This is a genomic window from Paeniglutamicibacter psychrophenolicus (assembly GCF_017876575.1).
Taxonomy (GTDB): Bacteria; Actinomycetota; Actinomycetes; order Actinomycetales; family Micrococcaceae; genus Paeniglutamicibacter; species Paeniglutamicibacter psychrophenolicus.
Window position 1 is genome coordinate 2,683,283 of sequence record NZ_JAGIOE010000001.1, and the last position, 56,675, is coordinate 2,739,957.

Sequence of the window (56,675 nt, forward strand, 5' to 3'; positions counted from 1 at the left end):
GATATTTATTCGGTGGCGCGGAGAAATAAAAAGGCTCAGTCAAACGTTGGCGACTATCCTCTCCTAGCCGCCAAGCTCAACAGGGAAGTTGTTGAAATCGTGAGAGCTGGATTTATGGGGGGTATCGCTAGCCCATCACGATGGCTGGCTGCTCGTTCGGGCTATGTCTTTGACAGTCTTGGGCGCCGGTGCAACTTGAGGTCCCTCTCCGCTCGAACTCTGAACCACGGGGGACTAAACACACGAAACGGCTTAATTGAGCGACAATGTGGTGCATACGACTCTTCGGCTATATGAATGAACGGCCAGTATTCGGAACTCCCCAGCACCACGTCCTACCACCTGAAAGACCGCTTTACGAACCTGTCGTGGTACTTGCGAGGGCACCACGGAGTTCCACAATACTTTCTAATAGGGAGTCATACTTTCCTTTGGGAAATGACTTTACCGTTAGACCATATATTTCAGTAAAAAGACGGCGGCGGAAATGAGGGATATCCCCGTCCATGACTAGCACGTGGCCAGGGCCACGGCCTGTGACTCCAAACAGTGATTCAAGGATCAGTTTGAGATCTGGATCGTTAAAGCTGTAGCCGACAAACAGTGCCATCTTGGTGAGCAGCAGTGATTGGAGTACTTCAAGCGCCAGCGAGCCTTCGTTCCGGAGGCTCGTATATTCACTTTGTGTGAATACTATTTTGCCTGCATGCTTTGCCGTCCCATGAATTTTCAGCAGGACATTTCTACCCTGCCTGATTGAGTTGTCGATGTGAGCATCGTAAAACTGCACACTTGCCCAACCGCCAGCCGTGGCTTCTTCTAATATGGAGTCAAAGTTCGTTGTGACGATCACCGATGGCTCAAGGTCAATCAAATTATAATGCAATTCCGATGGGCGAAACGGATCGTTACTCGGACCATTGCACAGCGTATCTATTTTATCATTATAATGATTTATATTTCCCGTGTCAGAAGCTATGTATCGAAGGTATTCTGCGGCTAGTAAATAATCTTTATGTTCAATTATTGATTCAAATTCTTGTTTGGCTTCGGTCGTTTTGCAGAATTCTGTACTCAATTCAATAAGTAGATTGTCCCATGAGAGTGGGGATTCGCCGGATGAGTTCTTGCAGCCCATTGACGCTCCTGCGCCTACGAAGAGAATAATATTCTTTCGAGTAACCTGTTTGATAAGGTCTTCGGGCCAGTCGATCAAGCTCAGTTGGACACCTCGACAAAATTCAAATTGAGTGAATGGGCGATATTATCGCCAATTTCCGCTAGCTTCTCGGAGTAGCGACGCTGCTGGCTAAATTGAGCGCCATTCAAGCCATCCCTACTGGTCAGGGAAAAGATGGGAGCGTGTGCGGACTGAGCCAGCGGAACCATGGAGAACATGTATGGCACCACTCCTAAGTCGAGGGGGTGGCCCGACGACCCCAAATGAGAGGCCAGGGCTTCTGCCTTTGATGGGATCTCATTTTTATATCTATCATAAGCTTGTACTGACCTAGCTTTACCTTCTGTGTATTTAGTCAGATATTCTTGAGTTGTATATCCAGCAAATATTATATTTTGACTTGCTTCTATAGGTAGTCCAAGTGAATTTATCTCTGTTATAGAATTCTCATCCAGCATGGCAGCGATTCCACGAGCATAAGTCTTGCCCCACTTTTCGAACCATGTAGATAGGTTGTCAAAAGAGTAAAGGCTAAATAGGTCCGGAGCAACCGGCGTCAAGAACGCATCTGAGCCAATGAGGATTGACCTGTTTAGTGCACCAAGGCTTGGACCCACGTCGAAGATGACTAAATCGTAATCCGCGGAATCGACTAGGCTACGCGCCCAGTGGGTCCTGGCCGCAGCTCCAATTTGCCCACCCGCGAAGTTTGCCCACGATTCGCTGAGGGTATCCTCGAGCAATGACAGGAATGGGTGACCGGCGAGAACGTCAACACCGAAACGATGACTCCGAATTGTAGGAAGTTCCTTGTCAATTTCAGAGTTTCCTCTTCGAAGATTATTTATTGTTTTAAGAATCGTTCTTTTTTCAGATTCTTCGTGGGATTCGTATACGTCTTTCCATGTACTCTCGGGTAGGAGTATCTGTGTCGCGTTGCATTGGGGATCACAATCAACAAAGAGAATCTTCTTTTTATGATTTTTAGATAGATAGTAGGCCATGTTGACGGCCAGTGTTGTTTTTCCAACACCACCCTTGTTGTTGAAAAATGTTAGAGCTTTCATGAATCTCCTCGTATGTATAGGGCTGACTTGTGTCCCCTTGATGTTCTGCGGAAATCGTATTTGAAGCGATAATTCCACATTTTACATGATAGCGAAGGTGAAGGAGCGAGGTCGGAAAAGTGGCATGTGAGCCACCGCTGCCGAGCTGGAAAATATATGTTGTTCCTGGTTACTTAGACGCCTGTTGGAGTGCTGCTCGTGCAGTTGGTGTCCCAGCCCGCAGGGCCGTTGCCCCCGGCCGGGTACTCGTCCAGGCCCACCACGTCGTCCGCCCAAGCCGTGAGGATCGGGTCCACGATCCGCCAGCATTCCTCGGCGGTGTCCCCGCGCACCGACAGCGTCGGATCCCCGGAGAGCACACCGAGCAGCACTTCGCCGTAGGGCAGCAGGTCCGGGGAGTTCAGTTCCGCCGCCAGGGTCACGTGGTCAAGGGTGTACAGGTCGCCCGGGCCGTTGACGTCCAGGTCCAGCGAGAGGGTGTCTGGGCCGAACCCGATGCGCAGCTTGGTCGGTTCGTCGGTGCCCTTGAATCCGGTGGGCAGGTGGGAGACCGGGCGGAAGGTGATGATCGCTTCCTTCCGGGCGGTGCCCAGCGCCTTGCCGGCGCGCAGGATGAACGGGACCCCGGCCCAGCGCGAGTTGTTGATGTTCAGCGTGACCTCGGCCAGCGTCTCGGTCTTCAGCGCCGGCTCCACGCCCTTCTCGGCCGCGTAGTCCGGCACCGGGCGTCCCTTCGAGGTGCCTGCGGTGTACCGGGCACGGCGGGTGGACTTCTTCGGGTCCCCGGCCACGGCGGTGGCGCGCAGCACCGAGCCCAGGTGGTCGCGCACGTCGCGCTCCTTCAGGGTGGCAGGGGCGTTCATGGTCAGCAGGCCCAGGATCTGGAGCAGGTGCGACTGGATCATGTCGCGCAGCGCCCCGGCCCCGTCGTAGTACCCGGCCCGGTCCTCCAGGGCGAGTTCCTCGTCGTAGAAGATCTCGATCTTCTCCACGTGCTCGGAGGTGAACAGGGGCTCGAGCAGCCGGTTGGCGAAGCGCAGGCCCAGGATGTTGAACACAGTGCCCTTGCCCAAGAAGTGGTCGACCCGGTGGATGTTTTCCTCCGGCACCAGGCGGATCAGTGTGCGGTTCAGGCCCTGGGCGGACTTTTGCGTGGAGCCAAAGGGCTTTTCCATGACCAAAAGCGTGGTTTCGGGCAGCTGTCCCGGTTCCAGGACCTCGCAGGCCTTCTGGCTCACCGCCGGGGGCAGGGCGAAGTACAGGGCCACCGGGCCATCGAGCGTCTTCACCAGGTTGGCCAGCTCGTTGGGCTTGGTGACATCGAGCTCGGTGAAGGAGGTGTGCGCCGCGATCTTCACCAGTTCCGCCTTGCCCTCCTCGGTGGCGTGCTCCATGGCCGCCTCGCAGGTCTCGGTGACGCGCTGCTGCCATTTTTCCTGGCTGTAGCCCGGGCCACCGGCCCCGGCCAGGTGCAGCCCGGTGGCCCGGCCCGATCCGATCAGCCGGGCCAGGCCCGGAAGCAGCAGCCTTCCGGTCAGGTCCCCGGAGGCTCCGAGGATCAACAATGTGCTTACGTGGGTGCCGCCGTGCTGGCCTGTTTCAATGCTCACTCCTCTACATTGCCACGTGTTGCCCAAAATGCCCGGTCTTTCTTGGTAATCTTGGATGTTGAGTCCAGCGGGTTAGACCGCGCCTGAATCCCACAACGAAAGAAGTGCACGGCACGTGTTCAATTCACTCTCCGACCGCCTGACATCCACCTTCAAGAACCTGCGCGGCAAGGGCAGGCTGTCCGAGGCCGAAATCGACGGCACCGTACGTGAGATCCGCCGTGCCCTGCTCGACGCCGACGTAGCCGTTCCGGTGGTCCGCGCCTTCGTGGCCCAGGTCAAGGAACGCGCCCTGGGCGAAGAGGTCTCCGCCTCGCTGAACCCGGGCCAGCAGATCGTCAAGATCGTCAACGAGGAGCTCGTTGCCATCCTCGGCGGGGAGACCCGCCGGCTGAACCTGGCCAAGAACCCGCCGACCGTGATCATGCTCGCGGGCCTGCAGGGCGCCGGCAAGACCACGCTGGCCGGCAAGCTGGCCAAGCACCTCAAGGCCCAGGGCCACACCCCGCTGCTGGTCGCCTGCGACCTCCAGCGCCCCAACGCGGTCAAGCAGCTGCAGGTCAACGGCGAGCGTGCCGGGGTGCCGGTGTACGCACCGCACCCGGGCGTCTCCTCCGAGTTCGAGGCCTCCACCGGCGATCCGGTGGCCGTGGCCCGCGACGGCGTGGCCGAGGCGAAGACCAAGCTCCACGACGTGGTCATCGTCGACACCGCCGGACGCCTGGGCATCGACGCCGAGATGATGCAACAGGCAGCGGACATCCGCGCCGCGGTCAACCCGGACGAGGTCCTGTTCGTCATCGACGCGATGATCGGCCAGGACGCGGTCAACACCGCCCAGGCGTTCAACGACGGCGTCGGGGTCACCGGCGTGGTGCTCACCAAGCTCGACGGCGACGCCCGCGGCGGCGCTGCCCTCTCGGTGGCCTCGGTGACCGGCAAGCCGGTCATGTACGCCTCCACCGGCGAGAACCTGGACGACTTCGAGATCTTCCACCCGGACCGCATGGCTTCGCGGATCCTGGACATGGGCGACATCCTCACGCTGATCGAGCAGGCCGAGCAGAACTGGGACAAGGGCGAAGCCGAGCGGATGGCGAAGAAGTTCGCCGACCGCGAGGACTTCACGCTCGATGACTTCCTGGCCCAGATGGCCCAGATCCGCAAGATGGGATCGATGAAGAAGATCCTGGGCATGATGCCCGGATCGCAGATCTCCCGCCAGCAGCTCGAGCAGTTCGACGAGTCGCAGATGGACCGGATCGAGGCCATCGTCCGCTCGATGACCCCGCACGAGCGCGTGGCCCCGAAGATCATCAACGGCTCGCGCCGCGCCCGCATCGCCAAGGGCTCGGGCGTGCACGTCTCCGAGGTCAACTCGATGCTCGAGCGCTTCGGCGAGGCCCAGAAGATGATGAAGAAGCTGGCCTCGGGAGGTGCCATCCCGGGCATGCCCGGCGGGCGCGGAGGCGCCAAGAAGGGTGCCAAGGGCGGGAAGAAGAAGCCGGCGAAGTTCGGCAACCCGGCCAAGGCCGCCCAGCTTGCCGCGGCCGAGGCCAACAAGGCCAAGGCACCGGCCGGTGCCGCGTTCGGTGCCGGGCCCAAGGACTTCGACCCCGCGGAACTCAACCTGCCCAAGGGGTTTGAGAAGTTCCTTGGCAAGTAGCCCCCACCCCGGGCCGGGAGGCGAGAGCCCGCCGTGGCTGATCGCCTCCATGGCCCTGATCTTCGACGAGCCCACCGGGGGTGACGCACACCGGCGGATCTCCGAGACGCTGCGCGCCAGGCAGAGCATTGCGCTGCTGGCCGAGCCGGTCTCCTGGGGTGAGCTCTGCGTGATCGAGATGGTGCTGGCGGTGAACCCCGAGGGGTTCATCGTCATGGCCGACGAGGCGGGCAACACCAGCTTCGGGCAGCAGATCGAGGGATTTGCCATTGCCCTGAAGCGGGGGACCGGGGCCCGCTGGGCCGACTTCGACGGGGTGGATGCCGAAAGCGGCGAACCCATCGACGACGCAGCGCTCGAGCACCCCACCGGCGGGCGCTCGGTGCTGCTGGGTTCCTTCAAGGGCTCGGAGGTCGCGCTCTTTGCCGGGGCGACCAAGACCGCGTGGCACCACTTTTCCACCGATTCCGGCGACGTGGCGGTGCACGAGGGCTACATGCCCGAGATCATGCTTTCGAAAGCCACCTTCCCGGCCATCATGCTTTCGCGGCTGGGCCCGCGCTTTTCGATGGTCTTCTGGTTCAAGGGCCAAAACCGCAAGCTCCACGGCTACCCCGGCTTCGGCCACGGCTGGTCGGTTGCCGCCGCCCCGGTGCTTCAGACCGCGCCGGGAACCGACGCCGCAGAGGTCGCCGACTTCCTGTCCCGCGAATGGCTGGCCCCGGACCTGGAGTCCATTGCCGAGCTGAAGGAATACGGCATCGGCGAGGAAGTGATCGCCCAACTCAACGAGGCTTTGGGCGGCAGCGGGTCGGTGGACAAGCTGCGCACCGTGCTGAAGATCTTTGGCCGCGATCAATCCCTGGCCGACTACGTCGAGGAAGACACGCTGCCGGAGACCGCAGTGCTGGTGGAGCCCAAGTCCCTGGGCGGCACGATCGCCAGCGGCATGGGCGCCGACGCGCGCGAGGCCACCGGCGTCCGCAAGTTCTTCAACGTGCTCTCCTGGCGCCCCCGCACCCAGGTGATCTGGGGCGTCGTCGAGGCACTGGTTGCCGTGGCGCTGGTGATGCTCACCGACTGGCAGCAGCCGTGGCTGCCGTTCTGGGCGGTGGCGCTTATTGCCGCGTTCTGGGGCATCGATGCGTTGACGAACCTGGTCGTCGGCGGCTGGCGGTTGGCCAAGGCGCTCCAGTCCGCCAGATAGTGTTCCAGAGTCCACGCGCTTGGTGGATGTCCGGGGCTCGCCCGCTTTATTGAATGGGGGGCCGCCTAGCCCGGCGGTTTCATGAAACCGCCGGGCCAACGGCCATTGAAATTGACCAGCTGCGGCAGTGCGCGCAATGTTGGAGGCAATGGAAAATGGCCACCGGCGACAGTGCGTTGAGCGGACGATTGGGGCACCGCGCTGATTGCCTCCGTTGTCCCTGACCTTCGTGGGGTCCCGAGCTGTTCCGGCCTCCTCGCCAAGTTGCCTTTGGCGCACATGCGGTCCGTCGCGGCCAATGAATGGGCAGGGCCGGACCGCGTGTGGTTGGGGTCCTGGTTTGTTTTCTAGACGGCCGCGACCTCGAGACGGTGGTCATCCTCGCTGGTGCGCAGGTTGCCGGAGTTGACCATCAGGCCCATCATGTCGAAAACCACGGTGGCCGCGGCCAGCGAGGTGATGTCCGCGTGGTCGTAGGCCGGGGCGACCTCCACCACGTCGGCGCCGACGATATTGATGCCGTTCAGGCCGCGCAGCAGGCGCAGCAATTCGCGGGAGTGCAGGCCGCCCATTTCGGGGGTGCCGGTGCCCGGGGCGAAGGCCGGGTCCAAGACGTCGATGTCGACCGAAAGGTAGACCGGGGTGTCGCCCAGGCGCTCGCGCACCTTGGCGATGGCCGCCGGCACGCCGATGTCGTCGATGTCGGTGGAGCGGATGATCTGGAAGCCGAACTCGTGGTCCCGCAGGAAGTCGTCCTGGTCGTAGACCGGGCCGCGGATGCCCACGTGCATCGACTTGTCCTCGATCAGCAGGCCCTCCTCGAAGGCCCGGCGGAACATGGTCCCGTGGGTGATCGGCTCGTCGAAGTAGGTGTCCCAGGTGTCCAGGTGGGCATCGAAGTGCAGCAGGGCCACCGGTCCGTGGACCTTGTTGACGGCCCGCAGCATCGGCAGGGCGATGGTGTGGTCCCCACCGACCGCGATGACCCGCTTGTCCTTGGCCATGAGGGGCAGGGCCTGCTCCTCGATCTGTTCCACGGCCTTGGCGATGTCGTACGGTGTGCAGGCCACGTCGCCGGCGTCGACGACCTGGACGGCCTCGACCGGGGTGACATCGAGCTCCACATGGTAGCCCGGGCGTAGCAGGCGGGACGCCTCGCGGACCGCGGCGGGGCCGAAGCGGGCGCCGGGGCGGAAGGACGTGCCGCCGTCGAAGGGAACGCCGAGCACCGCGATGTCGTAGTCCGGGACGGCATCGATCTGCGGGAGTCTGGCGAAGGTGCCCAATCCGGCGAACCGGGGGACCTTGGTGGCTTCGACGGGGCCAATGGGCTGGTGCTTGCTCATACGAGGGTTCCTTCTGCTTTCGTTTCTTCGGTCGTGCCGTTGGTCTTGGTTTTCTTCTTGGTGCTGCCGCTGGAGATGTCCGCCAGCGAGCGGTTGGCGGTCTCCGGGGCCAGGATGAATGTGGCCACGAGTCCGACCAGGGAGATCCCGGCGCCGATCAGCAGGGCACCGGAGGCGCCGAAGCTGATGATGGCCACCGGCATGAGGTAGGTGCTTGCGGCGGAGCCCACGCGGCTGATCGCGGTGCCGAAGCCGACAGCGGTGGCCCGGATCTCGGTGGGGAACAGTTCGTTGGGGTACACGACCTCCAGGAAGCTGGAGGCCCCGGAGGCCAGGGCGAAGATCGCCAGGGCGGTGAACAGCGTCTTGGGGCCAACCCCGGGGACGAAGGCCGGGGCCGCCAGCGCCACCACGATGATGCCGAAGGTCCACAACAGCAGCTTGCGCCGACCGATGCGCTCGACCAGCCACAGGCCCGGGATGCCGCCGATGACAAAGAGCAGGGAGATCAGCAGGGACCCGCCGTAGAGGTTGGCGTCCCCGTCCAGGCCGAAGGAGGAGAGCAGCTCCGGGGCGAAGGTGTAGACCGCGAAGAGCGGGATCACCTGGGCGGTCCAGAAGATGGAGACGAAAAGCGTGCGGCGCCAAAACTTCTTGTTGAAGATGTCGGTGAAGGTTGCCGCGCGCTTGCCGGTGTCTTCGTCCTCACCGAGGGAATCGACGTCGTAGTCGTTGCCGTAGACCTTCTTGATCACGGTGCGGGCCTCGTCGACCCGGCCGCGGGAGAGCAGCCAACGCGGGGACTCCGGGGTGCCCAGGCGGAAGAGCAGGGTGATCACGGCAAAGATCGCGGGGCTGGCAAGCATCCAGCGCCAGGCGTCCGGTCCGAAGCCGCGCATCGCGTAACCGACGGCGAAGGCCGCCGCGGCACCCACGGCCCACACCACGAAGGTGGCCCCGAGCAGGCGGCCGCGGTGCTTGCGGGGGAGGAACTCGGCCAGCAGCGAGGTGGCAATCGGGTAGTCGGCGCCGATGGCCACGCCGAGCAGGAAGCGCCAGATCACCAACTGCCAGATGTCGGTGGAGAAGGCGCTGAGGATGGAGAAGGCGGCCAGGGCGAGCAGGTCCAGGATGTACATGGTGTGGCGGCCGACCTTGTCGGTCACCCATCCGAAGACCCCGCCGCCAAAGAAGATCCCGACCAGGCTGGCTGCGCCGACCATGCCGATTTCCTTGGGGCCGAGGTCCAGCGCCGGGGTCATGGTGATCAGCGCGATCCCGATGATGGACAGCGCGTAGCCGTCGATAAAGGGGCCGCCGGAGGAAAACACGGTCAGCTTCTTGTGGAACCGGGTCAGTGGCGCATCGTCAATGAGGCGAACGGAGGTGCTCATTGCGGGCTCTTTTCTCTCTAGGTGCCCGGGTAGTCCGGGCTGGCTTGTGGTGTGTTTCAATCATTCGTGATCGGCGTCACGGCGACAATCGACAAGTGTCAACTATCGCAGACACGCACTAGACATTTGTATGAGAGTTCACGTTTGATGGACGGGTGCCCGGCGGCAATGCGTTGGACGCCGGAAAGTGGAAGGGGAATGCCCAATGGCCATGACGGTCAAGGAACTGCTGGACGAGCCGCAGCTGGGTCTGCGGCTGCTGGCCGGCGCGGACGGGCTGGGGCATCCGGTCACCTGGTCCCACACCTCGGACCTGCCCCAGCTCTGGGAATGGGTCTCGCCAGGAGTGCTGCTGATGACCAACGGGCTCTCAATCCCCGCCAAGCCCGAGGCACAGGTCCATTTGGCCCGATCACTGGTGGCGGCCGGCGCGGTCGCCTTGGCGGTCGGTGAGAAGATGCATGCCCCGGAGTTCTCCGATCAATTCCTCGCGGCCTGCGATGCACTCCCGCTTCCCTTGGTATCGGTTCCCTACCCGTTGCCCTTCATGGCCATTTCGCGGTCCATTGCCGAAGCGAGCCTGCTCGAGGAATCACGGCGGATCAAGCAAACCGCCCGCATCTACGACCTGCTGCGCAAGGCGACGACGCCGGGGGAGACCTGGAGCCAGCTGCTGACGGGGATCGGCAAGGAAATCCGCGCGCGGCTCTACGTGGTGGATGACCGCTGCCAACATCCCTGGCAACCCGGCGACGCAGCCCTGCCCGAGGACGTATTGGTGCGGGTGCGGAAGGTCACCTCAGAATCCACTGCGGAGACCCGGCACTTTCTGTGGACCGCTGATGGCGGGGAATCCATGTTGATCATGGAAATTCCGACCCATCCGCATGCACTGCTGGTCATCTTGCCCGAAGACCGAATGCAGCCGGACGGGGTGGTCTTGTTGCACTCGGCCACCGTACTGGGGCTGGGTCTTTCGCGTTCGGCCCTGGCAATGGAAAGCCGCTACCGCTCCGGCGGCGAATTCCTGCTGCAGTCCTTCGAAGGACGCATCGGGGCCGCGGAGGCCGCCCGCCGCCTCGAGGATTTCGGGTTTCCGGCCGGCGACCTGCGTCTGCTTTCGGTCCCGGCCCAGGCGGAGGTCGGTTTGCCCCAGGTCCACAGCACGCTGTGGCGCCACGGCATCAACAGCGTCTGCGTGGTGGGCGAGGACAAATTGCATCTGATGGTCTCCGAATATTGCCCGGAGGACCAGCTACTGCATGTCTTTGATCCCTCGCTGCCCATCGGAATGAGTAGGCCCGTGGGCATCGAAGCGATCGCGCGCGGGTTGCGCGAATCCCTGTGGGCGCTGGGTCAGGCGACCGCCCGGGGCGTGCGGTTGGTCGGATACTCGGAGGATGCTCCGTGGTTCGGGCTGGGCGGCCATCGCGATGGCGCGGAGCTGGTGCAGCGGCTGCTGGGTCCGGTGATTGAGCATGACCGGCTCAATGGAACGGATTTCATGGCCACGTTGCGCAGTTACCTGGACAACCAGCGTTCGGCCCAGAAGGTCGCCGCGCTGCTTTTTGTCCACCGGCAAACCATCATTTACCGCATCCGCAAGATCAGCGAACTCACCGGCCTTGATATGGCCGAAACTTCCGCGGTCGCCCAGCTGTGGCTGGCGTTCCAGGTGCACGAGGCCATGGGCCCGGGGGAGCGTGTACCGCGCGGGTGAAACTCCGCCATGTTTTCTCGCCCAATATCGGTGGCTACCGGGAGCCGTGGGTTTATCCGAAGTTGTCAACGTGTTGGGCACGGGCTGCGGTGTCGATGCGGACCTTGCGCAGCGGGTCGATCAGGTTCCAGGCGAGCACGCCGGCGGTGATCACGATGACCGTCACGTTCAGGTGCAATGCCGCATCCGCCCAGCCGTGCCCAACCAACTCGGTGACAAAACGGGGTTCCAGCAGCGTGTTGGTGGCTGCAAGCCAGATCAGCGGCACGGCCACCACCAGTTCCAGGACGGTGCTGATCGCCACGAAGCGCCACGACCAGCCGGCGGCCCGATAGCGGGAGATCTCCAGCACTGCAGTGGCCAGCAGCCCGGCCATCAGCAACGGGATCCACACGGGCCAAAGCTCCGCGCTGAGCGTCGGGATGGATTCCCCGTCCGCACCCGTGAAGGGAGAGCTGAAGTGTTGCCACGGCAGGTAGAGAACTCCGACGAGTGCCACGAGGACCGCTGCCAGCGTGTCTCCCAGGCGAACCCCGCCCGGAGGCGTGTCAGGAAGCGTTGACGGGTCCCATTTGGCGCGTATCTGCTTGGAATCGGGACTGCGCTCGATAATCGCAAAGATGATGGTGGTCCAGAAGAAGATGTGCATGGCGACACCGATCGCCGCGATGATGCCGCCGCTGAGGATTTCGCACGCGTCGCCGCCGGAGAGGAATTTGCGCAGCATCACCGCGACGCCGATGACCGGCAGCACCGTGGCGGCCAGGATCTAGAGCAGGCGGATGTAGGCGGGGAAGTGGTCGGGGCCGATCAGGTGCAACGGCTTGTTCGAATAACCGGCTGCCAGGCGCATCGGATCGTGGATGCTCGCGGCAGCGTCAAGATCCATATGTCCGAGAGGAGCGCGGCCCTGTCGTGAGCTGATGAAAAGACCCGGCCCTGTCTATTCGTGGAGGGGTCGAGCTGGCACCCCACCGCCGATTGTGAGTCATGGGGATGAAAAGGAGATTTCTTCCGACAGTTGAGGCGGTTGGCAATGCGGTCCGCGAGGGGCGCGGGGAGCTGGGCTGGACCCAGGCACAACTGGCCACTCGCGCTGGTGTCGGCCGACGTTTTGTCGTCGAATTGGAATCCGGCCATATGCGAGCCGAGCTCGGGAAGGACTTGGCTGTCTTGGAAGCCCTGGACATCCACGCGGTTGCGCTGCCGTCCGTCAAGACGGACAAGCGCCTTGAAGATGTCGATCCGGCTGAGGTGATGAAGCGGTTTGAATGAACTCCAGGTAATTGTGGACGCCGGCGCAGATCAAGCCAGACTGTCGATGATCTCGAAATGTGTACACAAGTTGAGGCAGCCGATTCCGGCTGGCTTCAAATAGGGGCAACCAGATGCTCGGTGGCGCAAACAACGTCACTCCGGCGGCGGGCAGTGGACGTGTGGTGTTGGTGGATTCCTTCAGGCCGCGTGATTCGCATGCGGCCGCGAGGGAGGCGATCGATGACCTGCCGATTGAACGCGCCTAACACATCCGGCTCATCTCCCGGGATGGATTTGCCTCGCACGAGGCCTCGGCGATCATGGGTAGCAATCTGCCTACCGATGGTTCTCGGCTGTCGGCGACGTGATGCCGAATCGGAGGATTGCCAAATGGGCTGCGGATGATCGTGGTTCGGCATGATGAAGGCTCAGCCCGGTATGGCCGTGCCTTGCCCCGGGGTGCCAAGTGCCAGCGCCGCGGCGTCGCCCGGCAGCTTGCGCAGCGAATCCACCACGTCCCAGAGGACAACTCCGGCGGTCACCACGATGATGGTGGCGTTGAGCTGGAGGTCTGCGTTGGCCCATCCCGCATCAACGAGTCGCTGCACGAACGCGGGTTCCAACAGGGACCCGGCCGCGGCCAGCCAGATCACCGGAACGGCAAAGAGCAGGTTCAGTGCCGCGTTTACGGAAACGAACTTCACGGACCAGCCACCGGCACGGTAGCGCAGGATTTCCAGCACGGCCATCGCCAGCATCGCGGCCAGCAGCACCGGAATCCAGGATTGCCACAATCCCGGGTCCAGGGTCGGAATCGGAGAGCCGTCCAAGGACGTGAAGGGCGAGCGGAAATGCTGCCACGGCAGGTATGCGGCAACGCCCAGGGCAAGCAGCACCGAGACCACGGTGTCGCCCAAACGTGCCCGGCCGGTGGGGGAATCCGGCAGCATCGAGGGGTCCCACTTGGGGTGCATGGCCTTGGACCCGGGGCTGCGCTCGATGATCGCGAAAACGACGGTGACCCAGAAGGCCAGCTGCATCGCCAGCTGCAGCAGGGTCGTCACCGCCGCTGCGGCGACCTGCCCGGCGTCGGCGCCGGTGAGCAGCTTGGCCACGATCACTGCGAGCGTGGCGATCGGCAGCACCGTGGCGGCCAGGACCTTGAGCAGGCGGACGTAGGTGGGGAAGTGGTCGGGGCCGATCAGGTGCAGCGGCCTGTTGGAGTAGTCCGCGGCCAGGCGCATCGGGTCCCCGAGCTCGAGCAGCGCCGAACGTTCTGCTTCCTCCGGGGTGGCGCCGCCGTCGAGCTTCGCTTCGCTCAGGTCAGCGATGGCGGCGGCGACTTCGGCCTCGACATCGCTTCGCTGGGAATCGGGGACGGCGCGGGAGACCGCGGTGATGTAGCGGCTGGTGAGGGTGCTCATGGCAACTCCTTGAGGGCTTTCCTTGGGTCGGTGGTGCGCAGGTTGTTGAGGGATCCGGCCAACGCGTTCCATTCGGATTCGAGCCGCTTGAGCAGTGCCCGTCCGCTGTCGCTGGTGCGGTACATCTTGCGAGGACGGGATTCGGTGGTGTCCCACTCGGCTTCGAGCAGCCCCTGCTTTTCCAGACGGCGCAGCAGAGGGTAGAGGGTGTTGGCATCCACGCTAAGGCCGGATTGTTCCAGCACCGCCAGCAGTCCGTAGCCGTAGCCGGGGGTTTCCAGCGTTGCCAGCGCGGCCATTACAACGGTGCCGCGGCGCAGCTCCTGCTGGTGTCCGGCCAGCACGTCCTCATCAATCATGCTTCACACGATACTGTGTCATACGCACTATTGTAAATGGAAAGGAGGGGTGTCCTTTTGTCCCTGCCATCTGGGGTGCCCCGGGTTCTTGCCTGCTTGAAGGCGGAAGGTTTGGTGGCACGCGAGTGGTGCCGCCGCGGCGCGGTCAGCGATGCTGTTCTTGGTTTCGCGTGTGTGGTTGCGCCTTCGGTCTCAGCAGGAACATGGCGATCACGGAGCCGATTGCCGCTGCGCCCCCATGCAGGTCCCCGCCCACCAGCAACACGGCTGAAGCGGCCAACCCGACCACCGAGGCCATCCTTGCCGTGCGGTGCGTGCCGATCCAGGCGCGCACCAGCAGGGAAGCGGCAAGCCCGAAGACCACCACCGAGTTCCCGGCCCCGACCGGTTGGACCAGGAATCCCCACAGCTGGGCGCCGATTCCCGTGCCCAGGGCAATGACCAGCCAGCGGCGGGTTCCCCATGCGTGCTCTGCCATCGAGCCGATCCACGCCAGGGCGGCAAGATTGGTGATCGCCGCGGGCCATCCGCCGTCCTGCACGACCAATGCCGTGACGATGCGCCAGGGTTGCGCCGCCGCGGCGCCGGCCCCCTGCCGTTCCAGTGCTTCCAGCAGGCCCGGTGCCATCGTCAGCTGAAGCAACGACGGAATCCCGATGACAAGCAGCGCCGCGACCGTGGCCACCGGCCTGAAACGGGACCCCTGGGTCCGCGGTGGCCCGAATTGCCACGCGGCCGAGGCGGCGCACAGCACCGCCACGTAGCAGCCGATCGCCAGCGCCATGTTCATGCTTCGATAATGCCCGCATCGTGGGCGTAGGGGTTGACCGCGTGGTGGTGGAACGGGGCGAACCAGTGGGTGACATCCAGGTGCGCGAGCCGCAAGTGGCCAAGCCCCGAATCGCCGGCGATCCCGTCCATTTCCGGTTGATAGAGGAACTCGTGGTCAAGGTCCTCAAACATCAAATCCTCGAGCATGGGACGCCAGCCATCGGGCAACTCGAGCTCGGGATACATGTCCTGAAGCATCTCCACGCCGTCGAACACCAGGCGCAGCGCGAGCTCCTGGGCCACGCAGCTGGGGGAGGAGAAGCCCGTGAGCAGACTGGTTCCCAGATCCATGGTGACAGCCAGGAAGCGCTGGGCAAAGTGCGGGGTGTAGTGCATCCGGTAGAGCTCGGGCAACTCGGCCAGGCACGCGGTGTCCTCGACGCCGACGACGCCGGTGCGCAGCATCGTGATGTCCTCAAGGAGCTGATCAACAAGAACCTCGTAGGACCACAACAGTGCACCTGCGAGCATCGGGTCCTGCTCGAAATCCTCCGCGTCGGGGTCGCCGTCCTCGAACTCCTGGGCGTATTCCTCCAGGGCCAGGATGCGCACCTTCTCGCCCAGCAGCGCGAACCGCTCGATCGTCGAGATCCCAGGGGATCGTTCCGCCTGTTTTTCCTGGTTTCCCGTCGTGGTGGGAGGTTCATCGAGTTCGAATGCCTCGGGCGAGTCCTCGGAGACCGAGAATCGGGATTCAGTGATCTTGATTCCCGGGACACCGGCGGCCAGGCGTTCGGGATCCAGGGCCATGGACAGCGCCGAAGTGTGCCCGTGGCGCAGTTCGCCGAGCTCGTCTTGCAGCATGTCCGGGTCATCGGCGTAGTCCGCGCGCATCAATGCCTCGGCGTGGGCCTTCAGGGCAGCCTTGTCGACGACCTTCACGACGAGTTCGATGCTGACAGTATGCTTTTCGCTTTTCGCCATGCCACGAGCGTATCCGCGGGCGGGCCGGATCGGCCATGGTCGGCGGGGCCCAATCCGCTTCTTTTTGGTGGTGAAGTGATTTACGAAACCAAAGGTTGTAGCTTCAAGTAAATCGTGCCATACTTGAATCAAGAACAAGCTGCCACCTCATTCCAAGGAGTCACCACCATGGGCAAGAGCACCCAGGATCAACTTTCCGCCGAACTGGCCATGGGCACCGTCATGCTCAAGGTTGGGGACATGGCCAAGATGGCCAACTACTACCAGAAGGCCCTGGGCCTCGAGATCGTTTCCGAGGGACCGGCCGGAACCGGATTGGGCCGCCGCGGACTCGAGCTCGTCCACCTGGCCGACGGCAAGGGACTGAACCTGCCGAGCCGCGGCGAGGCCGGTCTCTTCCACACCGCGCTGCTCTTCGACACCCAGTCGGACCTGGCCGCCACCGTGCTCTCAGCCGCACAGTTCGACGGCTCGCTGTTCACCGGCAGCTCCGACCACCTGGTCTCCGAGGCCTTCTACTTCAACGACCCCGAGGGCAACGGCATCGAGCTCTACTGGGACCGCCCGCGCGATGCCTGGACCTGGAGCGGGGACACCGTGGCCATGGACAGCATTTACCTGAACCCCAACGACTACCTCAACAAGCACGTCAACGAATCGGCCGTCTCCGGGCTGGCGCAGGCCAACGCCGGCATCGGCCACGTCCACCTGCAGGTCGGCGACGTCTCGACCGCCGAGAAGTTCTACGTCGACACCCTGGGGTTCGCCAAGACCACCGATTTCCACGGCCAGGCGCTGTTCGTCTCCGCCGGCGGCTACCACCACCATATGGCCATGAACGTGTGGAACTCCCGCGGCGCAGGTCCGCGCAAGGACACCCTGGGCCTGGGCGAGGTCGTCATCACCGTGCCCAACGCCGACGAGGTCGGCGCGCTGGCCGAGCGACTCAAGGCCGCCGGGATCTCCAGCCACCACACCGGGGCGGAGCTGCGCTTCGAGGATCCGTGGCGCAACCAGCTGCGCGTGGCGGTGGCGTAGTCTGTTGCCTTTGTCTTCAGTGGCCCGTGGTCGCCGAACCTTGTTGTGAGGTAGCTGCTCAGGGCGAAGTCGGGTCCATTGGAACGCTGAACGTGGGGAACTTTGCGACATTTTGGGGGGTGGGAGTGGGTTTGGGTGGGTCTGGGGTACGCTCAAACTGACGATTACGTGTAAAATCTGCATAAAGCACACTTTTGATGCAGCAAATGCCCCAAGAAAGACTGAGCCGTGTTCTTGACGTTCCGTGTAAAAAACTTCCGGTCGATTCGAGATGTCGTCGAGTTGGATTTTCGCCGTACGAAACCCCTTGAGTTTGACGATCGTTCGGTCGATGACAAGTGGGATTCGTCGATCAACACGGTTACTGCGATCTATGGAGCAAACGCTTCGGGAAAGACTTCCGTTTTGGAAGCCTTGGGCTTTTTCCTGGGCTTCATCGAAGCCTCGCAAGAAGGGAAGCCTGGGGCAAGCATAGATCGCGACCCGTTCCTTTTGGACGATCATTCAAGAATGGATCCCACCGAATATGAGCTTGAGTTCGTCATGGGGGGAGTGCGGCATCAGTATGGATTCCAGGTTTCCGATTCTGCCGTTGAATCGGAATGGCTATTCGTCTATAACAGTGCGAAGCCGACCGTCTACTTTGACCGCGACAGTTCGCAGGCCGAGCCATATCAGTTTGGGCGTGCTCTGAAGGGGCAAAACCAAATCATCTCGACACTGACGCGGTCCAATGCCCTTTTCCTATCGTGTGCGGCACAAAACGCACACGTAATGCTGACGGAGATCTATAAGTATTTGGTGGATGCTGTTTCTATCTATACTTCTTCGGGGTACGAGGCAGCACATAAGGAGCTGACGGCACGCTTGCACGAGAATACTCAGCTGCGTGAACGTGTGTTGGCAGTCCTGCGGGCCAGCGATACCGGTATTAGCGGCATAAGCATTGATGTCCGGGAAATGAACGTAGAAGAGCGATCCCGCATCGTCGAGTCGATACTGTCGTCGGGTGCTGCTGCTACAGCCGATGAAGCAGATGGTTTTATCGACCGCTTTCTTGAAGATGAGAAATACCAGATCCACTTTCAACACCAAGGTGCGGACGGGAATTATCCTTTAAAGTTATCTGCGGAATCGACGGGTACTCGGGCGTTGCTATCGCACGCTGACGCTGTTTTTCGAGCAATAGACCGGGGTGGCGTTTGCGTGTTTGACGAAATAGACACCAGCCTTCACCCGATGCTCGTGTCAGAACTTGTCCGGATATTCCAGTCCCCGGAGACGAATCCGCTGCAGGCTCAATTGATCTTCACAACGCACGAAGACTCTCTGCTCGATGCAGGGAGTTTGGGCGAACGGGTTCTTGATCGCGAGCAAGTTTGGGTCACGGACAAAGATTCTGAAGGAGTGACGCGCCTCACGCCGCTGAGTGCTTTTAGGCCGCGAGCCGATGAAAATCTGCGTCGTGGATATCGAGGTGGAAGATTCGGTGGGTTGCCGCAAATTCGTGAGCAGCAGATAACCCGGAGCGGTGTCGGCAACTAATGGCGGCTAGAAATTTCGGGAAGACTCAGAGCGGCCGATTCCGACGAGGCGGCTCGCGGCCGCAATACAAGCGTGTCTTGATTGTCACCGAGGGTCAGATTACTGAACCAGAGTACTTTGACTATGTGCGTAGCACTTTGGGCCACGCACTTAAGCTGGTTTGCTAGCCGGTGGGACGCGACCCGCTGGCTGTGGTCCAAAAGGCGGCGCAGCTTCGCGACGCTGAGTCGCGAAGAAGTTCGGATCCATTCGATGAAGTCTGGGCCGTCGTTGACGTGGACACACACGCCAATCTTCCTGATGCCAGGAGATTGGCCCGAAGGGAAGGCATAGAGCTTGGTGTTTGCAATCCTTGCTTTGAGGTATGGCTGCTGATGCACCTTCAACCGGTTTTTGCTGCGACGTCCGGCAAAAATGTTTCTGCAAAATGGCAGAAGCTATCGAACTCGCAGTTGAAGCACGTAAATGTTCAAGCGCTTGCAGGAAAGTTTGAAACCGCGCAATCGAATGCACTCGGTAACAGGAGCCAACGAGTGCGGCAGCAGTTGGATGAGAATGACAATCCGTCAACAAACCTGGACCTTTTAGTCGGGATGCTCCTGAGATCCGCACGGCAGTCAGCGGCCAATCCCGAGCTCAAACTGTAAAAAGATCGATCGCCGGCATATCCGAACACGAGCAGAAACGCGAGCGAAGAGCAGCGGTTCGATGACCCGTGGCGCAGCCAGCTGCGCGTTGCCATCGGCTGCCAGGCCCCTCCGCTTCGTAAGCGACTTCGCTCCAGCGATGGTCCCGCCACTACTACCTCGAGGAACAGGTGCCCGGGTCGATCCGGTTGTACCAGGATATGGACCTTTCTTCATGGTGTTCCGAGCGGGCGCCATCTGGATTGAACGGTCGCAGAGCGGCGTAAGGACTGTAATGTTGCTGTGGTTCGGTATGCCGGAAGCGTTGGCGCCTGCTGTCCTTTCCCATTCGCGGTTATGGTCTTGCCAGCAAACACCAATGAAACCACCGGGTTCGGTGGCTAGGGTCGTACGATGCATTTACGCCTGAGCGAACTACGTCCGCACCTGATCTCGAACCGGATCTTCCTGATGGGTCCCGGGGCCAAGACCATCGAGGCGACCGGGGCCAGCTATGGCGAGGACAGCCTGATCAAATTCGCCCCGGACCTGCGACTGGAACCCTACGCCACGTATTGGGCGGGAAGCGGCCGGCACCTGCTGAGCATGGGGTCCTTCTCCTACACCCATTCCCGGCTGCCGCTCTCTACGCGGGTGGGGCGCTACACCTCCATCGCCAAGGGCGTGAAGGTCATGGGAGCCATGCACCCGCACGAATGGGCTTCCACCAGCCCGGTCTTCTACAACCGCCGGCTCATGATGGAAACCTTCGAGAGCGACAGGGGAGAGGCACCCGCCTATCGGAAATTCGACTACACCCCGGAGCCCGTGGTGGTCGGAAACGACGTGTGGATCGGCGAAGACGTCACCCTGGGCCACGGCGTGCACATCGGCGACGGGGCAGTGGTTGCCTCCAACTCGGTGGTCACCCGCGATGTGCCTCCCTACGCTGTGGTCGGCGGGGTGCCCGCAAAGACCATTCGGCACCGCTTCGACGAGGGCACCGTGAGTGAACTGCGGCGCAGCGCCTGGTGGAACTATTCGCCCACCGCGTTGAACCAGCTTGACGTCAGGGATCCGGGAGAATTCGCCCGCGGCGCCATCGGCCTCATCGAAGCCGGGGCCATCGAGCCCTACCGCCCTGCGGTCCTCACGGGCCGCGATCTGGCTGCGGCTGTCGCCGGAGTCGGCAGCAACACGGCCTGAGGCAACCGGGAGCGCGTTGTCCCTGCGGCAAGCCACCTTGCCGGTGTCGAGACGGCGTCGAATAGCCCCTGCAGCAATCGGCACCATCGCTCCGGAGACCATCCGGTGCTACGGCTTCGTCCGGGCGGTGCCGTTCGGTGCCTCAAGGACCAAGTGCCCGACCTCGGTCCGGTTTCCCCTGCCGGTGCGCACCGCGGTGGCACCGCTGCCGTGGGCCACGACCTTGCCGCCTACCGACAGCGCGTCCACCGGTCCCTCCAGATCCACCGTGGCCACGCCGTCGCCGGTGGTGACGATGTCCCCGCCCACGCTCACGGTTCCGATGTGGCCCGAGGGCTTCACGCTCAACGCGATCGCCGACAGCGGCATCAACACTCCCTTGACCAGGGACTCACCGGTGCCGCCGGAGGTGGACAGATTGCCGGTGATGGTGAGTTTCGGCAGCTCGCGGCTGACCTGCACGCCCACCGATCCGTCGCCGGTGGTGGTGATGGATTCAAAACCGGCCTCGTTCAGCGATCCGTCATAGACATTGAAGCCTCGGGCCCCGAGCCCGGTGGTCATGATCGGCGCCTGGATCGACAGCACATCGATGTCGCCGAAGTTCACGAATCCGATGCCGCTGGGTCCGTGCGAGGTGACAGCGGCCTTGGCAGTCCAGTTCTTGACCCGGCCCCAGTTGTCCAGGACCATGTCGTTTTGCCCGTACGTGGTGGTGGTGCCCAGGTTCAGGACCCGTTCGGCGCGGGCGCCGCTGATGATGAACACGCCGCCCGAGATCAGGTCCGGGGTGCCCGGTGCGATCCCGCCGTCCGAGAAGACGTCTCCGGTGCTGAGCAGCTCCAGCTCGACCGTTCCGCCATCTGCCGTGCCCGCGGTGTCCCCGTGGCCACCGACAAAGACTCCGCCGCCGCGCACCGGGGAAGCAGCGGAACCTACTGAGATGTTTTCCAGCCTGGCCGACAGCGTGACGGCGGGATCGGGCTGCCGGTTCCACAGGGTGAAGGCGCCCTGCATGGCTTCGACACCGAAGCCGGTGGGCCGGGCGCTGCGGCCCCTGGTGTCCGCGGCCGCCACGTGGACCCCGTCGGCCTCCACCCGGCCTGCGCGGATGCTGCCCTCCGCGCCGAGGTAAACCTGCCCGTGGGTGGTGACGTTGCGCAGGCGCAGCGTGCCGAGGTCAGTCACGGTGGGGTCGTTGTAGATCGCCAGCTCATGCTCGGAGGTGCGCACGGTGAGGTCCGAGACGGTGTTGTCGCTGGTCAGTTTCAGGCCCTTGGCGCCGAAGACCAGCTCGCCGCCGCGCAGGGCGACCCCGGGCGGCAGGGTGATCGACGGCATGCCCCGCAGCGTCCCGGTGATCTCTATGTCGTTGGCGCCGGAGGCCAAGGCCTCGTTGAATTGGGCAACGCTTGCCACCTTCGTGGGGGACATCGTGGCCACCTTTCGTTTCGGAACGGATCATTGGTTCTGCGGCACCCGGGTGGACGCCCCGCTTGCATCGTACGCCGATGGCCGTGACCAAGGAATCAGTCGTGGGCATGGGGATATTCCCCTTTGGGAGTGAAATCACCGGGTTGCCAACAAGCCTGTTGTCCACAGCATGTCGTCCGCACTCGTCGTGGTTGGTGGCTTGAACCTACGGTGGATGGATGAAGAGCAATAAGCACGGGCGGCGGAGGGACGCGCGTATACGGGCTGGAATCGGGAAGGCACCCAAGGACCCATCGATTGTGCCTCCCCGGTCGACTGGGCTGGTGGAAACGCAGGTTGCGCCCCTGCAAGCGGACACGCGCATGGCACGGTGGAGTCGCTGGTTCTGCATCCGTCACATGAGTGCCGAGCGGCGATCCACGGTGCTGGCGTGGTTGTTGGTGGGGATTGTCGGGGTGCTGGTCGTTCTCGGGCTCGTTGTATTCGGCCGCACGCTGATTGACGCCGGGAAACGGTTTATCATCGAGCCGATTGCTAGTTGGGTGCTTTCGATCCCCGCGCATTTGGTGACTCCGTTGGTGGCGGCAGGTGCTTCGCTGATCGCTTTTCTGGCTCTGCGGCAGAAGCGTGCAGCCGACGCCAGGACCGAATGGTGGAAGCGAACGCAGTATGGGCTGGACCAGTTGGCGTCCGAGAACGACTTGTTGGTCATGGTGGGGACAGGCATGCTGCGACATCTCAGGGATGAGCACGAACGACAAAGATGGTTCCGTGCGAGGATCGTCGATGCCAGCGATCTGAAGCTTTTCAACAAGGTAGCCAAGCCATTGCTGAGACAACCGGCAATCACACGTAGCATGGACACTACGAGAGAGGCCAACGAAAATGACGAAGAATCATGAGGCTGAACAGCCACACAGATATCTGAGCCCCGAGACCATTAGTGAACTGCAGCAGCTCGTGGATGACGTCAACGAGTCTCTCGAACGCGACCGGAACCGATTGTCGCAAAGAATACTTCGCGTGCTTTTTCCAAGCCGCAACAACAGGTAGGTCGTGTTCGTTTCCCGGCCGGCCCGTCTACGAACAGTCCACGACCGTGACGGCAATGAGTGGCTCATGCAGGTCGCACCTCCGGTTGCCGGTTCACTCAAATGCGGGTGGGTCCTCCGGCTGCAGCGGCTTGACCGCAGCAGGCACGATCCCGATCGTTGCCGACTGCGGGCCGACCATGTGCCCGTCGGCATGGATGTTCAACGGCTTGCTGGCGCTGGGGGTGATCTCGCTTCCGCGGCTGAAGGAAACTTTGGGCTGGCGCAGGTGGGTGCCCCGAAAGGAACCTAGGAACGCCAGTGCCACCCCAGGGCTCACGCCTTGCCTGGGGCCACCACGTCCGGCGGACGGTCACCGGCTATCGCCTCCGAGTAGAAACGCAGCCCCCACTGTATAGCCCGACGTTTCCCCCGGCGATAAGCCACCCGGATACCGTGCAGCGGGTTCCGTCCACCTCGAGAGTGAAGGTGATGTTGCGCCAGTCGAGAAAGGACTTGGGGCCACCGCGGAGGCAAGCGAAAGGGGCGAGGTTGACCCGCGCGCTGCTGACGTACGCGTTGGCCAAGCCGCCGAAACCCACGTTGGCGCCCCCCGGTGGGGCTGCCGTTGACCAGCCTGGGTCCACCCCACACACCACCGGCCTGGACAGGTCCGGGTCTAGTGGGAGTCGAGAAGGCGGTGCTTGAGCTCCTTGATGCGTGAGTGGATTTCATCGCGGAGAAGTTCCATGCGCTCCCGGCCTTCGATCCCGCGCAGGGACGGCTCGTCGGTCGCCCAGACCTCGATCTGGACGCCGTCAACGGCCGGAACGTTGGCCTCGGTGCCCAGGACCACCACGTGCCCGGCGGCCCGCATGCTCTCCTCGGTCAACGCCTTGGGCTTTTCGTTGTGGATGTCGACGCCGATCTCCAGCAGGACCTCGGCCGAGAGGGCGTTGATGGCCGTTCCGGGCCTGGTGCCGGCCGAGGTGGCGGTGATGTCGTCGCCGGCCTCGAGTTTCATGAGGCCCGCGGCCATCTGGGATTTTCCGCCGTTCTTGACGCACACGAACAGGACGGAGGGGCGCCCGGGCTTCGAGGTTGCGGGGCTCATCGGCTGGCCTTCGGGCTGAGCGTTGCCGCCAGCGAATCCAGCGCGCCGGGGACCAGCGAGTAGTACGCCCAGACGCCGCGCTTTTCGCGGTTCAGCAGCCCGGCCTCCACCATGATCTTCAGGTGGTGGGAAACCGTGGGCTGGCCCAGGTTCAGCGGCTCTGACAGGTCGCAGACACAGGTCTCGGCGTCCGGGGACGAGGAGACGATCGACAGGATGCGCAGCCGGTTGGGGTCGGCGAGCGCCTTGAAGCGCGCCGCGAGGGCCTCGGCCTCGCCGGCCAGCAAGGACTCCTGCCCGTGGGAGGGGACGCAGCACGGGGCTTCCGATTCCTGTACGGGAACCTCGGGGGAATCCTGACGCATGGGGGTGGCAACCGGTGTGGGCATGTGCCTTGCCTCGCTTTCCTGGGCTCCCGGACGGGAGATTGACAATCGTCGATATATGCAACGATACTCGATACATCGACACTCGTCGATGCCTAGCTTTTTTGGAGTGAACCCGACGTGACGACCAACGCCCCGCCTGCCGAAACCCGGCACCTGAGCGCCAAGCTCTCCACCCTGGACCGCTACCTGGCCGTCTGGATCCTGGCGGCCATGGCCCTCGGCTTGGTGTTGGGTCGGCTGATACCCGGACTCGGGGCTGCGCTGGACTCCATCCAGGTCGCCGGCATCTCCCTGCCCATCGCCCTCGGGCTGCTGGTGATGATGTACCCGGTGCTCGCCAAGGTCCGCTACAACGAGACCGGCGCCGTGCTGGGCGACAAGAAACTCATGGTCACCTCGCTGGTGATCAACTGGGTCCTGGCCCCGGCCTTCATGTTCGTGCTGGCCTGGATCTTCCTGGCCGACCTGCCCGAATACCGCACCGGGTTGATCATCGTCGGGCTGGCGCGCTGCATCGCGATGGTCTTCATCTGGAACGACCTGGCCTGCGGTGACCGCGAGGCAGCCGCCGTGCTGGTCGCCATCAACTCCGTCTTCCAGGTCCTCGCCTTCGGCGCCCTGGGCTGGTTCTACCTGCAGCTTCTTCCGTCGTGGCTCGGGCTGCCCACGACAAGCGCCGAATTCTCGATTCTCACCATCACGCTCTCGGTCCTGGTGTTCCTGGGCATCCCGCTCGTGGCCGGATACCTCACCCGCACCCTCGGCGAAAAGGCCAAGGGCCGGGAATGGTACGAAAACAGGTTCCTGCCCAGGATCGGCCCCTGGGCGCTCTATGGCCTGCTGTTCACCATCGTGCTGCTCTTCGCCCTGCAGGGGGACAACATCATCGCCAAGCCCCTGGACGTCGCGCGCATCGCGTTGCCGCTGCTGGTCTACTTCCTGGTGGTCTTCGGCGCCTCCATGCTCATCGGCCGCGCCCTGCGCATGGGCTATGCCCGCACCACCACCCTGGCGTTCACCGCGGCAAGCAACAACTTCGAACTGGCCATCGCCGTGGCCATCGCGACCTTCGGGGTCACCAGCGGCCAGGCCCTGGCCGGGGTCGTCGGCCCGCTGATCGAGGTGCCGCTGCTGGTTGCCCTGGTCTACGTCGCGCTCTGGTCCCGCAAGTTCTTCCCCTCCCTCAACCCCGCAAAGGTCCAAGCATGAACACCGCCACCAAGCCCTCCGTCCTGTTCGTCTGCGTCCACAACGCCGGACGCTCCCAAATGGCCGCGGCCCTTCTGGCCAACCTCTCGGCCGGGCAGATCGAGGTGCGCTCCGCCGGCTCCGCCCCGGCCGACACCGTGAACCCTGCCGCCGTCGCGGCCATGGCAGAGGTGGGCATCGACATGTCCACGCAGGTCCCCAAGATCCTCACCCCCGAGGCCGTCAAGGAATCGGACGTGGTCATCACCATGGGCTGCGGCGACACCTGCCCGATCTTCCCGGGCAAGCGCTACGAGGACTGGGTGCTTGAGGATCCCGCGGGCCAGGGAGTGGAGGCGGTGCGCCCGATCCGCGACGAGATCCGCTCCCGGATCGAGACCCTGATCTCCGAACTGCTGCCCGCCACCAAGTAGCAACCCCTTGATCCACAGGACCGGAAGACCATGAACCAGAGACACCCGATCATTGTCATCGGCGCCGGACCCATCGGACTGGCCGCCGCGGCACACCTTCTCGAACGCGGCCAGGACGTCCGCGTCCTCGAGGCCGGGGCCAGCGCCGGAGCCGCAATGCAGGCCTGGGGCCACATCAAGCTCTTCTCCACCTGACAGTACAACATCGACGCCGCTGCCCGCCGGCTGCTGGAAACACCCACCGGGGCCTACTCCGGTGGCTGGGAAGCACCTCGCGACACCCGCCTCCCAACGGGTTCCGAGATGGTGACCCAGTACCTTCAGCCGCTGGCGGCCCACCCGGCACTGGCCCCGCACATCAGCTACGGGCACCGCGTCACCGGCGTGAGCCGCGTCCAGCCCGGCGGCAACGGCGTGGACAAGACCCGGTCGCAGGACCGGGCGGAGTCCACCTTCCTGCTGCGCACCGCGACCGCCCGGGGACTTGAAGACATCGAGGCACGGGCCGTCATCGACGCCTCGGGCACCTGGGGGACCCCCAACCCGGTGGGCCGCAGCGGCTTCGAGGCCATCGGCGAGGCGGACGCCAGGGCCATGGGCATCGTCACCTCCCCGCTGCCGGATCCGCTGGGAGCCGGCCGCGAACACTTTGCCGGAAAGACCGTCCTGGTCCTCGGTGCCGGGCACTCGGCGGCCAACACCCTGATCAGCCTGGGCCGGCTGCGCCAGCACCACCCCGACACCCGCATCCTGTGGGGCCTGCGCGGGGCGGCCAACCCGATCCGCCTGTACGGGGGAGGACCGGCGGACCAGCTGCCGGCGCGCGGACAGCTGGGCACCTCGCTGCGCCGCTTCGTGGAGAACGGCGACATCACCATCGTCGAAAACGTCGCCGTCACCACCTTGGAACTCGGGGAGAAACTCGGCGTGGTTCTCGCCGATGGCCGTCGGCTGGAGACGGACCTGCTGGTCCCGGCCACCGGCTTCCGCCCCGACCTGGCAATGCTCTCGGAGCTGCGCCTGGACATGGACCAGGCCGTGGAGGCACCGCGTCAGCTCGGCCCGCTCATCGATCCGGAATTCCACAGCTGCGGCACGGTCAGTGCCCACGGCGAGTCCGTGCTTGCCCACCCGGAGACCGACTTCTATATCGTGGGCATGAAAAGCTACGGACGGGCCCCGACGTTCCTCATGGCCACCGGCTACGAGCAGGTCCGCTCCATCGCCGCATCCCTGGCGGGGGACCGCGCGGCGGCCGAGAACGTGGAACTGGAGTTGCCGGAAACCGGAGTGTGTTCCACCGACCTGGGCGGTTCCTGCGACCTTCCGGCGGCCGGCGTTCCCGAGCCCTTGGCCGGGTCCTGCTGCGGCACCCCCGAACCGGTGGAAATCGGCTTCGCCACCGGCACCCAGCACGGCCACACCGAGCTGCTGGTCGGGCAGTAAAGCCGGGTTCGCCCGCGTCCGGGCCCGGGAGGGGAATGGCGGGTTGCTCGGCGGTGTCCTTGCCAAGTCGCACCCCGCCTACATAGCGTGGGAAGCAGTGCGGCGTTGCGCCGCGCGCCCTTGCACGGTGAAAGGAAGATCCCCATGGGAACCATCAGCGTAGGAACCGAGAACAGCACGCCGATCGAACTGCACTTCGAGGACCACGGCAGCGGCCAGCCGGTGGTGCTGATCCACGGCTATCCGCTGGATGGCTCCTCGTGGGAGAAGCAGACAGCTGCCCTGCTGGAAGCCGGCTACCGCGTCATCACCTACGACCGCCGCGGCTTCGGCAAGAGCTCCAAGCCCACCGTGGGCTACGACTACGACACCTTCGCCGCGGACCTGCACGCCGTGATGGAAGCCATCGACGTGTACGACGCGGTGCTGGTGGGCTTCTCCATGGGCACCGGGGAGGTGGCCCGCTACCTGTCGAACCACGGCTCGGCGCGCGTGGCCAAGGCGGTGTTCCTCGGTTCCCTGGAACCGTTCCTGCTGCAGACCGCGGACAACCCCGAGGGCCTGCCCGCCTCGACCTTCGAACCCCTGCTCGAGGCCGTGAAGGCCGACCGCTACGCATTTTTCACCGAGTTCTTCAAGAACTTCTTCAACACCGACCAGTTCCTGGGCAACCGGCTCAGCCCGGAGGCACTGGAGGCCAACAAGCATGTGGCCTATGCGGCCTCGGCCTTTGCCTCGGTCGCCGCCCAACCGACCTGGCTGACCGACTTCCGCCAGGACGTGGCCGGCATCAAGGTGCCGACCCTGATCGTGCACGGCACCGCGGACCGGATCCTGCCGATCGAACACACCGCACGCCGCTTCGCCAAGGCCCTTCCCGCGGCGCAGTTCCACGAAATCGAGGGAGCCCCGCACGGCCTGCTCTGGACCCACGCCGAGGAGGTCAACGGGATCCTGCTGGCCTTCCTGAAGGGCTAGGGAACGCGGCGGTCAGCCAAACACCGGGGAATCCGCGGGCACCAGGACCTTGACGGCTGCCGGCGCGATGGAGATCGTTGCCGGCAGCGGGCCGACGTTTTCCCCGTCGGCATAGATGTTCAGCGGCTTGCTGGCGCTGATGGTGATCTCGCTTCCCCGGCTGAACGTGATGTTGCGCTGGCGCAGATGCGTGCCACGGTAGGAACGCAGGAAGGTCAGGGCCACGCCAAGGATCGTGGCCCTGCCCAGGGCGACGACATCGAGCAGTCCGTCATCGACCCTGGCCTGTGGGCAGATGTGCAGTCCTCCGCCGTATTGGCCGACGTTTCCCACGGCGACGAACCAGCCCGGAACGGTGCTTTGGGCCCCGTCCACGGTCAGGGTGAAGGTGACGTTGCGCCATTCCAGGAACGCCTTGAGCCCGCCGTAGAGGTAGACGAAGGGTCCGAGGTTGATCCTGGCGCTGTTGCCGTATTCGTTGGCCAGTCCGTCGAATCCGACGTTCGCGACCCCGAGGTAGGCGCGGCCGTTGACCAGCCCCAGGTCAAGCTCCCGCACCACCAGCCGCGGAAGCTTCCTCACGGTCTTGGCCGGGTCAAGGTCCAGCCCGAGGCGGCGGATCGTGTCGTTGCCCCGGCCCCCGGCCAGCGGGAGCAGGACGGCACCCGAATCCCTGGCCCCGGCCGCCGCGGCGCCCAGGAACCCGTCCCCGCCGAGCACCGCCACCAGCGTCCCGGCCGCGGCTCCGCGTGCCCGGTCGGTGGCCTCCTGCAGGCTTTCGGTGATGTGCACGACGGGGGTGTATCCCGCGGCGTGCAGGGCGGCGGCCGTTTGTTCAAGGTGTTTCAGGCCGCGGCCGCGGCCCGAGGCCGGATTGACCAGCAGCAGGGCCGGTCCCGACGTGGGTGCCTTCATGCGGTGGGTCCTTCCACTGGTGGGGTTTCGGCGGCCATTGCCAGGATTTGCCCGGCGCGGCCGCCTGCCCTGGCCGCGTCCGCCGGCACCAGGGAAAGCCGGGTGCGTCGCTCCAGCAGGTCTTCGATGCTGGTTGCCCCCTCGGCGCGGATGGCGAAGAGCAGTTCCGCGCCGGTGATCCCGGTCCCCTCGAAGAGCGGCTCGGCCAACAACCGGTGCTCGCCGGCGAGTGCGTGGACCACGGGCGCCTCGGTGCCGTACTTGGCCACCAGCCGTGCCGGTGCCCGAAGGGCGGCCAGGGCGGTGCGGTTTGCGGCGCCGACCAGCGGAAGCCGCTTGGTCCGGCTCGGGACGTCCACGCCGAGCCGCAAAGCGGCGGCGTCCATCGCGTCCTGCGCCATCCGGCGGTAGGTAGTCAGTTTCCCGCCCACCACGGTGATGGGCTGCCCGGGAACATCCTTCACCAGGTGCCGGCGGGAGATGTCCGCGGTGCCGTCCGGCCCGTTGGAATGCGCGGAGCGCACCAGCGGCCGCAGGCCGGCAAAGGAGCCGACCACGTCCGTCCGGGACAGCGGGGGATCGAGCACCCGGTTCACGACACCGAGCAGGAAATCGATGTCGTGCTGAGGCACGGCGGGGCGGTGGCCGTCGGCGTCGCGGTCCTCATAGTCGGTCAGCCCGATGTACACCACGCCGGTGGGCTGGGGCAGCACGAACACGTACCGGCCGAAGTGCCCGGGGACCGCCACGGTGTGGGCGGCATGCGGGTTGCCCAAGCGTGCGGCGCGCACCACCAGGTGGGTGCCGCGGCTCGGAACCAGCTCCAGGGCGGGATCGAAATCGGCCGCCCAGACGCCGGCGGCATTGATGACGCTCCGCGCCCGGATGCCCAGGGTTTCGCCGGTTCGGGTGTCGATGGCCTCCACGGAGGTGGCGGTGATCGCGGTGGCCTTGACGTCGCGCAGCACGTGCGCGCCGAGCCCCGCGGCGGTGCGCACCACGGCCATCACCAGCCGCGCATCGTCGATCACCTGCCCGTCCCAGTAGAGCAGCCCGCGGCGCAGCCCTTCGGTGTCCAGGGCCGGCGCCATGGCCGCAACGGCCTGCCTCGAGAGCAGCTGGGGGCGCGGCAGGATGGACGAATGCAGGCCCGAGGCACGGCGCAGCGCATCGTAGAGCAGCACGCCAACCCCCGCCGCGGCGGTCTGGGCGCGCCTGGCACCGGTGGTGTCGGGGATGATGAAGCCCAGCGGGCGGATCAGGTGCGGGGCGATTTCCTGCATCAGCCAGCGCCGCTCCACCGCCGATTCCCAGGCGACCGGGAAGTCTCCGCGAGCCAGGTAGCGCAGCCCGCCGTGGATGAGCTTGGAGCTGTAGCCGCTGGTGCCGGAGCCGAAGTCGCGGGATTCGAGCAGTGCCACGGACAGCCCGCGGCTGGCCGCATCCAGGGCCACGCCGGCCCCGGTGATCCCGCCGCCGATGACCGCCACGTCCACCTCGTGCCCGGCCAGGTGCCCCAGTGAGCGGGCCCGGGTGGCGTCGTTGATCCAGGTCGGCCGGCCAGCACTCATGATCCGGCCCCGGGGGTGCCTTCCCCGGCGGGGGCGAGGTGGCGCACGAGCATCCGCTCGAGCTCCTTCAGCGTTGGTTCGAAGGTGCCGCTCTTGCGCAGCAGCCTCGCCGAGAGCGCCACGCCCTGCAGGGCGAGCAGCAGTGTGGTGGCGGTGGCCTCGCCCGCCTCGATGCTGTGATCGGCAAGCCCTTCGGCGATCAGCGCTTCGAGCTGGGCCAGGATCAGCTGCTGGCTGGCACCGAACCTGTCGGTGACGTAGGGGATGAGGAACTCGGGGTCGCGCTCGGCGATCGATTCCAGGAGCTCCGAGGTGGCAAAGACCCGCACGGCCTGGACGGCGAAGTGCACCAGCTGCTCGCGCCCGGTGCCGGCAGGGGAGGCGGCGCGGACATCCGCGGCGGCGGTGCGGAACTCGCGGGTCAGGGTGGCGAGCACGGCGTTTTCCACCGAGCCCATCCGGCGGTAGAACGTCATGCGGGAAACCCCCGCCCGTTCGGCAATGTCGTTCGCGGTGGTGCGGCGCACCCCGTGGCGGACCACCGAGGCGCGCGTGGCCAGCAGGATGCCCTCGTCGCCGGGGCCGCTGGTACGTTGTGACGTCATGTGTCACACTGTATCGCATGGTGACCCAGAACACAGTGACGATTCCCCGCTCGGTTTGGTACGGCTGGGGAGACCCGGCCCGGGCCAAGCCGCTGTCCGCCGCCGGCCTCGAATACCTGCGCACCACCCTGGGGCTCCAGAACGTTGAAGCCGCGCATCCGCCCGTCGACTTCGAGGACATCGCGCTGGGCCCTTCCGCCCTGGGCGAGGCGGTGCTGGCCGAACTGAGCGGGATCTGCGGGGCCCGGCACGTCTCGACCGAACGCACCGAACGCATCCTCCACTCCGGCGGCAAGAGCACACCCGACCTGCTGCGCATCCGCGGCGGGGACGCACTTCAGGCGCCCGACGCGGTGATCTTCCCCGGCAGTGCCGAGGAGGTTCGCCGGGTCCTGGAGCTTTGCGTCGCCCGGCGCCTGGCCGTGGTTGCCTTCGGCGGGGGCACCTCGGTCGTGGGGGGAGTCGAACCGCTGCGCGGCCCCTTCTCCGGGGTCGTCACGATCGACATGCGGCGCATGGACAGGTTGCTGCACCTCGATGCACTCTCGCGCACCGCCACCTTCGAGGCCGGGATCCGCGGCCCCGCCATCGAGGCGGCCCTGGAACCGCTGGGGTTCACCCTCGGGCATTTCCCGCAAAGCCACCAGGAGGCAACCCTGGGCGGCTACGTCGCCACGCGCTCCGCCGGCCAGGCCTCCACCGGGTACGGCCGCTCCGACAACTTGGTCAAGGCCGTCCACCTGGAAACCCCCGCCGGGCCCCTCGACGTCGGTTCGACGGCACCGGGTACCGCCGCCGGCCCGAAGCTCCTGGATACCGTCGTGGGATCCGAGGGCACCCTGGGGGTCATCACCTCCGCCACGATGCTGATCCAGCCGCTGCCCGAATCCAGGAGCCACGGCGCCTGGTCCTTCGAATCCTTCGCCGCCGGGGCCGCTGCCCTGCGCCGGCTGCGCCACGAGGGCGTCCGCGGGGACATGCCGCATGTCTGCAGGCTCAGCGACACCGATCAGAGTGCCGCCACCTTCAAGCTCGGCGGCCCCAAGACCGCCGCCATGGCCAGGTACCTCGGGCTGCGCGGCCAGCGCACACCGGCGCTGGCCTTGTTCGTCTGGGAGGGAGCCAAGGGCGAAACCGCCGCCCGCAAGCGGCGCAGCGCACGGATCCTGCGCGCCGCCGGAGGGATCTACGTCGGACCCCTGCCGGCACGGGCCTGGGAGCGCGGGCGCTTCTCCGGACCCTACCTGCGCGACGAACTGCTGACCCGCGGCGTGCTGGTCGAGACCCTGGAAACCGCCGCGACCTGGACCAGGCTCGAAGCCACCTACGCCGCGGTGCGCGGCGCCATCCTCGAGGCACTGGCCGAAGGCGGGGGAACCGGGTACGTGCAGACCCACATCTCCCACGTCTACCCGGACGGGGCCTCGATCTACTTCACGTTCCTGGCCGGGCTGGAGCAGGACGGGCCGGCGCAAAACGCCCGCGTCAAGAAGGCCGCCTCCGAGGCCATCGTCGCGGCCCGGGCCACCATCACCCACCACCATGCGGTGGGCACCGACCACGCACCCTACATGGAAGCGGAAATCGGTGCCCTGGGCATCGCGGTGCTGGCCGGCATCAAGGAAACCCTTGACCCGTCGGGCATCATGAACCCCGGAAAACTCATCCCCACGCCCAAGAATGCGTCACCAACCAAGGAGAAGCCATGAGCCCCACCATCGACACACTGGCCGGATCGACCGTGCTCATCACCGGGGCGGCCATGGGCATGGGCAAGATGTATGCCCAGCTTGCCGTGCGCGACCGGGCCAGCCACGTGATTCTCTGGGACATCAACGCGGCGGAGCTTGAACACACCGCCGTCGAGCTGCGCACCGGCGGCAGCGAGATCCACACGATGGTGGTGGATGTGTCCAGGCTTGAATCCATCGAGGAGGCCGCCGAGGAGGTGCGCGCCGGCGTCGGGGCCCCGGACATCCTCATCAACAACGCCGGCATCGTGCGCGGCAAGTACTTCTGGGAACACGACCAGCGCTCCGACATCGCCGCGACCATGAACATCAACACCCTGGCGCTGATGCACATCACCCGCGAGTTCCTGCCCTCCATGATTTCCCGCGGGCGCACCAGCCGGATCGTGAACGTGGCCTCGGCCGCCGGACTGCTGGCCAACCCCAGGATGAGCGTCTACTCCTCGTCCAAGTGGGCGGTCATCGGCTGGTCCGACTCGCTGCGCCTGGAACTGGCCCAGGCCGGACACAAGCACATCAAGGTGACCACCTTCTGCCCCTCCTACATCAAGACCGGCATGTTCGAAGGCGCCCGCGGTCCGCTGCTGACCCCGCTGCTGGAACCGTGGCCGGTGACCGAGCGGGTCTGGAGGGCCATGAAGGACGGGCAGCCGATGCTGATGATGCCCTGGACCGTGAAGCTGAGCACCGCGCTGCGCGGGGTGCTGCCGATTGCCGCCTGGGACGTCGTCGCCGGGCGCGTGTTCGGGGTCTACAAGTCCATGGAGCACTTCACCGGGCGCAGGTAGCGTCCGCCGCTGTGGAGACTCGGCACCTGGCGTCACTGGGTAGAATATTTATACGAATAATTTGAAACAACTGTTTTCTATTTCGGGCAATCGTTCTATACTGGTGATATGGCCAGGAAGTCATCGGACAGTCCTCTTGCAGCCGGAACCGCGGGTGGTTCCGGCACTGGACTGGGATATGCGGACCTCAAAGCCCAAGGTGTCGACTTGGATGCGGTGGTTGCAGAATATGTTGCCAGCAACGGCGCCGCCGGAATCCGGTGCGTGGCTTCCGGCCTGAACCGCATGGACATCCCCTCCGATCACTTCGACACCGTGGAAAACATCGCCGCGATGGAGGCCGCGAAGAGCGCGATCTTCGCGCAACAGGCCGACCACGCCGTGGCCTACGAAGATTCCCTGTCGGCCGCCCGGAAAAAGCGCAACCTCCGCGAAAAGAACCCGGGTTGGGGAGCTTCCAAGGAAGTCGCGCTGGCCATGCGCATCTCGCCAAAGGGCGGGACCCACTTCATGAACAGCTCTAGGATGATGGGGGCGGACCTGCCCTTGACCAGGCAGGGACTGCGGGACGGCAAGGTGACTTGGGCACAGGCCCAGATCGTGATCAGTGGAACCAGGAACCTGGAACTCGCCAACCGGCAATTGGTCGACAGGTTGCTCTGGGAAGAAACGCACAACTGCTTCGAGCAGGGAACGGCAAAGCTGGCTGACATCGTTGCCTACTGGGCGAAGATCCTGGAGCCCAAGACCGAGGAGGATCTCGAGGCGAAAGCCTGGAAAAACCGCTGCATCGGTGGTTACCAGATCAACGCCCACGAGGTCATGATCAGCGGGACACTGCCGTTATCCCTGGGGATTGCCGTTCTTCAAGTGCTTGCCGGAGAAGCGGAAAAGGCCCAAAGGGAACCCGGGGAAGAACGAAGTGCCGGGCAGATCCAGGCCGACGCCTTCTACGAGCTCATGACCGGGCTCAAAGTCGCCGGAGGCGTCCCGCTTGAAATTCTGCTGGTGATGGACGCCGCCGTTTTGACCGGGGAGAGCAACGAGCCCGTGCTGATACCGGGCTACGGATTTATCAGCGCGAACCGAGCCAGGAAAATGGTTGCGGCAGGGCCCGACGACGAACTGGCGATCTGGGTCAGGGGCCTGTTTGTTGAAAGCCGGACCGGGCAGCTGGTGGCAATGGAATCCAGGGCGCGGCGCTTTGGCGGAAACCTGAAGAAGCTCATCAAGGTGCGTGACCAATATTGCCGCACCCCCTATTGCAACGGAAAGATCCGCGACATCGACCATGTGGTGCAGGTCCGGAAGAACGGAAAAACCACCGAGGACAATTCCTCGGGTCGCTGCTTCAGTTGCAACCAGACCAAGGAAGCACCTGACTGGGACGAACATCCAACTCCCGGGGATCGGCACAGCTTCAACATCACCACACCCAGCAACCACACCTATATTTCGAAAGCACCGCCCCTTCCGGGCATGAAAACCATGCTTCCTTCGGGCCGGACGCTCGGGGAGCACCCGCCAGGCGGGGCGCCACCGGGCGGCTGATGGCCCCGCGGAAAGATCCACCCAATTCAAGAGCAGCAGGACACGACCAACCCCCACGGGGGGAGATGGGTCGTGTCCTGCTGGCGCGGATGCGTCAGTATTCGGGAACGGTGATCCGGGGAGCGCTTAAGGCGCTGAAGTAATGGCCGGGATTCAATGCCGACACCGGGATAACTGCAATGCCGTTCGTGCCGGCTCGCTCACCCGGCGGCCGTCCGGATGAAGGACCTCGATATCGGATTCTGGTTCATCGAAAATTCGAGCAGGAATGGGACGAACTGGTAAAATGCGTTGGCATCACTGGGGTCAGGCAATTCTGGAACCACGTGGCCCAAACTCCAGGGGCACCCGCTGCGATCGCGTCCATCTCCTTGCTCTGGGGTTCGGCAGGAAAACCGATGGGCGTGAGTTGGTCCCGCACACATCACTATGAGGTTTCAGGAGCCGGACGAATCAATTACCAATGCAACAACCACTACCAAACGACTCCCGACAGCGATGCGCGTGCAGTCGTAGCGATCATGACCATCAACTATTCGAGTCACTAGCGCTCTCGTGCACTTCCTCGACGCTCGACTCCACCGCAACGTTGGGCTTGCATCGATCTTCCTCCCTGCTGTCCATCGAAAGCTCCTCGGCTCGATCTAGCCACCGGACGTAGCCCGGATGTAGCGTCGAGAACGAACGGATTCCATGCACGGACAATCCATTTCGCCTGCGTGGTGCCCGTACGGGCGCGTGTCCCCGCGTCCGGTCGTTCGAGAGAGGATTCGCCGTGAAAGCTGCACGTTTCTATGCAAAAAAAGACATCCGCATCGAAGAGATCCCGGAGCCCGAGCTGCGCCCGGGGGCGGTGGCCATAGATGTCGCATGGTGCGGCATCTGCGGCACCGACCTGCACGAGTACCTCGAAGGCCCGATCTTCATCCCGTCCCCGGGCCACCCGCATCCGCTGACCCACGAAGAAGCCCCGGTGACCCTGGGGCATGAATTCTCCGGAACGATCACGGCGCTGGGCGAGGGCGTCATGGACCTGGCCGTGGGGCAGAACGTAGTGGTCGAGCCGTACTTCACCTGCGGGCAGTGCGCCTCCTGCCAGGCGGGAAACTACCACCTGTGCACCAAGATGGGCTTCATCGGGTTGGCCGGCGGCGGCGGGGGACTGGGCGAGAAGATCGTCGTCGACGCGCGGTGGGTCCACCCCATCGGGGACATCCCGCTGGACGAGGCGGCGCTGATCGAGCCGCTGTCGGTGGGGCACCACGCGGTGGTCCGCAGCGGCGTGCACCAGGGCCAGGTCGCGCTCGTGGGCGGCGCCGGCCCCATCGGCCTGCTGACCGCATCGGTGCTCAAGGGCATGGGCGTAACGGTGATCGTCAGCGAGCTCTCGGCCGCGCGCAAGGACAAGGCCCGCGACAGCGGGGTCGCCGACCACGTGCTGGATCCCAGCACCGAGGACGTCAAGGCCCGGGTCCTGGAGATCACCAACGGCCTCGGGGCAGACGTGGCCTTTGAATGCGCCGGGGTCAACGCGGTGCTCGACACGCTGCTCGATGCGCTCAAGCCCACCGGCGTGCTGGTCAATGTCTCCATCTGGGGCCACCCGGCGAGCGTGGACATGCAGAAGATCGTGCTCAAGGAAATCGACGTGCGCGGCACCATCGCCTACGTGCGCGACCACGCCGAGGTCATCGAACTGGTCGGCAGCGGCAAGATCGACCTCAAGCCGTTCATCACCGGGAAGATCGCCCTGGAGAACCTGATCGATGAGGGCTTCGACACGCTGATCAACCACAACGAGACGGCCGTGAAGATCCTTGTCTCGCCCAGCGGCGCCGGCCTTTAGGGCAGGACTTCGGTCGCCGGAGCCAGGTCGTAAAGCACTTTGCCGTCGACCGTGGCTCCGGTGACATTCGCGTGCACCCCATCGCGGATCAGCAGGTGTTGGGAAATCGCCGAGATCCCTCCGTGAATCGTTCCGGGTTATTCGAAGAAGAGCGCGGGGAATGGAGCCAGCGGCAAGACGCCAGCAGCCTGCGCGGCGAGCCGCGGCTCCAGCGCCACCAAGGCGTCGGCCTGCAGCACGCCGACCGCGAGGTACTCGGCATCCCCGAGCGAATCCCACCCGTGCGTCCGCGCCAGCTTCCAGGCCGTGCCCCGCGAGACCCTGTCGCCCAGGGTTCGGATCTTCACCGCGGTCATGGCCTCGTGCAGGGCCAGGGCCCCGGCTTCGTCCAGCGTTCCCGCACCCACCTCGCCCAGCAGCAATTCGAGGGCCGCGGTGCGGATGGCGTGGGGTGCGACAAGTTGGTGGTCCGGGTGTACCGGGGTGTCCGCCCGCACGATGGCCAGAAGTGCGGGCGGGTCGATCACAAAGCGTGTCATGGGTCCACGGTACGCCCCGGGTATGCTGCTTGGCCCTAGGCCTCGGGGGTGTACACGACCTCGGAGGCCAACGGCCAGCCGGTGACCGATTCGAAGGGATCGTCATCGTCGGTGTTGGCCGTGACCAGCTGCTCATGCTGCACGTCGATGAGCAGGGTGTCGAGCACGCCGTCATGGACCTGCAGGCTCACGCGCATCGGGTGCCCGTCGTCGGTGGTGAAGTCCGCGTGCACCGGGAAGGTGAAATTGCGCGGCACGGTGCGCACCGCATCCATCGGCACCACGAAGGAGAGGGAGCTGGTGAACTCGTCGGGGCCGACCCAGTACTGCTCCTTGGCGCCGGCAAGCTGCCCGCGCAGCTGCTCAGCGCCGAAATCCTCGGTGGCGTTGAGCATGCCGTCGACCAGGTTGCGCAGCTCCGTCGTGATCTCGCGTTCCGCCGGCCCGGCGTCGTGGTCGTAGGCGACCGGCTCGGCCCCCCGGGTCGGAGCTTCCAGCAGCACCAGGGCCGCGGTGAGGATGCCGGAGCCAGCGGCCATGAGCGGGCGCGGGTTGCCGATGCCGCGGCGCAGCAGGGACTGATGGATCTTGCCGTCCAGGGCGAAGCTGTAGTGCGTGGCGATGGCCCCCAGTGCGCCCAGGCCGATGGCGAGCGATCCGCGCAGCACGTTGCCGGGCTTGTATTCCTCGCTGCCCGAGCTGCCGACCCAGACCACGGCCGTGTAGGCGGCCCCCGACCCGGCGACCAGACTCCTGCGGGCGCAGGGCTTGAAGCGGGCCGGGTCGATGAGCGTCAAGGCCCCGCTGGCCGCACCGCTGATCAGGGAGGTCGCGATTCGTGCGCCAGGGCTTTTCTTGGGGGCGTCCGGTGAAGAAGTCATGGTTCCAGCCTACTGGCCCTTGGAGAGGTGACGGGTCTGGTCAGCCGATGTTTAGCTGACCTGGGCAAGGGTTGCCGCGGGGCCCTCCTCGGTGTGGCGCGTGTGAAGGGCGACCCGCGCGGTGCCTCGTGGACCACCGCCGCGTGGCCGAGCAGCTGGCATCGGAACAAGGTGAGGGGCTCTGCGGGACCGAGGCCGCCGGCACCGTGTCGGCCAAGGTCGAGGAAGTCGTGGCGGGCCTCGATACTCTCTACTATCCGGTTCCGGCGGATATTCCAGCTACACCGGACCGCGTTGCTACGCGCCCGGTGGCAAGAGCCCGAAGCCCTGCTGACCGGATGGCAAATGACCATTGGCCACCCGTGGGCGGGACGCCGCGCGACGGTGTTCCGTCTACGGGCGGTTTGCGTCGCCATGTCCCGGGGCCGGATTCGTTGCTAGACTCCGCGCCAAGTGGCTGCACATCGGATGCTTCGGGAAACGGGGAAAAGACATGGGCGTGTTCGAGGATGGGTTAACGCCGGATCTCGCCGCGGTGGCTGGGCCATTCGCGGCCGCCGCGGCACCGTTCGACAGGGAGCCCGGTGGCGAGACTGAGGGCGAGCCGCACGCGGAATTCCTTGAGATGGCAGGATTCCTGGTGGGTGTGGTGGGGCTGCTGGTGTCGCTGATCAGCGTGTACACCGCGGGAGTCGAGGCCCGGCGCAAACGCGTCCCGGATTTCCAGAAGCTGCTCGACGGGCTGGTTGCCGGAACCACCAGCCCCCAGGAAGCCCTAGCCACGATCGGCCGCTGGAAGCCGGAGCTCACCCCGGCCGAGGTGGCCGAGCAATGGAAGAGCGGGAACATCGCCCGCTACAAAGAGGTCCTGGGCCGACTGGGGTACCCGCCGGCGGTGGTGGAGAAGATCCTGAAGGCCAGCTTCGGGGCCATCGCGGAGTTGGCACACAAACCCTGAGCACGGATTCCTTGGAACCTTGCCGATAGGGTGGCGTGGATGATCACCAACAGTTTTGGTCCGGCAACGGGCAAGCCGGTGCTGCTGCTCCATGGCGGGGGAGTCGCCGGGTGGATGTGGACATCGCTGCGCCGGAGCCTGGAAACCAGCCACCGGGTCCTGGTGCCCGACCTGCCCGGCCACGGCGAAAGCTCTTCGGAGCCCTACGTATCCCACGCTGCCACCATCGAGGCATTGGCACAGCTGCTCGTCACAGCAAACACCGGGCCGGTGGCCGTCGCCGGCTTTTCCCTGGGCGCCCAACTGGCCATTGAACTGGCGGCAACGCACCCTGAACTGGTGGACCGGGTCATGGTCGTCAGTGCCCAGGCCAAGCCGCTGCCCCTGGTCAAACCCACGCTCGCACTTCTCGGGCTGACCGCCCCACTTGCCCGCAAGCGCTGGTTCGCCCGACTGCAGGCCCGGGAACTGTTCATCCCGGAGGACCTGATGGAGTCATACATTGCCACCAGCGCGGGCATCGGCAGGGAAACGCTGCTCGCCGCGGTGGAGGCAAACCTGCGCTTCACGCTGCCCGAAAAGCTCTCGGATTTTCCCGGCAGGGCCATCGTGCTGGCCGGAGCACGCGAGCGTACCGTGATGCGGGACTCTGCCCTGGCCATCCACGCGGAGCTGACCGGCAGCGAGCTCGAACTGGTTCCGGGCTGTGGGCACGGAATCCCGTTGCAGCGCCCTGACTGGTTCAACGCCCGCGCCTTGGCATGGCTTTCACGGCCGTGAACCGAAGCTGCTTTAGGGGACGCCGAGCAGGCGCAGGCCGCCGGTGACCAGCACCGCGGTCAGCAGGACCAGCACCAGGGGTGCCCGGAGCACTACAGCGATTCCCGCCGCCCCGATCCCGGAAACCCGGGCGAAGCCGACGAAGTCCTGACCGGTAATCCCCATGGATGTCACCACGACTCCGATCAGCAGGGCAACGACGCAGCGATCGATCCACGATTCCGCGTCCTGTGAGAACTGGAATCTGGAACGCAGCAGGACCCCGCCCAGCCGCATGGCGTAGGTTCCTGCGGCCAGCCCGAGCATGGACCACAGGAACACCTGGACATTCATGCCGAAACCCGCGTCCGGCGCTTGCTGCCCAGGTACACGACTCCCACCCCGAGCAGCGCCAGGACCGGGGCCAGGCCCGCGGGAACGAACGGCGAAGCCACCAAGGTGAAGATCGCCCCGATGATCGCGGCCAGCAAGGTGGTCTTGTTGCGCAGCGGCTTGGCCGCCATGCACAGCAGCAGCGCGGGGAATGCCGCGTCAAGGCCAAGCGCCGTGGGGGAGACCACGGAGCCCAACCACGCACCGAGCGCCGCGCCTCCCGGCCAGGCGACAAGGATTCCCAGGCCAACCAGCCAGAATGTGGCCCGCTGCTTTTCCTTGTCTTCCTTGGCCAGGGCCATGGCCACCGATTCGTCGTTGACCAGGTGGGCTCCGAGGGCGGTCCGCCACCCGGAGGGCAGGAACTTTCCGGCTCCCACGGCATAGGCGAGGTTCCGCGAATTGACCATGAGTCCGGCCAGGACGGCGACCACGGGCGAGCCGCCGGTACCGATGACATTGATGAACAGCAACTCCGAGGCGGCGCCCAGCACCGTGCCGGCCAGCAGGACCACCTGCCAGAAGTCCAGCCCCATGTCCCGGCCCAGGGCGCCATAGGAAATGCCGACGACTCCGACCGACAGTGCGACCATCACCGACTCGTGGACGGTAGACCGTCCGACTGTTCGAAATATTGAACGCATGGATTCATTGTGGCGACCGGCCGGTCGTTCGTCAAGGTGAACGAATGGCCGCTATGATGATCGCATGGCCAAGACCACTTCCAACCCCGAATCGTCACTGCCCATGGAACGCGTGGCCGTCGCGCTGCGCCGGGAACGCGAGCGCGCGGGCCTGAGCCTCTCGGAGGTGGCCCGGCGCGCGGGCATCGGCAAATCCACGCTCTCGCAGCTTGAATCGGGTGCCGGCAATCCCAGCGTGGAAACCATGTGGGCCCTGAGCACAGCATTCGGCGTCCCGCTCTCCGCGTTGCTCGATCCGCCCCGCCCCGCCGTGACCGTCATCCGCGCCGGCGAGGGCCCGCGCCTGGCCTCGGGATCCGCAGACTACGCGGCCGCCCTGCTGGCGCCCAGCCCGCCGAATGCGCGCCGGGACATCTACCTGATCACCGCCGAACCCGGGGCCATCAAGCATTCCGAGCCGCACGCGCCGGGGACCGTTGAACACATCATCATGTCCGCGGGCCGGGCCAGGAACACCGTCGCCGGCAACGCCACGGAACTCGGGCCGGGGGACTACATGAGCTACCCCGGCGACCAGGCCCACGACTTCGAGGCGCTTGAAAAAGGGACGTTCGCGGTCTTCGTTGTCGAGGCGCGGTAGCTTCCCGGGAGAATCCACGGGGCATGGCAGCTGCCCGGCAAGGTTTCCAAACGCTCCGCGTTGGCCATTCCAAAACGTGGGTGCTTCGGCGTAGGTTGGTTCGTGGAAAAGCTCCAGCACATCCTTGAAAAGGGGAGACGACCATGAGCACATTCTCGGATCGAGACCGCACCGCCCTGATGGTGATCGATGTCCAGAACAATGTTGTGGCAGATGCTTATCAGCGCGAGGAAACCATCGGCAACATCAACGAACTGGTGAAGCGGGCCAGGGAGTCCGGGGCACCGGTCGTATGGGTGCAGCACTCCGACGAGGAGATGGAAGTGGGCAGCGCCGACTGGGAAATCGTCCCGGAGCTATCGCCCGCCGCCGAAGAAACGGTTATCCAGAAGATCTACGGGGATTCGTTCGAGGGCACCAACCTGGAAGAGGTGCTCTCGTCCGCCGGCGTCGGCCGGCTGGTTGTCTCGGGTGCTCAGTCGGATGCGTGCATCCGCTCCACGGTCCACGGCGCCTTCACCCGCGGCTACGACGTCACTCTGGTGTCGGACGCGCACACCACCAGCGACATGACCGAATGGGGCGCACCGGCGCCCGAAGTGGCGATCGCCCACATCAATCTCTACTGGCAGTTCCAGGGAGCACCCGGCCGCACCGCCGCCGTCGTCTCCACGCAGGACGTCGACTTCCGGTCCTGACCCTCCCCAACCGCTGGACCCGAAACGACGGGGCCCCGGGCGAACAACTGGGCCGGGAGCCCTGCGGGTCGTTCCTATCGGGCGATCCGAGCCGCCCACACCGTGCGGCTGCCTCGCATCGACAGGTCGGTGCGCGCGAGCACCGAGCGCGGGTCCTTGTCACCCAGCAGCACTTCCAGGGTGTGGAGGTCCGCCGCCGTCAGGTCTTCGTTGAGGGCATCGCGCATCCGGGACAGCCACCGGTGGGCGGCGCGCGCCACCAGCTCCTGATCCTGTTCGATCGCGTAGCCAAAGGTTCGTTGTTCGATGATTTCCATCCCCGCCTCCCGGATCGGGCCGGCCCAGTCCGGGTGGGCGTTCCAGTTGGCGCTGCCCACTGCCGCGTGGCAACGTTCCTCCAGTCCCGGGGTTCCGAACCCCAGATCCCGGGGCAGGTAACGGGGGAACGCGTCCATCTCCACGACCACCAGCAGCCCGTCGGCCGACAGCGTGCCAGTGATCCGCTCGAATACGTTGGACGGGTCGCTCATGTGGTGCATGGAGGAAGCCGCCCACACCAGGTCGATGTCCGTCAGCTCCGGCCACGCCGCGTCCAGGTCCACCTGCAGGGTCGAGATCTGCTCTTCGAGCCCAAGCGATTTCACCTTGGTCGACAGGCGCCCGAGCATGAACTCCGACTGGTCCAGGGCAACGACCCCGGCCTCGGGGAACGTGCGCGCCAACCCGAGCGTTCCGGTGCCCGTGCCTGCACCCAGGTCCAATACGGTGCGCGGGCTTGGCTGGTATCCGGCGGTCCAGGCGAAGATTTCCTGCAGGTGGTCGTTGATCAACTGGGCATCCAGGTCGAGCATTTCCGCCATGCCCTGCTCGTCCGAATGCTGGTGTTCGTGGTGGTTGCCGTGGTTCCCGCCGTGGGTGTGGTGTCCGTGTTCCGGGGAGTGCTGTGTCGTCATGGTTCCAGCCTAACCACGGTATGCGCGGTTGGCATACACTCTTGCGTATGACGCAAGAAGAACTTTCCATGGACACCGTGATCCGCCAACGCATCAAGGGCCTACGGCTGGCCAAGGGCTGGTCGCTGGATTCCCTGGCGGCCCGCTGCTTCCTGAGCCCCTCGACGCTCAGCCGCATCGAGACCGGACACCGCAGGATCGCGCTGGACCAACTCGTTCCCCTGGCCAAGGCGCTGGGCACCACTCTTGACCAGCTGGTCGAGCCGACCAGCGACGAGGACGTGGTGATCCGCCCCGAGCCCGAGCACCAGCCCGGACTCACCACCTGGCTGCTCTCGCGCGAGCACTCGGCCAACGGAACCACGGTGGCCAAGATGCGCATCACCCAAGAGCGGTCCGTGAAGGACATCGGGCTGAGCGTGCATCCGGGCCGCGAATGGTTCACCGTGCTGTCCGGCACCGTCTCACTGGTGCTGGGGGAGCGCACCATCCTGGTGCATCCGGGGCAAGCCGCCGAATTCTCCACCATGGTCCCGCACCGCATCGGGGTGCACGAGGGGCCCGTGGAGATCCTGACGATCTTCGACCACGGCGGGGAACGAGCCCACATGCACCACGACCACGCGTCGGACTAGGCTTGACGCCTAAAGCTGTATCCGCGATGTCATGGCGCCAGCCGAGCACTGCTTGCAACGTGATGGCAGATCTATAGGCCAGCGAGTGTTTGTCGTAATAAGTGGCCAGCGACCTACCCTGATTCAGGGAGCGAAGTTATTTTACACGACGTTGCGCTTCATGTAAGGGTCCCTGTCGGGGAATTCCAGATCGCCCGAAGAGCCGTCAGACTCCGGGAAGGTTTTGAGAAATGGCTACAGGTCGCGATCGATTGATCGAATCGAGAGAGCGCATCCACGACCGATCTGGAGCTATCAAAGGTTGCGCCCCTCGACCGTCTTGGGCACCCGGAAAGGGAGCGAAAGTCCGGGGCAGAACCGGAGAAATTTTCTCTTTAGGGTCCCGGAATTAGATCGTGGGCTGCATCTTCAATGAACTCATGGGCCGTGACTGTGACAAGATTCGTGGCACTAATTGTATCGTTGGAGATTTCGTCTTTGGGCATGTCCGAGAGACGTGATGGTGTAACAGGGAAGCTTATGCGGTCTCTCATCGGTCGTGAATACTATTGCGGTTGCGCACTCACTGAAACAAGCAGGACTCTCTTCTGCATGCGCCTGAATTACTTCTATTTCTGTCGGTGTAGGGGATTACACTCGCGGTATGACTGAACCATCGGAATACGAGCTCGCCGCCTGGCGCGACATTCAACGATTCAAGGGTCGCCCCCTCTCCCAAATGATGAGGAATACAGGCGAGCAGGTAGCCGCTGGGGCCATGAAACTGGGCAATCATGCAACGCAATTCCTGGAGAAGCGCCCGGGAGCCTTAGCAGCCGTATCTCGTGGGCAAGATCTCGTAGGCAAAGGCGCCCATGTGATCGGCACCGGTGCCCGAAAAGCCGCCGGTTCAATACCCGATGGCATGGTCGACTGGGGCGGATCTGCCTTTGACTCGATGCGGCAAACCGTTGGTCGGGTCTCACGAGCGGGACTTTCCACTCAGCGGGTGGTGACGAAGCACAGGAAGCGCGGCCATAACGTTGTATCGCTTAACGACCTGCGCCGTCTCGACCTCCAACAGATTGACGCCGTGCGTGGACAAGGAACGAGTTGGGGCTATCCGATTGCCGCGGCGTTGTCGGGAATGGGGGCGGGGCTCGTGATCTCCGGTGGAGAACTCGCTATCCCCATTACCGGCGGCGTCGCGGCAGCGCCATCGGGAGCAGCAATCGCCGGAGCAATCGTTGGCGACGCGGCGTGGGTTCTCGGACTCGCCTCTCGCTCCGTTGGCCACGTCTCGCTGCTCTACGGCTACGATCCCGAGGAGCCTGGCGAGAAGATGTTCGTGATGTCCGTCGTCAATGCAGGAACCGCAATGTCGGCCAGCGCGAAGACCGCTGCGATGGCTGACATCTCGCGGCTCACCCAAGCGCTCGTCAGAGGCAAAGCATGGGCGATCTTGGACAAGTCAATTGTCGCCCAGGTATCCAAACAGTTCGCGAACAAATTCGCTATTCGCCTCACCAAGCAGGGTCTTGGCAAGGTCGTACCCGTAGCAGGGATCGCCATTGGCGGTGCCTTTAACTGGGCCACCTTGGAGTCGATCGTCGACGCCGCTGGCATTGCCTACCGACGGCGTTTCCTGTTGGAGAAGTACCCACACCTTGCCGACGAAGAAGCGCACGGTTCCTTTCCCCAAATGGGCCAGGATGACCCAAGCGGTGCCGATGAAGTGATCAGCGTCCTTGATGAACTAGCCGAGATGGGCGGACCCGCGCTCCAAACGTCCAAAGACAATTCACAATGACCGATCTGTCGCTGACTCTGGATCGACGTCTCAGCCCCATTCCAGAGTCAGGCGGGATCTCTTGGGTTGTTGAGCAGTTTCTGGGCCGTCCGGGGGGTGGGTTCTGGGCGTCGCGGGGTCAGTTCTCCTTGTGCCACTCAAAAGTTGACTGTGGCGCACTGCCATTCGCGCCAGTCGACCGCCAACGCCCTCGGTTCCAACTTGTTCGTCGGGCGATACTAGGATTTGATCATGTACCTGTTGGATACGAATCGACTTTCCCCGGACTGGATGGTCGAGCATGGCACATGGCTCGATAGACCCCTGTTTGCATCCTCGGTGTCTGCCCAAGAGCTCCTTGGTATCCAAGTTCCGGACAAGGAGACGGGATACCGCTATGCGCTGCCGGTACTCGATGAGCGCGTCCTCAACATCCACCACGGGATGTCACCGGACGGGTTTATTCGCTTGGTCATCGACCACGGGAAGCGTTTCCCTGTCTCAAAACATGCTGATCGCCTGACCGTACCCCGATCGCGTCTTCGGGCTGAATCGCTCGAACTGGGGCATGCGGCCATCGCGGTCGCTCATAGTGGCGGGCACGATCGCCTCTTCCGCGCCTTCGCCTCGAGAGGCCTCCGAGGCAAGACGCTCAAGCGAGTTCTCAGCAAATGGGAGTTTCTACGTAGTGACATTGAAGCTGTGATCCCTTTGGACGAAGAGATCGCGGCTGAGGCGGTCGTCCTCGCGAACCAGTTCGTTGAGGACGGATATCGCGTCAAGGGCACGGCGCGGAACACCATGAATGACATGTATGTGGCCGCGACGTCCTATGTCCTTGCAATGCCCCTGTTGACCGACGACGCGCAGCTGAAAATTTTCTACCAGAAGCGTGGATGGTCTGTGACAGAGACGGACTCGGTATTCGTCGCTACTCCCGGCCCTCGTGCGATAGATATTCTGAAGGAACTGAAGTCCCATTCGGATTCTCGCGCATATATTAATCAACCACCGTGGCTCCGCTCGCGCGTCAATCGAGCCCCACCACCACTGCCGCGCTAACCTGTGCGGATATGCGGTGCGGAATGGCGACATCTAATCCTGCATGGTCATGGGTCGTGCCAGACGGATGCATCTCTGCCTAGACGCGTCCTTCCCCGGACGGTCCCTTCCCCGCACGGAACCGCACGTCGACCGCGGCCAGCGTGAGCACTTCCAGGGCCTCGGCCAGCACCGGCTGGGAGCCGCTGCCGCGGCGCACCACGGTGCGGATGTGCCTCGAGGGGGCCGGATCCCCGCGCAGCGGTACCCGCACGATCGGGTAGCCGGAGGGAAGCCGGGCCAGCCGCGGGACCAGGCAGACCCCGAACCCGGCCGCCACGAGCGCCGCGGCGGTGTCCCATTCCGCCGCCTCGTGGGCCACCGTCGGGGTGAAGCCCGCCTCGGCGCAGGAGTTGAACACCAATTGCCGGTGTGGTCTTCCCGGCCGGTCCACGATCCACTGCTGGTCAGCGGTCTCCGCCAATCCCACGTCGGTCCGGAAGGCCAACGGGTGGCCCACCGGGACCAGCAGCTCCAGCGGGTCATCGAGCAGGAATTTCGTTTCGAAGCGGCTGTCCGCGCTCGTCGGGGTGGCCTCGGTGGAGACGATCACCGCCAGGTCGGCGTCGTCCGCTAGCAACAGATCCAGACATTCGGCCGGGTCGGCCTCGATGATCCGCACCTCCATCGCCGGCCGGCTGGCCCGCAGCGCCGTGACCACCGCCGGCAGCAGGGCCGCGGCCGCGGTGGAGAATCCGCAGATCCGCAGCGAGCCCGCGTAGCTGCCGGATTCGGCGGCCAGCAGCCCGCGGATGTGCTCCCAACTGGAGAACAGCGAATCGACGTGGCTGAGCAGGATGCGCGCGGCCGGGGTCAGCCGGACCCCGCGTCCCTGCGGGACCAGCAGCACCACGTCGAGGTCCTCGGCCAGCGTGCGCAGCTGGTGGGAGACGGCCGAGGGCGTGTAGTGCAGCGCCCCGGCGGTGGCGGTGACGGTCCCGTGGGCGGCAAGCATGCGCAGCACGTGGAGCCTCGGATCGATCATGCACGAAGATTACACGGTATCTTGCCATTTCGTTTGCTGGTCTTCAGCAATGGCCCGGGTCACACTGGAGGCAACGGGTCCCCGGGACCGGGGCACCCGCTGAACGAAGGGGCCTGGCGCATGAAACTGGTGGACCCGCTGCTCGAGCCGTTTGCGCTTCGGCACCTGGTGCTGCGCAACCGGATCGTGAGCACCTCGCACGAGCCGGCCTACGCGGAGAACGGGATGCCCACCGACCGCTACCGGGCCTACCACGTGGAGCGCGCCAAGGGCGGGGCGGCACTGCTGATGATCGGCGGATCCGCGGTGGTTTCACCCGACAGCCCGCCCTCCTTCGGGAACCTCCAGCTGCACCGTGACGAGATTTCCGCCTGGCTGCGCAAACTCACCGCCGAGGTCCACGAGGTGGGGGCGGCGGTGATGTGCCAGATCACCCACCTGGGGCGGCGCACCAGCAACTACGCCGGGGATTGGCTGCCGGTCCCGTATCCCTCGGCCATGCGCGAGCCGGCCCACCGCGCCTTCCCCAAGGTCGCCGAGGAATGGGACCTGCACCGGATCGCGGCCGACTACGCCGCCGCCGCGGTGCGCTGCCGCGACGCCGGCATGGACGGGATCGAGATCCAGTCCTACGGGCACTTCATGGATGCCTTCCTGTCCCCGGCCACCAACGACCGCACCGACGCCTGGGGCGGCAGCTTCGAAAACCGCATCGCCTTCCCGCTGCTGGTGATCAACTCGGTGCGCGAGGCCGTGGGCCCGGACTTCATCGTGGGCATCCGCATGTCCATGGACGAGGACAAGGAACACGGGCTGGGGCGCACCGAGGCCATGGCCGCACTGCACCGCTACATCGAGGCCGGCATCGACTTCCTGTCCGTGATCAAGGGGTCCATCGAATCCGACGCCGCCCTGGCCAAGGTGATCCCGTCCATGGGTGTGCCCTCGGCCCCGTTCCTGGACTTCGCCGGATCCATCAAGGAGCAGATCGGGATCCCGGTCATGCACGCGTCGAAGATCGCCGACATCGCCACCGCCCGCCACGCAGTGTCCCACGGGCTGCTGGACCTGGTCGGGATGACCCGGGCCCAGATCGCCGATCCGCATCTGGTCGCCAAGCTGGCAGCGGGGCAGGAGGAGCGGATCCGGCCCTGCGTGGGGGCGAACTACTGCCTGGATTCCATCTACGCCTCCGGGGACGCCAAGTGCATCCACAACCCCGCCACGGGGCGCGAACTGCAGCTGCCGCACCTGGTGCCGCCGGCGGCCGCACCGTCGAAGGTCGCCGTGGTCATCGGTGCCGGGCCGGCCGGACTGGAATGCGCGCGCGTGCTGGGCGAACGCGGGCACCGGGTCGTGGTGCTCGAGGCCGCCGACGCACCCGGAGGACAGGTGCGGATCGCCGCCTCCACACCCCGGAGGCGGGACCTGATGGGCATCATCGACTGGCGGGTCTCCGAGGCGCTGCTGGCCGGGGTCGAAATCCGCTACGGGGTCTACGCCGAGGCCCACACCGTGCTGGCCGAAAACCCGGACGTGGTCCTGGTGGCCACCGGCGGGATGCCCAACCACGACTTCCTGCCCGTCGGCGGGGACCTGACTGCCGATTGCTGGGATGTGCTCGGGCACCTGCCCTCCGTCCCCGAAACCGTGCTGGTCTATGACGACAACGGGGCAGAGCCGGGCATGGACGCCGCGGAGAAGCTCGCGGCCGCCGGCGCGAAGGTGGAAATAGTCACCCCCGAACGCATGCTCGCCCCCGATGTCGGGGCCATGAACTCCCCGGCCTACCTGCGGGCGTTCTCCGAGCACGGGGTCACCACGACCCTGGCGCACCGGCTGCGCTCGGTGGTGCGCGAACCGGACGGCAGGTTCACCGCGGTGCTCTACAGCGAGTACTCGGGCCTCGAAACCACCCGCATCGTGGACCTGGTGGTCACCGAGCACGGCACCCTGCCCAACACCGAGCTGTACTTCGAGCTGCTGCCCGATTCGACCAACGCCGGGGAGATCGACTACCCGGCGCTGCTGGCCGGGGCGCCGCAGCCGGCGGGGAGGAACCCCGAGGGCCGCTTCGCGCTCTACCGCGTCGGGGACGCGGTGGCCAGCCGGAACATCCACGCGGCCATCTACGACGCCCTGCGATTGTGCCTGCCCATGTAAATGCCCCCGCTCGCTCTGCCCAGACCCCGCCACCTCGCCACGAAAGGAACCGCCATGACCACGACCACGACACCGGTCCACCACCTGCCGCCCTCGCACACCCCCTCCGCCGGGATCGCCGAACTGGTTGCCCGGCGGATTCCGGGGCTGAGCCTCGAGGCCCCGTTCTACACCTCGCCCGAGGTGCTTGGGATGGACATCTCCGAGATCTTCGCCAAGCACTGGATCTTCGTGGCCACCGACGCCGAAATCCCGGAACCCGGGGACTACCTCACCATCTCGGTGGGTCCGCACTCGGTGATCCTGCTGCGCGACGACGACGAGGAAATATCCGCGCTGCACAACGTCTGCCGGCACCGCGGGGCCCGGATCCTGAACGACCCGGCCGGCTCCGTCGGCAACCTGGTCTGCGGCTACCACCACTGGACCTACGGATCCGACGGCGCCCTGCTGCACGCCGACTCGCAGCCGGCCGACTTCGACAAGACCCGGTTCGGGCTTCGGAAGGTGGCGGTGCAATCGGTGGCCGGGCTCATCTTCATCTGCCTCTCCAACGCCCCGCCGGAAGACTTCGCCTCCTACGCGAGCCGGATCGAACCCTACCTGGCCCCACACCAGCTGCGCCGCACCAAGGTCGCCGCGCAGGAGGACCTGGTGGAGCACGGGAACTGGAAGCTGGTGATGGAGAACAACCGGGAGTGCTACCACTGCGACGGGCACCCCGAGCTCTCCTGCTCGTTGTTCCCCACCTACGGCTACGACCCCGACGGGCTGCCGCCGCGGCTGCGCCCCGCCCACGAGCGCTACCTCGCCGCGGAGGCCGACCTGGTCCAACGCTGTACGGCCAACAACCTTCCCTACGCGCAGATCCAGGAGTTGCGCGCCCCGGGCACCGGATTCCGCATCCAGCGCGAACCCATGGACGGCGCGGGAGAGTCCTTCAGCCCCGACGGGACCCTGCTGTGCCGCAGGCTCCTGGGGGAGCTCACCGAGCCCAGGCTCGGGCGCCTGTCCATGCACCTGCAGCCCAACGCCTGGTTCCACGTGCTCTCCGACCACGCGGTGACCTTCTCGGTGCTGCCGTTGGCCCCGAACAAGACGCTGCTGCGCACCACCTGGCTGGTCCACGAGGACGCCGTGGAGGGGCAAGACTACGACCTCGAGGAACTGAAGCGGGTGTGGCAACGCACCAACGAGCAGGACGGCACCTTCGTGCAACGCGCCCAGCTCGGGGTCACCAGCCCCGCCTACCTCCAGGGGCCCTACGCCCCCAACGAATACCAGGTCGAGGACTTCTGCTCCTGGTACATCGACCGCCTGCGCACGGGCCTCGGAATGGAGGTGCAGCCATGACGCAGGAACTCCAGGCACTGCCGGCTTCCCTTCCGGCGGCACCCGCGGACCGATCCCTGCGCTGCACCGCCATCCGCCCGGAGACCGCGGAGGTAACGACCTTCACCTTCGAGCCCGAAACGGGAGAAGTGTTCGGCTGGCTGCCGGGGCAGTACCTGACGCTCTTGCTGGATACGCCCCACGGGCAGCTGGCCCGCTGCTACACCATCAGCTCCATCCCGCGGGACGGGCTGGAGATCACGGTCAAGGCCCTGCCAGGGGGACCGGCCTCGAGATGGCTGCACGACTCGCTGGCCCCCGGCGCGGTGATCGAGGCACACGGCCCGCTGGGCGGCTTCACCCCGCCCGCGCTCGCCGGAGCACTGCCCGGCCCGCAGCCGGGCTACCTTTTCCTTGCGGCGGGCTCGGGCATCACCCCGCTGATGTCCATCACCCGGGCGCTGCTTGATTCCGGCGATCCGGTGGATGCGGTGCTGCTTTACAGCGCGCACGATCCGGGGGACGTGATTTTCCACCGCGAGCTGCGCTCAATCCCGGAGGCCAGCGGCATCCGCGTGGAAACGATCCTCAGCACCGGGTCCATTCCCACCGTTGGCATCCCGCGGGCACCCGGCCGGCTGGATGCGGACCTCCTGCTCGAACTGGTGCCCGATGTGCGCGGGCGCGAGGTCTTCGCCTGCGGCCCGCCGCAGTACCTGGAGGCGGTCCGCGGGATGCTGGAAACTGCGGGCTGCGAAGCCTCGGCGCTCACGGTGGAAAGCTTTGATATCGCCGACCACGCCCCTGCCAACACCACGGCGCAGCCGCCGGAGGCCGCCAGGGAATCGCAGGTGTTCAGCGTCGAGTTCGTGCGCAGCGGGCGGACCATCGAGTGCCCGGCCGACACCTTCGTGCTTGATGCTGCCTTGGCCGCCGGGATTCCGGTGCCCTCTTCGTGCACGTTGGGGATGTGCGGGACCTGCAAGTCGGGGCTGCTCCAGGGCACGGTGGAGATGAACCACGCCGGCGGGATCAGGCCCAGGGAAATCGCCGCGGGCAAGATCCTGATCTGCTGCTCCACGCCGACCGGCGACCTGGTGATCGACGCCTAAGCGCCCGGAAGAAAAACGTCGGGCCGCACCTTCCCTCCGAGGGGATGCTGCGGCCCGATATCTAACGTGCGCGGTATGCGGCTTGGATTCCAGGGGGAGTCGGGCGACTTCTTGATCTCGTCGATGAAGGTGGCCTCTGTTCGACCTGCGAGGCACCGGCCGGACCCGGTCCCCGCAGGTTCCCGTGTTATTCGGCTTCGTCGTCGGTGATGCCGAAGAGCTCGGGGCTATCGGTCATGGTGCGACCGAGCTTCCACTGGTTCCTGAAGAGCCCCACGGGATTCCCGTTCGACCGGTAGACGACGTCGATGGCGGCGGCCTTGGCGGTCTTTTCCGGCTCCGGGCCGAAGAGGTCCCTGGCCATTTCGTAGGGCAGTGCCTCTTCGATTGCGGCAGGGGCGCCGAACTCGCGCTTCAGCCGATCCAGGGCGACCTCGAACTGCAAGACTCCGACCGCCGCGAAGATCGGCGACTGGCTCGTCCCGAAGCCGCGGTAGAGAACCTGGATGGTGCCTTCTTCTTCGAGGTGGGAGATTCCCCGGGCGAAGGCCTTGGAACGGCCTGCATCCAGGCTGCGTACCATGCGGAAGTGCTCGGCGTTGAAGTGCGGCAAGCGCGGAAAGGAAACAGCCTTGCCGGCATGTACCGTGTCGCCGATCCGCAATCCGCTGGCGTTGCTGAAGCCCACCACGTCTCCGGGCCACGATTCATCTGCTGAATCGCGGTCCCTGCCGCTCATGTGGTGGGTGTATTTGGAGGAAACGGGCTTTGCCGTGGATTCGTTCTGTAGGGCCATGCCGCGTCGGAACGTCCCCGAGCACACCCGGACAAAGGCAAGTTTGTCGTGGTGGTTCGGGTTCATGCCCGACTGCATCTTGAAGACGAACCCGGAGAAATCCGAATCCAGTGGACGTAGGGTGCCGGCCGTATCCGGGCGCGGACCAGGCGCTGGCGCCCGGTCCACCAGGAAATCCAGGAGCGGGGCGACCCCGAAGTTTGATGCCGCGGCAGCGAAAAGCACCGGCGTGGCCCGGCCGGCCAAGAAATCTTCCCCGTCGAAGTTGCCATTGAGGGAGACGGCCATGTCGCAGTCTTCGCGGGCGGCCTCCCAGGCATCTCCGGCGTCCAGGGCGGCCTCTTCGGGGCTGAGTTCTTCGGCCTGTGCGAGACTGGCGCCTGCATTGGTGCGAGATAGGCGCGTGTAGGTTCCGCTTTCCGGGTTGTACAGTCCGCGGAAGTCGCCCGCGATGCCCACGGGCCAGTTCAGCGGCACCGGCATGCGGCCGGTGGCATCCTGGACCTCATCGAGCAGCTCCAACGTTTCTTGTCCGGGTCGGTCCCATTTGTTGAACACGGTGACCACCGGCAGCCCGAGTTCCTTGCAGACGGCAAAGAGCTTCAGGGTCTGGGTTTCCATTCCCCGTGCGGAATCGACAAGCATGATGGCGCAGTCCACGGCCGTCAGCACCCGGTAGGTGTCTTCGGAGAAGTCGGCGTGCCCCGGGGTGTCGAGTAGGTTGAAAATGACATTGCCGTGTTCGAACCGCAATGCGGTGGAGCTGATGGAGATCCCGCGTTCGCGTTCCATGGTGCCCCAGTCGGACATGCTCGCCTGGCGCCCCTGCTTGCCGTGCGTCACACCTGCCTCCGTGATGACCCGCGCATGCAGGGCCAGGGCCTCGGTCAAGGTCGACTTGCCGGCGTCGGGGTGCGCAATGATGGCAAAGGTCCGGCGTCTGCGGGCCTGGTGAAACACGTCATTGCCGTCGGTGGTGGGTGGGGAGTCGAAATCAGTGAAAGTGCCGGGAACCATGCCTACGAGAATACCCTCGCGTGAGGGTTGCCCCGAGCCATCATGCTTCGCCGTGGACTCCCCGGGTCCGAATCTTTCCCGTAAACAGGCCTCCGGGAGCCCTTCCGATCAGTGGCTTGCGCGGTGCCAGGGGGGAGCCAGGCTACTGCTTCAATTCGTATCGATAGGTGTCCCCGGTGTCTTCCACGATGCACCTGCCGGAGAGACCGGGATACGGCAGCTCGCACGCCCCGTGGCCCATGAGCTCGACGACGCCTGCGCTCGGCCGGGTGTCCGACAGCTTCTGCACGAACGCCCTGGCCTGTGCGCAGCCCATGCCGGAGCCCGCCAGATCGTAGGCATGCACTGCGCCGACCCCGGCTCCGGCCGAGACGCCGGCGGAGAGCAGGGTGGCCAGTGCGCTGCCCGGGCACGGCGGGGCCAAGGTGCTGGGTGTTGGAGGTCGTGCGGGTTGGTGTCCGGGTCAGGAGGCCGCTTCGCGGTCCTTGCGGCGCCGGCGCAGCACCAGGTATCCGGCGAGCGCCACGCACAGCGCGTAGGTCCAGGCCACCGCGCCCCAGCCCAGCGCAAAGCCGCCGGGGGAGCCGATCAGCGCGCCCATGGCCAGCGGGCCGACGGTGAATCCGCCGAACTGCCCGGCGGTGACCATTCCGGTGGCCATGCCGATGGTGGAGGCCGGGACGCTGCGCACCACCGCCGCCATCAGCACCACCGAGACGCCCAGGGCCGAGGCCCCGTGCAGGGCCACGGCCAGCCAGAGCAGCGCCGCGGACCCGGTCGCCCCGGCCGCCAGGAACACCCCGGCCCCGGCGAGCGCCAGGGTGGCCAGCAGCAGCAACAGCGGGGGAGCGGCCATGCCGCCGGACATCATCTTGCCCCAGCCCACGCGTGCTGCCACGCCGATCGCCCCGGCGGCCGCGGCCGCGACACCGCCCATGACCAGGGTGAAGTCCAGTTCGCGCACCGCATACAGGGACAGGTAGACGTTGGTGGCCTGCACGCCCATGCCGTTGACGAAGCCGAAGATGGCCAGCGCGTAGATCAGGAACGTGGTGTTCGGCGGGGCCGCGGGTATGGGGGCGGGGCCCTCGGGCAGCGGGCCGATGCGGGTGGGGGCCTTGGGCAGCAGCGGCACCGAGGCGACAACGCGCACCGCGAGAACGCCAATCAGCCCCGCCACCACGGCGCCCACGGCGTTGGCTCCGTGCCAGCCGATCCAGGCGGCCAGTGCCGGGAAGGCCAGGGATGCCACCAACTGGCTGACCTGGACGCCGGATTGCTTGATGCCGATCCAGCCGATGCGCTTCTCGGCCGGGACGCGTTCGGCCAGGATGCGGTTGGTGACCCCGTTGGGGAAGGACTGGGCCAGCCCGGAGAGGCCCGCGGCGACCAGCAGCAGCACGTAGCCGCCCGGAATCGCGGCGAGGGCCAGGGCCGCGGCGGCCATCGCGAAGACCAGCACCAGCAGCCGGGTGTCGGGCTGCCGGTCCGTGAAGCGGCCGAAGGCCGCGTTGCCGATCGCCCCTGCGGCAAAGCAGACGGTGGCCAGCAGGCCGAATTGCGCCTCGGTGATGCCCAGGTCGGTGATCACCAGGTCGCTGATGGCGCTCAGCCCGTAGTTCAGGATCGGTCCGGCTGCCACGGCTGCCAGCATGGCGGCCAGCAGCAACTTCCCGGGGCGCCCGGCGCGTGCCTGCATTCGGCTCTCCTCATGTCACTGTGCGGTTTCCGGTTCTGCTCCGGGTCGAAGACCAGTGTTTCACAACTGGGCTGCGCCACCGCCACTGGGTTACCGACCCTTGTATGCCATGTGCCGCGGTGCTACACATGAGGGCATACGGCACCGGAGGTTGGGGGTTG

52 protein-coding genes and 1 pseudogene are annotated in these 56,675 nt (G+C 65.1%); 27 read left to right on the forward strand and 26 right to left on the reverse strand.

Annotated elements, in window-relative coordinates; all coding sequences use genetic code 11:
* Positions 1–355: 355 nt before the first annotated feature.
* The 3 genes from JOF46_RS12135 to JOF46_RS12145 form a co-directional block, all read right to left on the reverse strand.
* A complete protein-coding gene (locus JOF46_RS12135) occupies positions 356–1,216 on the reverse strand; it encodes an SIR2 family NAD-dependent protein deacylase (RefSeq protein WP_209907520.1) in 861 nt (286 codons plus the stop codon).
* Between the two features lie 2 nt (positions 1,217–1,218).
* Positions 1,219–2,247, reverse strand: a complete 1,029-nt coding sequence (locus tag JOF46_RS12140) for a ParA family protein (RefSeq protein ID WP_209907521.1) — start codon at positions 2,245–2,247, stop codon at positions 1,219–1,221.
* Positions 2,248–2,420: 173 nt separating this feature from the next.
* Positions 2,421–3,857: a glucose-6-phosphate dehydrogenase gene (locus JOF46_RS12145; protein ID WP_209907522.1), complete on the reverse strand. Its 1,437-nt coding sequence runs from the start codon at positions 3,855–3,857 to the stop codon at positions 2,421–2,423.
* A 115-nt stretch (positions 3,858–3,972) separates the two neighbouring features.
* Between JOF46_RS12145 and ffh the strand changes: the two genes are divergently transcribed.
* Both ffh and JOF46_RS12155 read left to right on the forward strand, forming a co-directional pair.
* Positions 3,973–5,523 (forward strand): signal recognition particle protein, encoded by a 1,551-nt coding sequence (gene ffh / locus JOF46_RS12150; RefSeq protein WP_209907523.1) that lies wholly within the window; start codon positions 3,973–3,975, stop codon positions 5,521–5,523.
* The gene (locus JOF46_RS12155) at positions 5,513–6,730 is read left to right on the forward strand and encodes a hypothetical protein (protein WP_209907524.1); all 1,218 of its coding nucleotides are present in this window, start codon (positions 5,513–5,515) and stop codon (positions 6,728–6,730) included. The genes ffh and JOF46_RS12155 overlap by 11 nt, the downstream gene beginning before the upstream one ends.
* Before the next feature lie 347 nt (positions 6,731–7,077).
* Here the strand turns inward: JOF46_RS12155 and speB are convergent, their stop codons facing one another.
* On the reverse strand, positions 7,078–8,076 hold the full coding sequence (speB, locus tag JOF46_RS12160; RefSeq protein WP_209907525.1) for an agmatinase: 999 nt from the start codon (positions 8,074–8,076) through the stop codon (positions 7,078–7,080).
* Positions 8,073–9,470 carry an MFS transporter gene (locus JOF46_RS12165; protein ID WP_209907526.1) on the reverse strand — a complete coding sequence of 466 codons (1,398 nt, stop codon included), beginning with the start codon at positions 9,468–9,470 and terminating at the stop codon, positions 8,073–8,075. The genes speB and JOF46_RS12165 overlap by 4 nt, the downstream gene beginning before the upstream one ends.
* Positions 9,471–9,675: 205 nt before the next feature.
* Here JOF46_RS12165 and JOF46_RS12170 point away from each other — a divergent pair, with 205 nt between their 5' ends.
* The gene (locus JOF46_RS12170) at positions 9,676–11,190 is read left to right on the forward strand and encodes a PucR family transcriptional regulator (RefSeq protein ID WP_209907527.1); all 1,515 of its coding nucleotides are present in this window, start codon (positions 9,676–9,678) and stop codon (positions 11,188–11,190) included.
* Between the two features lie 52 nt (positions 11,191–11,242).
* Here the strand turns inward: JOF46_RS12170 and JOF46_RS12175 are convergent, their stop codons facing one another.
* Positions 11,243–11,944, reverse strand: coding sequence for a hypothetical protein (locus tag JOF46_RS12175; protein ID WP_209907528.1), 702 nt, complete (start codon positions 11,942–11,944; stop codon positions 11,243–11,245).
* A 236-nt stretch (positions 11,945–12,180) separates the two neighbouring features.
* On the opposite strand from JOF46_RS12175, the gene JOF46_RS12180 reads away from it, so the two are divergent.
* Entirely contained in the window at positions 12,181–12,465 is a 285-nt protein-coding gene (locus JOF46_RS12180) for a helix-turn-helix domain-containing protein (RefSeq protein ID WP_209907529.1), read from the forward strand.
* 410 nt (positions 12,466–12,875) lie between these two features.
* On the opposite strand, the gene JOF46_RS12185 is transcribed toward JOF46_RS12180, so the two are convergent.
* The 4 genes from JOF46_RS12185 to JOF46_RS12200 all read right to left on the reverse strand — a co-directional run bounded on the left by JOF46_RS12185 (position 12,876) and on the right by JOF46_RS12200 (position 15,985).
* A complete protein-coding gene (locus tag JOF46_RS12185) occupies positions 12,876–13,871 on the reverse strand; it encodes a permease prefix domain 1-containing protein (RefSeq protein ID WP_209907530.1) in 996 nt (331 codons plus the stop codon).
* Positions 13,868–14,230, reverse strand: coding sequence for a PadR family transcriptional regulator (locus JOF46_RS12190; RefSeq protein ID WP_209907531.1), 363 nt, complete (start codon positions 14,228–14,230; stop codon positions 13,868–13,870). The genes JOF46_RS12185 and JOF46_RS12190 overlap by 4 nt, the downstream gene beginning before the upstream one ends.
* Positions 14,231–14,375: 145 nt before the next feature.
* Entirely contained in the window at positions 14,376–15,020 is a 645-nt protein-coding gene (locus JOF46_RS12195; protein WP_209907532.1) for a rhomboid family intramembrane serine protease, read from the reverse strand.
* On the reverse strand, positions 15,017–15,985 hold the full coding sequence (locus JOF46_RS12200; protein WP_209907533.1) for a hypothetical protein: 969 nt from the start codon (positions 15,983–15,985) through the stop codon (positions 15,017–15,019). Before JOF46_RS12200 ends, JOF46_RS12195 begins: the two co-directional genes overlap by 4 nt.
* 168 nt (positions 15,986–16,153) lie before the next feature.
* Here JOF46_RS12200 and JOF46_RS12205 point away from each other — a divergent pair, with 168 nt between their 5' ends.
* From JOF46_RS12205 to JOF46_RS12220, 4 genes are all read left to right on the forward strand, one after another.
* The gene (locus JOF46_RS12205) at positions 16,154–17,023 is read left to right on the forward strand and encodes a VOC family protein (RefSeq protein ID WP_209907534.1); all 870 of its coding nucleotides are present in this window, start codon (positions 16,154–16,156) and stop codon (positions 17,021–17,023) included.
* Between the two features lie 228 nt (positions 17,024–17,251).
* A complete protein-coding gene (locus tag JOF46_RS12210) occupies positions 17,252–18,568 on the forward strand; it encodes an AAA family ATPase (protein ID WP_209907535.1) in 1,317 nt (438 codons plus the stop codon).
* A gap of 170 nt (positions 18,569–18,738) precedes the next feature.
* A complete protein-coding gene (locus JOF46_RS12215) occupies positions 18,739–19,215 on the forward strand; it encodes an RloB family protein (RefSeq protein ID WP_209907536.1) in 477 nt (158 codons plus the stop codon).
* 393 nt (positions 19,216–19,608) lie between these two features.
* Positions 19,609–20,400 carry a CatB-related O-acetyltransferase gene (locus tag JOF46_RS12220; RefSeq protein WP_209907537.1) on the forward strand — a complete coding sequence of 264 codons (792 nt, stop codon included), beginning with the start codon at positions 19,609–19,611 and terminating at the stop codon, positions 20,398–20,400.
* 108 nt (positions 20,401–20,508) lie between these two features.
* Here the strand turns inward: JOF46_RS12220 and JOF46_RS12225 are convergent, their stop codons facing one another.
* Positions 20,509–21,834 carry a hypothetical protein gene (locus tag JOF46_RS12225; protein ID WP_209907538.1) on the reverse strand — a complete coding sequence of 442 codons (1,326 nt, stop codon included), beginning with the start codon at positions 21,832–21,834 and terminating at the stop codon, positions 20,509–20,511.
* Between the two features lie 323 nt (positions 21,835–22,157).
* Between JOF46_RS12225 and JOF46_RS12230 the strand changes: the two genes are divergently transcribed.
* Positions 22,158–22,736, forward strand: a complete 579-nt coding sequence (locus JOF46_RS12230) for a hypothetical protein (protein WP_209907539.1) — start codon at positions 22,158–22,160, stop codon at positions 22,734–22,736.
* 244 nt (positions 22,737–22,980) lie between these two features.
* Here the strand turns inward: JOF46_RS12230 and JOF46_RS12235 are convergent, their stop codons facing one another.
* The 3 genes from JOF46_RS12235 to JOF46_RS12245 form a co-directional block, all read right to left on the reverse strand.
* Entirely contained in the window at positions 22,981–23,193 is a 213-nt protein-coding gene (locus tag JOF46_RS12235; protein ID WP_209907540.1) for a hypothetical protein, read from the reverse strand.
* 351 nt (positions 23,194–23,544) lie between these two features.
* Positions 23,545–23,979, reverse strand: a complete 435-nt coding sequence (locus tag JOF46_RS12240) for an arsenate-mycothiol transferase ArsC (RefSeq protein WP_209907541.1) — start codon at positions 23,977–23,979, stop codon at positions 23,545–23,547.
* Positions 23,976–24,344 (reverse strand): ArsR/SmtB family transcription factor, encoded by a 369-nt coding sequence (locus JOF46_RS12245; RefSeq protein WP_245348508.1) that lies wholly within the window; start codon positions 24,342–24,344, stop codon positions 23,976–23,978. The genes JOF46_RS12240 and JOF46_RS12245 overlap by 4 nt, the downstream gene beginning before the upstream one ends.
* A gap of 141 nt (positions 24,345–24,485) precedes the next feature.
* Here JOF46_RS12245 and arsB point away from each other — a divergent pair, with 141 nt between their 5' ends.
* The 4 genes and pseudogenes from arsB to JOF46_RS12265 all read left to right on the forward strand — a co-directional run bounded on the left by arsB (position 24,486) and on the right by JOF46_RS12265 (position 28,414).
* On the forward strand, positions 24,486–25,577 hold the full coding sequence (gene arsB / locus JOF46_RS12250; RefSeq protein ID WP_209907543.1) for an ACR3 family arsenite efflux transporter: 1,092 nt from the start codon (positions 24,486–24,488) through the stop codon (positions 25,575–25,577).
* Complete coding sequence (locus JOF46_RS12255; RefSeq protein ID WP_209907544.1) at positions 25,574–25,990, forward strand: arsenate reductase ArsC; 417 nt, start codon at positions 25,574–25,576, stop codon at positions 25,988–25,990. Before arsB ends, JOF46_RS12255 begins: the two co-directional genes overlap by 4 nt.
* 30 nt (positions 25,991–26,020) lie before the next feature.
* Positions 26,021–27,436 (forward strand): annotated as a pseudogene (locus JOF46_RS12260) (FAD-dependent oxidoreductase).
* Positions 27,437–27,580: 144 nt separating this feature from the next.
* The gene (locus JOF46_RS12265) at positions 27,581–28,414 is read left to right on the forward strand and encodes an alpha/beta fold hydrolase (protein WP_209907545.1); all 834 of its coding nucleotides are present in this window, start codon (positions 27,581–27,583) and stop codon (positions 28,412–28,414) included.
* A gap of 12 nt (positions 28,415–28,426) precedes the next feature.
* Here JOF46_RS12265 and JOF46_RS12270 read toward each other — a convergent pair whose 3' ends face one another.
* From JOF46_RS12270 to JOF46_RS12280, 3 genes are read right to left on the reverse strand one after another with little or no spacing between them, the layout of a single operon-like run.
* On the reverse strand, positions 28,427–29,329 hold the full coding sequence (locus tag JOF46_RS12270; RefSeq protein WP_209907546.1) for a diacylglycerol/lipid kinase family protein: 903 nt from the start codon (positions 29,327–29,329) through the stop codon (positions 28,427–28,429).
* On the reverse strand, positions 29,326–30,900 hold the full coding sequence (locus JOF46_RS12275; RefSeq protein WP_209907547.1) for a glycerol-3-phosphate dehydrogenase/oxidase: 1,575 nt from the start codon (positions 30,898–30,900) through the stop codon (positions 29,326–29,328). The genes JOF46_RS12270 and JOF46_RS12275 overlap by 4 nt, the downstream gene beginning before the upstream one ends.
* Positions 30,897–31,505, reverse strand: coding sequence for a TetR/AcrR family transcriptional regulator (locus JOF46_RS12280; protein ID WP_209907548.1), 609 nt, complete (start codon positions 31,503–31,505; stop codon positions 30,897–30,899). Before JOF46_RS12280 ends, JOF46_RS12275 begins: the two co-directional genes overlap by 4 nt.
* 17 nt (positions 31,506–31,522) lie before the next feature.
* On the opposite strand from JOF46_RS12280, the gene JOF46_RS12285 reads away from it, so the two are divergent.
* The 4 genes from JOF46_RS12285 (at position 31,523) to JOF46_RS12300 (ending at position 37,441) form a co-directional block, all read left to right on the forward strand.
* Positions 31,523–33,214 (forward strand): FAD-binding oxidoreductase, encoded by a 1,692-nt coding sequence (locus tag JOF46_RS12285; protein WP_209907549.1) that lies wholly within the window; start codon positions 31,523–31,525, stop codon positions 33,212–33,214.
* Positions 33,211–34,044, forward strand: a complete 834-nt coding sequence (locus JOF46_RS12290; protein WP_209907550.1) for an SDR family oxidoreductase — start codon at positions 33,211–33,213, stop codon at positions 34,042–34,044. Before JOF46_RS12285 ends, JOF46_RS12290 begins: the two co-directional genes overlap by 4 nt.
* Before the next feature lie 285 nt (positions 34,045–34,329).
* Entirely contained in the window at positions 34,330–35,595 is a 1,266-nt protein-coding gene (locus JOF46_RS12295) for a DUF222 domain-containing protein (RefSeq protein WP_245348108.1), read from the forward strand.
* A 775-nt stretch (positions 35,596–36,370) separates the two neighbouring features.
* Positions 36,371–37,441, forward strand: coding sequence for a 2,3-butanediol dehydrogenase (locus tag JOF46_RS12300; RefSeq protein WP_209907552.1), 1,071 nt, complete (start codon positions 36,371–36,373; stop codon positions 37,439–37,441).
* Positions 37,442–37,578: 137 nt separating this feature from the next.
* Here JOF46_RS12300 and JOF46_RS12305 read toward each other — a convergent pair whose 3' ends face one another.
* Both JOF46_RS12305 and JOF46_RS12310 read right to left on the reverse strand, forming a co-directional pair.
* Positions 37,579–37,980, reverse strand: a complete 402-nt coding sequence (locus JOF46_RS12305; protein ID WP_209907553.1) for a hypothetical protein — start codon at positions 37,978–37,980, stop codon at positions 37,579–37,581.
* Positions 37,981–38,015: 35 nt separating this feature from the next.
* Entirely contained in the window at positions 38,016–38,861 is an 846-nt protein-coding gene (locus tag JOF46_RS12310; protein ID WP_209907554.1) for a hypothetical protein, read from the reverse strand.
* A gap of 535 nt (positions 38,862–39,396) precedes the next feature.
* Between JOF46_RS12310 and JOF46_RS12315 the strand changes: the two genes are divergently transcribed.
* A complete protein-coding gene (locus JOF46_RS12315; RefSeq protein ID WP_209907555.1) occupies positions 39,397–39,819 on the forward strand; it encodes a hypothetical protein in 423 nt (140 codons plus the stop codon).
* A 39-nt stretch (positions 39,820–39,858) separates the two neighbouring features.
* The gene (locus tag JOF46_RS12320; protein WP_209907556.1) at positions 39,859–40,599 is read left to right on the forward strand and encodes an alpha/beta fold hydrolase; all 741 of its coding nucleotides are present in this window, start codon (positions 39,859–39,861) and stop codon (positions 40,597–40,599) included.
* A gap of 12 nt (positions 40,600–40,611) precedes the next feature.
* Here JOF46_RS12320 and JOF46_RS12325 read toward each other — a convergent pair whose 3' ends face one another.
* Both JOF46_RS12325 and JOF46_RS12330 read right to left on the reverse strand, forming a co-directional pair.
* Entirely contained in the window at positions 40,612–40,932 is a 321-nt protein-coding gene (locus tag JOF46_RS12325; protein ID WP_209907557.1) for an AzlD domain-containing protein, read from the reverse strand.
* A complete protein-coding gene (locus JOF46_RS12330; protein WP_209907558.1) occupies positions 40,929–41,615 on the reverse strand; it encodes an AzlC family ABC transporter permease in 687 nt (228 codons plus the stop codon). Before JOF46_RS12330 ends, JOF46_RS12325 begins: the two co-directional genes overlap by 4 nt.
* Before the next feature lie 64 nt (positions 41,616–41,679).
* Here JOF46_RS12330 and JOF46_RS12335 point away from each other — a divergent pair, with 64 nt between their 5' ends.
* Positions 41,680–42,255 carry a helix-turn-helix domain-containing protein gene (locus JOF46_RS12335; protein ID WP_245348109.1) on the forward strand — a complete coding sequence of 192 codons (576 nt, stop codon included), beginning with the start codon at positions 41,680–41,682 and terminating at the stop codon, positions 42,253–42,255.
* Positions 42,256–42,398: 143 nt separating this feature from the next.
* Complete coding sequence (locus JOF46_RS12340) at positions 42,399–42,953, forward strand: cysteine hydrolase family protein (protein WP_209907559.1); 555 nt, start codon at positions 42,399–42,401, stop codon at positions 42,951–42,953.
* A 74-nt stretch (positions 42,954–43,027) separates the two neighbouring features.
* Here the strand turns inward: JOF46_RS12340 and JOF46_RS12345 are convergent, their stop codons facing one another.
* Complete coding sequence (locus JOF46_RS12345; protein ID WP_209907560.1) at positions 43,028–43,906, reverse strand: class I SAM-dependent methyltransferase; 879 nt, start codon at positions 43,904–43,906, stop codon at positions 43,028–43,030.
* 47 nt (positions 43,907–43,953) lie between these two features.
* Between JOF46_RS12345 and JOF46_RS12350 the strand changes: the two genes are divergently transcribed.
* The 3 genes from JOF46_RS12350 (at position 43,954) to JOF46_RS12360 (ending at position 47,371) form a co-directional block, all read left to right on the forward strand.
* Entirely contained in the window at positions 43,954–44,541 is a 588-nt protein-coding gene (locus JOF46_RS12350) for a helix-turn-helix domain-containing protein (RefSeq protein ID WP_209907561.1), read from the forward strand.
* Positions 44,542–45,184: 643 nt separating this feature from the next.
* On the forward strand, positions 45,185–46,330 hold the full coding sequence (locus JOF46_RS12355) for an EcsC family protein (protein ID WP_245348110.1): 1,146 nt from the start codon (positions 45,185–45,187) through the stop codon (positions 46,328–46,330).
* Between the two features lie 231 nt (positions 46,331–46,561).
* Positions 46,562–47,371 (forward strand): PIN domain-containing protein, encoded by an 810-nt coding sequence (locus JOF46_RS12360; RefSeq protein WP_209907562.1) that lies wholly within the window; start codon positions 46,562–46,564, stop codon positions 47,369–47,371.
* 79 nt (positions 47,372–47,450) lie between these two features.
* On the opposite strand, the gene JOF46_RS12365 is transcribed toward JOF46_RS12360, so the two are convergent.
* A complete protein-coding gene (locus JOF46_RS12365; protein WP_209907563.1) occupies positions 47,451–48,395 on the reverse strand; it encodes a LysR family transcriptional regulator in 945 nt (314 codons plus the stop codon).
* 120 nt (positions 48,396–48,515) lie between these two features.
* Between JOF46_RS12365 and JOF46_RS12370 the strand changes: the two genes are divergently transcribed.
* Genes JOF46_RS12370 through JOF46_RS12380 form a run of 3 tightly spaced genes read left to right on the forward strand, consistent with a single transcriptional unit; the run spans position 48,516 to position 53,002 of the window.
* Complete coding sequence (locus tag JOF46_RS12370; RefSeq protein WP_209907564.1) at positions 48,516–50,558, forward strand: oxidoreductase; 2,043 nt, start codon at positions 48,516–48,518, stop codon at positions 50,556–50,558.
* Positions 50,559–50,612: 54 nt separating this feature from the next.
* Positions 50,613–51,911 carry an aromatic ring-hydroxylating oxygenase subunit alpha gene (locus JOF46_RS12375; RefSeq protein ID WP_209907565.1) on the forward strand — a complete coding sequence of 433 codons (1,299 nt, stop codon included), beginning with the start codon at positions 50,613–50,615 and terminating at the stop codon, positions 51,909–51,911.
* Positions 51,908–53,002, forward strand: coding sequence for a flavin reductase family protein (locus JOF46_RS12380; RefSeq protein ID WP_209907566.1), 1,095 nt, complete (start codon positions 51,908–51,910; stop codon positions 53,000–53,002). The genes JOF46_RS12375 and JOF46_RS12380 overlap by 4 nt, the downstream gene beginning before the upstream one ends.
* Positions 53,003–53,189: 187 nt before the next feature.
* Here JOF46_RS12380 and JOF46_RS12385 read toward each other — a convergent pair whose 3' ends face one another.
* The 3 genes from JOF46_RS12385 to JOF46_RS12395 all read right to left on the reverse strand — a co-directional run bounded on the left by JOF46_RS12385 (position 53,190) and on the right by JOF46_RS12395 (position 56,514).
* Positions 53,190–54,815 carry a peptide chain release factor 3 gene (locus JOF46_RS12385; RefSeq protein ID WP_209907567.1) on the reverse strand — a complete coding sequence of 542 codons (1,626 nt, stop codon included), beginning with the start codon at positions 54,813–54,815 and terminating at the stop codon, positions 53,190–53,192.
* Between the two features lie 142 nt (positions 54,816–54,957).
* Positions 54,958–55,239 carry a hypothetical protein gene (locus JOF46_RS12390; protein ID WP_209907568.1) on the reverse strand — a complete coding sequence of 94 codons (282 nt, stop codon included), beginning with the start codon at positions 55,237–55,239 and terminating at the stop codon, positions 54,958–54,960.
* A 39-nt stretch (positions 55,240–55,278) separates the two neighbouring features.
* Positions 55,279–56,514, reverse strand: a complete 1,236-nt coding sequence (locus JOF46_RS12395; RefSeq protein ID WP_209907569.1) for an MFS transporter — start codon at positions 56,512–56,514, stop codon at positions 55,279–55,281.
* Positions 56,515–56,675: the final 161 nt, after the last annotated feature.

Excerpts from the sequence above, each read along its gene's own strand:
- JOF46_RS12140 (WP_209907521.1), bottom strand. The coding sequence starts at position 2,247 with ATGAAAGCTCTAACATTTTTCAACAACAAGGGTGGTGTTGGAAAAACA.
- speB (WP_209907525.1), bottom strand. The coding sequence starts at position 8,076 with ATGAGCAAGCACCAGCCCATTGGCCCCGTCGAAGCCACCAAGGTCCCC.
- JOF46_RS12165 (WP_209907526.1), bottom strand. The coding sequence starts at position 9,470 with ATGAGCACCTCCGTTCGCCTCATTGACGATGCGCCACTGACCCGGTTC.
- JOF46_RS12170 (WP_209907527.1), top strand. The coding sequence starts at position 9,676 with ATGGCCATGACGGTCAAGGAACTGCTGGACGAGCCGCAGCTGGGTCTG.
- JOF46_RS12180 (WP_209907529.1), top strand. The coding sequence starts at position 12,181 with ATGGGGATGAAAAGGAGATTTCTTCCGACAGTTGAGGCGGTTGGCAAT.
- JOF46_RS12185 (WP_209907530.1), bottom strand. The coding sequence starts at position 13,871 with ATGAGCACCCTCACCAGCCGCTACATCACCGCGGTCTCCCGCGCCGTC.
- JOF46_RS12190 (WP_209907531.1), bottom strand. The coding sequence starts at position 14,230 with ATGATTGATGAGGACGTGCTGGCCGGACACCAGCAGGAGCTGCGCCGC.
- JOF46_RS12195 (WP_209907532.1), bottom strand. The coding sequence starts at position 15,020 with ATGAACATGGCGCTGGCGATCGGCTGCTACGTGGCGGTGCTGTGCGCC.
- JOF46_RS12200 (WP_209907533.1), bottom strand. The coding sequence starts at position 15,985 with ATGGCGAAAAGCGAAAAGCATACTGTCAGCATCGAACTCGTCGTGAAG.
- JOF46_RS12205 (WP_209907534.1), top strand. The coding sequence starts at position 16,154 with ATGGGCAAGAGCACCCAGGATCAACTTTCCGCCGAACTGGCCATGGGC.
- JOF46_RS12220 (WP_209907537.1), top strand. The coding sequence starts at position 19,609 with ATGCATTTACGCCTGAGCGAACTACGTCCGCACCTGATCTCGAACCGG.
- JOF46_RS12225 (WP_209907538.1), bottom strand. The coding sequence starts at position 21,834 with ATGTCCCCCACGAAGGTGGCAAGCGTTGCCCAATTCAACGAGGCCTTG.
- JOF46_RS12240 (WP_209907541.1), bottom strand. The coding sequence starts at position 23,979 with ATGAGCCCCGCAACCTCGAAGCCCGGGCGCCCCTCCGTCCTGTTCGTG.
- JOF46_RS12245 (WP_245348508.1), bottom strand. The coding sequence starts at position 24,344 with ATGCGTCAGGATTCCCCCGAGGTTCCCGTACAGGAATCGGAAGCCCCG.
- JOF46_RS12255 (WP_209907544.1), top strand. The coding sequence starts at position 25,574 with ATGAACACCGCCACCAAGCCCTCCGTCCTGTTCGTCTGCGTCCACAAC.
- JOF46_RS12265 (WP_209907545.1), top strand. The coding sequence starts at position 27,581 with ATGGGAACCATCAGCGTAGGAACCGAGAACAGCACGCCGATCGAACTG.
- JOF46_RS12270 (WP_209907546.1), bottom strand. The coding sequence starts at position 29,329 with ATGAAGGCACCCACGTCGGGACCGGCCCTGCTGCTGGTCAATCCGGCC.
- JOF46_RS12275 (WP_209907547.1), bottom strand. The coding sequence starts at position 30,900 with ATGAGTGCTGGCCGGCCGACCTGGATCAACGACGCCACCCGGGCCCGC.
- JOF46_RS12280 (WP_209907548.1), bottom strand. The coding sequence starts at position 31,505 with ATGACGTCACAACGTACCAGCGGCCCCGGCGACGAGGGCATCCTGCTG.
- JOF46_RS12285 (WP_209907549.1), top strand. The coding sequence starts at position 31,523 with ATGGTGACCCAGAACACAGTGACGATTCCCCGCTCGGTTTGGTACGGC.
- JOF46_RS12290 (WP_209907550.1), top strand. The coding sequence starts at position 33,211 with ATGAGCCCCACCATCGACACACTGGCCGGATCGACCGTGCTCATCACC.
- JOF46_RS12295 (WP_245348108.1), top strand. The coding sequence starts at position 34,330 with ATGGACATCCCCTCCGATCACTTCGACACCGTGGAAAACATCGCCGCG.
- JOF46_RS12305 (WP_209907553.1), bottom strand. The coding sequence starts at position 37,980 with ATGACACGCTTTGTGATCGACCCGCCCGCACTTCTGGCCATCGTGCGG.
- JOF46_RS12310 (WP_209907554.1), bottom strand. The coding sequence starts at position 38,861 with ATGACTTCTTCACCGGACGCCCCCAAGAAAAGCCCTGGCGCACGAATC.
- JOF46_RS12320 (WP_209907556.1), top strand. The coding sequence starts at position 39,859 with ATGATCACCAACAGTTTTGGTCCGGCAACGGGCAAGCCGGTGCTGCTG.
- JOF46_RS12325 (WP_209907557.1), bottom strand. The coding sequence starts at position 40,932 with ATGAATGTCCAGGTGTTCCTGTGGTCCATGCTCGGGCTGGCCGCAGGA.
- JOF46_RS12330 (WP_209907558.1), bottom strand. The coding sequence starts at position 41,615 with ATGCGTTCAATATTTCGAACAGTCGGACGGTCTACCGTCCACGAGTCG.
- JOF46_RS12335 (WP_245348109.1), top strand. The coding sequence starts at position 41,680 with ATGGCCAAGACCACTTCCAACCCCGAATCGTCACTGCCCATGGAACGC.
- JOF46_RS12340 (WP_209907559.1), top strand. The coding sequence starts at position 42,399 with ATGAGCACATTCTCGGATCGAGACCGCACCGCCCTGATGGTGATCGAT.
- JOF46_RS12345 (WP_209907560.1), bottom strand. The coding sequence starts at position 43,906 with ATGACGACACAGCACTCCCCGGAACACGGACACCACACCCACGGCGGG.
- JOF46_RS12350 (WP_209907561.1), top strand. The coding sequence starts at position 43,954 with ATGACGCAAGAAGAACTTTCCATGGACACCGTGATCCGCCAACGCATC.
- JOF46_RS12355 (WP_245348110.1), top strand. The coding sequence starts at position 45,185 with ATGACTGAACCATCGGAATACGAGCTCGCCGCCTGGCGCGACATTCAA.
- JOF46_RS12360 (WP_209907562.1), top strand. The coding sequence starts at position 46,562 with ATGTACCTGTTGGATACGAATCGACTTTCCCCGGACTGGATGGTCGAG.
- JOF46_RS12365 (WP_209907563.1), bottom strand. The coding sequence starts at position 48,395 with ATGATCGATCCGAGGCTCCACGTGCTGCGCATGCTTGCCGCCCACGGG.
- JOF46_RS12370 (WP_209907564.1), top strand. The coding sequence starts at position 48,516 with ATGAAACTGGTGGACCCGCTGCTCGAGCCGTTTGCGCTTCGGCACCTG.
- JOF46_RS12375 (WP_209907565.1), top strand. The coding sequence starts at position 50,613 with ATGACCACGACCACGACACCGGTCCACCACCTGCCGCCCTCGCACACC.
- JOF46_RS12380 (WP_209907566.1), top strand. The coding sequence starts at position 51,908 with ATGACGCAGGAACTCCAGGCACTGCCGGCTTCCCTTCCGGCGGCACCC.
- JOF46_RS12385 (WP_209907567.1), bottom strand. The coding sequence starts at position 54,815 with ATGGTTCCCGGCACTTTCACTGATTTCGACTCCCCACCCACCACCGAC.
- JOF46_RS12395 (WP_209907569.1), bottom strand. The coding sequence starts at position 56,514 with ATGCAGGCACGCGCCGGGCGCCCCGGGAAGTTGCTGCTGGCCGCCATG.